This is a genomic window from Bradyrhizobium nivariense (genome assembly GCF_029846695.2).
In the GTDB taxonomy this organism is placed as follows: domain Bacteria; phylum Pseudomonadota; class Alphaproteobacteria; order Rhizobiales; family Xanthobacteraceae; genus Bradyrhizobium.
In genome coordinates this window covers 1-57,328 of sequence record NZ_JARWCR020000053.1, presented here as the reverse complement: position 1 = coordinate 57,328, position 57,328 = coordinate 1, and the positions used below count along the sequence as shown (strand labels likewise).

General features: G+C 65.0%; 49 protein-coding genes. 32 read left to right on the top strand and 17 right to left on the bottom strand.

Annotation, left to right across the window (positions count from 1 at the left end):
• Positions 1-108 precede the first annotated feature (108 nt).
• The 18 genes from rsmH (at position 109) to recN (ending at position 23,698) form a co-directional block, all read left to right on the top strand.
• Entirely contained in the window at positions 109-1,098 is a 990-nt protein-coding gene (gene rsmH / locus QCM77_RS32420) for a 16S rRNA (cytosine(1402)-N(4))-methyltransferase RsmH (RefSeq protein ID WP_279660960.1), read from the top strand.
• Between the two features lie 3 nt (positions 1,099-1,101).
• Positions 1,102-1,494, top strand: coding sequence for a cell division protein FtsL (gene ftsL, locus QCM77_RS32415; protein ID WP_279660961.1), 393 nt, complete (start codon positions 1,102-1,104; stop codon positions 1,492-1,494).
• On the top strand, positions 1,491-3,245 hold the full coding sequence (locus QCM77_RS32410; protein ID WP_279660962.1) for a peptidoglycan D,D-transpeptidase FtsI family protein: 1,755 nt from the start codon (positions 1,491-1,493) through the stop codon (positions 3,243-3,245). Before ftsL ends, QCM77_RS32410 begins: the two co-directional genes overlap by 4 nt.
• Before the next feature lie 84 nt (positions 3,246-3,329).
• A complete protein-coding gene (locus QCM77_RS32405; protein WP_279660963.1) occupies positions 3,330-4,802 on the top strand; it encodes a UDP-N-acetylmuramoyl-L-alanyl-D-glutamate--2,6-diaminopimelate ligase in 1,473 nt (490 codons plus the stop codon).
• Positions 4,799-6,178: a UDP-N-acetylmuramoyl-tripeptide--D-alanyl-D-alanine ligase gene (locus QCM77_RS32400; protein WP_279660964.1), complete on the top strand. Its 1,380-nt coding sequence runs from the start codon at positions 4,799-4,801 to the stop codon at positions 6,176-6,178. The genes QCM77_RS32405 and QCM77_RS32400 overlap by 4 nt, the downstream gene beginning before the upstream one ends.
• A 161-nt stretch (positions 6,179-6,339) precedes the next feature.
• A complete protein-coding gene (gene mraY / locus QCM77_RS32395; protein ID WP_279660965.1) occupies positions 6,340-7,443 on the top strand; it encodes a phospho-N-acetylmuramoyl-pentapeptide-transferase in 1,104 nt (367 codons plus the stop codon).
• A gap of 7 nt (positions 7,444-7,450) precedes the next feature.
• Positions 7,451-8,851 (top strand): UDP-N-acetylmuramoyl-L-alanine--D-glutamate ligase, encoded by a 1,401-nt coding sequence (murD, locus tag QCM77_RS32390; RefSeq protein WP_279686187.1) that lies wholly within the window; start codon positions 7,451-7,453, stop codon positions 8,849-8,851.
• Positions 8,852-9,087: 236 nt separating this feature from the next.
• On the top strand, positions 9,088-10,239 hold the full coding sequence (gene ftsW, locus QCM77_RS32385; protein ID WP_279660967.1) for a putative lipid II flippase FtsW: 1,152 nt from the start codon (positions 9,088-9,090) through the stop codon (positions 10,237-10,239).
• A gap of 116 nt (positions 10,240-10,355) precedes the next feature.
• Complete coding sequence (murG, locus tag QCM77_RS32380) at positions 10,356-11,456, top strand: undecaprenyldiphospho-muramoylpentapeptide beta-N-acetylglucosaminyltransferase (protein ID WP_279660968.1); 1,101 nt, start codon at positions 10,356-10,358, stop codon at positions 11,454-11,456.
• 123 nt (positions 11,457-11,579) lie between these two features.
• Complete coding sequence (gene murC, locus QCM77_RS32375; RefSeq protein ID WP_279660969.1) at positions 11,580-12,992, top strand: UDP-N-acetylmuramate--L-alanine ligase; 1,413 nt, start codon at positions 11,580-11,582, stop codon at positions 12,990-12,992.
• Positions 12,989-13,909: a UDP-N-acetylmuramate dehydrogenase gene (gene murB, locus QCM77_RS32370; protein ID WP_279660970.1), complete on the top strand. Its 921-nt coding sequence runs from the start codon at positions 12,989-12,991 to the stop codon at positions 13,907-13,909. The genes murC and murB overlap by 4 nt, the downstream gene beginning before the upstream one ends.
• A gap of 22 nt (positions 13,910-13,931) precedes the next feature.
• Positions 13,932-14,918: a D-alanine--D-alanine ligase family protein gene (locus QCM77_RS32365; protein WP_279660971.1), complete on the top strand. Its 987-nt coding sequence runs from the start codon at positions 13,932-13,934 to the stop codon at positions 14,916-14,918.
• Positions 14,919-15,268: 350 nt separating this feature from the next.
• Entirely contained in the window at positions 15,269-16,309 is a 1,041-nt protein-coding gene (locus QCM77_RS32360) for a cell division protein FtsQ/DivIB (RefSeq protein WP_279660972.1), read from the top strand.
• A complete protein-coding gene (ftsA, locus tag QCM77_RS32355) occupies positions 16,306-17,628 on the top strand; it encodes a cell division protein FtsA (protein WP_279660973.1) in 1,323 nt (440 codons plus the stop codon). The genes QCM77_RS32360 and ftsA overlap by 4 nt, the downstream gene beginning before the upstream one ends.
• Before the next feature lie 87 nt (positions 17,629-17,715).
• Positions 17,716-19,521, top strand: coding sequence for a cell division protein FtsZ (gene ftsZ / locus QCM77_RS32350; protein WP_279660974.1), 1,806 nt, complete (start codon positions 17,716-17,718; stop codon positions 19,519-19,521).
• 360 nt (positions 19,522-19,881) lie between these two features.
• The gene (lpxC, locus tag QCM77_RS32345; RefSeq protein ID WP_279660975.1) at positions 19,882-20,844 is read left to right on the top strand and encodes a UDP-3-O-acyl-N-acetylglucosamine deacetylase; all 963 of its coding nucleotides are present in this window, start codon (positions 19,882-19,884) and stop codon (positions 20,842-20,844) included.
• A gap of 260 nt (positions 20,845-21,104) precedes the next feature.
• Complete coding sequence (locus QCM77_RS32340; protein WP_279660976.1) at positions 21,105-21,995, top strand: outer membrane protein assembly factor BamD; 891 nt, start codon at positions 21,105-21,107, stop codon at positions 21,993-21,995.
• Positions 21,996-22,009: 14 nt separating this feature from the next.
• On the top strand, positions 22,010-23,698 hold the full coding sequence (gene recN, locus QCM77_RS32335) for a DNA repair protein RecN (RefSeq protein ID WP_279660977.1): 1,689 nt from the start codon (positions 22,010-22,012) through the stop codon (positions 23,696-23,698).
• A 93-nt stretch (positions 23,699-23,791) separates the two neighbouring features.
• Here recN and QCM77_RS32330 read toward each other — a convergent pair whose 3' ends face one another.
• Entirely contained in the window at positions 23,792-24,079 is a 288-nt protein-coding gene (locus QCM77_RS32330) for a GIY-YIG nuclease family protein (RefSeq protein ID WP_279660978.1), read from the bottom strand.
• A gap of 120 nt (positions 24,080-24,199) precedes the next feature.
• On the opposite strand from QCM77_RS32330, the gene ligA reads away from it, so the two are divergent.
• On the top strand, positions 24,200-26,347 hold the full coding sequence (gene ligA, locus QCM77_RS32325) for an NAD-dependent DNA ligase LigA (protein WP_279660979.1): 2,148 nt from the start codon (positions 24,200-24,202) through the stop codon (positions 26,345-26,347).
• Between the two features lie 157 nt (positions 26,348-26,504).
• Here ligA and QCM77_RS32320 read toward each other — a convergent pair whose 3' ends face one another.
• Positions 26,505-27,782 carry a multidrug effflux MFS transporter gene (locus tag QCM77_RS32320; protein ID WP_279660980.1) on the bottom strand — a complete coding sequence of 426 codons (1,278 nt, stop codon included), beginning with the start codon at positions 27,780-27,782 and terminating at the stop codon, positions 26,505-26,507.
• Positions 27,783-28,100: 318 nt separating this feature from the next.
• Positions 28,101-29,930: an aminopeptidase P family protein gene (locus tag QCM77_RS32315; RefSeq protein ID WP_279660981.1), complete on the bottom strand. Its 1,830-nt coding sequence runs from the start codon at positions 29,928-29,930 to the stop codon at positions 28,101-28,103.
• A gap of 188 nt (positions 29,931-30,118) precedes the next feature.
• On the opposite strand from QCM77_RS32315, the gene QCM77_RS32310 reads away from it, so the two are divergent.
• Positions 30,119-30,298 carry a hypothetical protein gene (locus QCM77_RS32310; protein ID WP_279660982.1) on the top strand — a complete coding sequence of 60 codons (180 nt, stop codon included), beginning with the start codon at positions 30,119-30,121 and terminating at the stop codon, positions 30,296-30,298.
• A 60-nt stretch (positions 30,299-30,358) separates the two neighbouring features.
• On the opposite strand, the gene QCM77_RS32305 is transcribed toward QCM77_RS32310, so the two are convergent.
• A complete protein-coding gene (locus QCM77_RS32305; protein WP_279660983.1) occupies positions 30,359-31,246 on the bottom strand; it encodes a 50S ribosomal protein L11 methyltransferase in 888 nt (295 codons plus the stop codon).
• A 165-nt stretch (positions 31,247-31,411) separates the two neighbouring features.
• Between QCM77_RS32305 and QCM77_RS32300 the strand changes: the two genes are divergently transcribed.
• Positions 31,412-31,567 carry a Flp family type IVb pilin gene (locus tag QCM77_RS32300; RefSeq protein ID WP_462676085.1) on the top strand — a complete coding sequence of 52 codons (156 nt, stop codon included), beginning with the start codon at positions 31,412-31,414 and terminating at the stop codon, positions 31,565-31,567.
• Between the two features lie 267 nt (positions 31,568-31,834).
• On the opposite strand, the gene QCM77_RS32295 is transcribed toward QCM77_RS32300, so the two are convergent.
• Positions 31,835-33,472 (bottom strand): phytoene desaturase family protein, encoded by a 1,638-nt coding sequence (locus QCM77_RS32295; protein WP_279660985.1) that lies wholly within the window; start codon positions 33,470-33,472, stop codon positions 31,835-31,837.
• 205 nt (positions 33,473-33,677) lie between these two features.
• Between QCM77_RS32295 and QCM77_RS32290 the strand changes: the two genes are divergently transcribed.
• A complete protein-coding gene (locus tag QCM77_RS32290) occupies positions 33,678-35,957 on the top strand; it encodes a spermidine synthase (protein WP_279660986.1) in 2,280 nt (759 codons plus the stop codon).
• A 9-nt stretch (positions 35,958-35,966) separates the two neighbouring features.
• On the opposite strand, the gene QCM77_RS32285 is transcribed toward QCM77_RS32290, so the two are convergent.
• On the bottom strand, positions 35,967-36,926 hold the full coding sequence (locus tag QCM77_RS32285) for a glycerophosphodiester phosphodiesterase (RefSeq protein WP_279660987.1): 960 nt from the start codon (positions 36,924-36,926) through the stop codon (positions 35,967-35,969).
• A 272-nt stretch (positions 36,927-37,198) separates the two neighbouring features.
• Here QCM77_RS32285 and QCM77_RS32280 point away from each other — a divergent pair, with 272 nt between their 5' ends.
• The 3 genes from QCM77_RS32280 to QCM77_RS32270 are packed head-to-tail and all read left to right on the top strand — an operon-like array spanning position 37,199 to position 40,524.
• Positions 37,199-38,107, top strand: a complete 909-nt coding sequence (locus tag QCM77_RS32280; RefSeq protein ID WP_279660988.1) for an acyl-CoA desaturase — start codon at positions 37,199-37,201, stop codon at positions 38,105-38,107.
• Between the two features lie 46 nt (positions 38,108-38,153).
• Complete coding sequence (locus tag QCM77_RS32275) at positions 38,154-39,536, top strand: MBOAT family O-acyltransferase (RefSeq protein WP_279660989.1); 1,383 nt, start codon at positions 38,154-38,156, stop codon at positions 39,534-39,536.
• A 25-nt stretch (positions 39,537-39,561) separates the two neighbouring features.
• The gene (locus tag QCM77_RS32270; RefSeq protein WP_279660990.1) at positions 39,562-40,524 is read left to right on the top strand and encodes a hypothetical protein; all 963 of its coding nucleotides are present in this window, start codon (positions 39,562-39,564) and stop codon (positions 40,522-40,524) included.
• Positions 40,525-40,530: 6 nt separating this feature from the next.
• Here QCM77_RS32270 and QCM77_RS32265 read toward each other — a convergent pair whose 3' ends face one another.
• Together QCM77_RS32265 and QCM77_RS32260 are read right to left on the bottom strand one after the other, a co-directional pair.
• Positions 40,531-42,231: a fatty acyl-AMP ligase gene (locus tag QCM77_RS32265; RefSeq protein ID WP_279660991.1), complete on the bottom strand. Its 1,701-nt coding sequence runs from the start codon at positions 42,229-42,231 to the stop codon at positions 40,531-40,533.
• A gap of 26 nt (positions 42,232-42,257) precedes the next feature.
• On the bottom strand, positions 42,258-42,512 hold the full coding sequence (locus tag QCM77_RS32260) for an acyl carrier protein (protein ID WP_279660992.1): 255 nt from the start codon (positions 42,510-42,512) through the stop codon (positions 42,258-42,260).
• A gap of 313 nt (positions 42,513-42,825) precedes the next feature.
• Here QCM77_RS32260 and QCM77_RS32255 point away from each other — a divergent pair, with 313 nt between their 5' ends.
• Positions 42,826-44,082 carry a zinc-binding metallopeptidase family protein gene (locus QCM77_RS32255; protein WP_279660993.1) on the top strand — a complete coding sequence of 419 codons (1,257 nt, stop codon included), beginning with the start codon at positions 42,826-42,828 and terminating at the stop codon, positions 44,080-44,082.
• Between the two features lie 2 nt (positions 44,083-44,084).
• Here QCM77_RS32255 and QCM77_RS32250 read toward each other — a convergent pair whose 3' ends face one another.
• Complete coding sequence (locus QCM77_RS32250) at positions 44,085-44,861, bottom strand: L,D-transpeptidase (RefSeq protein WP_279660994.1); 777 nt, start codon at positions 44,859-44,861, stop codon at positions 44,085-44,087.
• Between the two features lie 315 nt (positions 44,862-45,176).
• On the opposite strand from QCM77_RS32250, the gene QCM77_RS32245 reads away from it, so the two are divergent.
• A complete protein-coding gene (locus tag QCM77_RS32245; RefSeq protein WP_279660995.1) occupies positions 45,177-45,500 on the top strand; it encodes a hypothetical protein in 324 nt (107 codons plus the stop codon).
• A 45-nt stretch (positions 45,501-45,545) separates the two neighbouring features.
• Here QCM77_RS32245 and QCM77_RS32240 read toward each other — a convergent pair whose 3' ends face one another.
• The gene (locus tag QCM77_RS32240; RefSeq protein ID WP_279660996.1) at positions 45,546-46,307 is read right to left on the bottom strand and encodes an ABC transporter permease; all 762 of its coding nucleotides are present in this window, start codon (positions 46,305-46,307) and stop codon (positions 45,546-45,548) included.
• Complete coding sequence (locus QCM77_RS32235; RefSeq protein WP_279660997.1) at positions 46,304-47,227, bottom strand: ABC transporter ATP-binding protein; 924 nt, start codon at positions 47,225-47,227, stop codon at positions 46,304-46,306. Before QCM77_RS32235 ends, QCM77_RS32240 begins: the two co-directional genes overlap by 4 nt.
• 289 nt (positions 47,228-47,516) lie before the next feature.
• Here QCM77_RS32235 and QCM77_RS32230 point away from each other — a divergent pair, with 289 nt between their 5' ends.
• Positions 47,517-48,230, top strand: a complete 714-nt coding sequence (locus QCM77_RS32230) for a hypothetical protein (RefSeq protein ID WP_279660998.1) — start codon at positions 47,517-47,519, stop codon at positions 48,228-48,230.
• Here the strand turns inward: QCM77_RS32230 and QCM77_RS32225 are convergent.
• Positions 48,227-49,405: a cytochrome P450 gene (locus tag QCM77_RS32225; protein ID WP_279686186.1), complete on the bottom strand. Its 1,179-nt coding sequence runs from the start codon at positions 49,403-49,405 to the stop codon at positions 48,227-48,229. The genes QCM77_RS32230 and QCM77_RS32225 overlap by 4 nt on opposite strands.
• A 16-nt stretch (positions 49,406-49,421) precedes the next feature.
• Positions 49,422-50,633 carry an ABC transporter substrate-binding protein gene (locus QCM77_RS32220; RefSeq protein WP_279686185.1) on the bottom strand — a complete coding sequence of 404 codons (1,212 nt, stop codon included), beginning with the start codon at positions 50,631-50,633 and terminating at the stop codon, positions 49,422-49,424.
• Positions 50,634-50,805: 172 nt separating this feature from the next.
• Here QCM77_RS32220 and QCM77_RS32215 point away from each other — a divergent pair, with 172 nt between their 5' ends.
• Positions 50,806-51,228 (top strand): MarR family winged helix-turn-helix transcriptional regulator, encoded by a 423-nt coding sequence (locus QCM77_RS32215; RefSeq protein ID WP_279661001.1) that lies wholly within the window; start codon positions 50,806-50,808, stop codon positions 51,226-51,228.
• Between the two features lie 58 nt (positions 51,229-51,286).
• On the opposite strand, the gene QCM77_RS32210 is transcribed toward QCM77_RS32215, so the two are convergent.
• From QCM77_RS32210 to QCM77_RS32200, 3 genes are read right to left on the bottom strand one after another with little or no spacing between them, the layout of a single operon-like run.
• The gene (locus tag QCM77_RS32210) at positions 51,287-51,895 is read right to left on the bottom strand and encodes a TMEM175 family protein (protein ID WP_279661002.1); all 609 of its coding nucleotides are present in this window, start codon (positions 51,893-51,895) and stop codon (positions 51,287-51,289) included.
• Between the two features lie 11 nt (positions 51,896-51,906).
• Positions 51,907-52,761 carry an alpha/beta fold hydrolase gene (locus tag QCM77_RS32205; RefSeq protein ID WP_279661003.1) on the bottom strand — a complete coding sequence of 285 codons (855 nt, stop codon included), beginning with the start codon at positions 52,759-52,761 and terminating at the stop codon, positions 51,907-51,909.
• A 44-nt stretch (positions 52,762-52,805) separates the two neighbouring features.
• The gene (locus tag QCM77_RS32200; protein WP_279661004.1) at positions 52,806-53,498 is read right to left on the bottom strand and encodes an alpha/beta fold hydrolase; all 693 of its coding nucleotides are present in this window, start codon (positions 53,496-53,498) and stop codon (positions 52,806-52,808) included.
• Positions 53,499-53,619: 121 nt separating this feature from the next.
• Here QCM77_RS32200 and QCM77_RS32195 point away from each other — a divergent pair, with 121 nt between their 5' ends.
• On the top strand, positions 53,620-54,243 hold the full coding sequence (locus QCM77_RS32195) for a CGNR zinc finger domain-containing protein (protein WP_279661005.1): 624 nt from the start codon (positions 53,620-53,622) through the stop codon (positions 54,241-54,243).
• A gap of 120 nt (positions 54,244-54,363) precedes the next feature.
• On the opposite strand, the gene QCM77_RS32190 is transcribed toward QCM77_RS32195, so the two are convergent.
• Positions 54,364-55,026, bottom strand: coding sequence for a TetR/AcrR family transcriptional regulator (locus QCM77_RS32190; RefSeq protein ID WP_279661006.1), 663 nt, complete (start codon positions 55,024-55,026; stop codon positions 54,364-54,366).
• 188 nt (positions 55,027-55,214) lie between these two features.
• Between QCM77_RS32190 and QCM77_RS32185 the strand changes: the two genes are divergently transcribed.
• Both QCM77_RS32185 and QCM77_RS32180 read left to right on the top strand, forming a co-directional pair.
• A complete protein-coding gene (locus QCM77_RS32185; RefSeq protein ID WP_279661177.1) occupies positions 55,215-56,066 on the top strand; it encodes a DUF3313 domain-containing protein in 852 nt (283 codons plus the stop codon).
• Between the two features lie 162 nt (positions 56,067-56,228).
• Positions 56,229-57,149, top strand: coding sequence for a LysM peptidoglycan-binding domain-containing protein (locus QCM77_RS32180; RefSeq protein WP_279686183.1), 921 nt, complete (start codon positions 56,229-56,231; stop codon positions 57,147-57,149).
• The last annotated feature ends 179 nt before the right edge of the window (positions 57,150-57,328 follow it).

Sequence of the window (57,328 nt, the reverse complement as noted above, 5' to 3'; positions counted from 1 at the left end):
GGGTTGGGTCGTGGAACCGCCGCGACGCGGAATCATTCGAGGCGTTATGAGCTTGTTCGTCCCCGATCTCGCATGGACGTCAGGCTGGGCGCTCGGCAGGCTTGGCACATGAGCTCGGCTCCGCACATCCCCGTTCTTGGCCGTGAGGCCGTCGACCACCTCGCCCCGCGTGAAGGCGGCATTTATGTCGACGCGACCTTTGGCGCAGGCGGTTACAGCCGCGCGATTCTCGAGGTGCCGGGAACCCGGCTCATTGCCATTGATCGCGACCGCACTGCAATCGAGGGCGGTGCCGAGCTGGTCGAACGTTCCGCGGGTCGGCTGACGCTCGTTGAAGATCGCTTCTCCAACCTCGCCGAGGTCTGTGCGGCACAAGGCGTCGATGGCGTTGACGGCGTCGTGATGGACGTCGGGGTGTCCTCGATGCAGCTCGACCAGGCCGGTCGCGGCTTCTCCTTCCGCCTCGACGGTCCGCTCGACATGCGGATGGGGCAGGCAGGCCCGACCGCAGCCGACATCGTCGCGCGCGCGTCGGAAGGCGATCTCGCCGACATCATCTATCTCCTCGGCGAAGAGCGGCATTCGCGCCGCATCGCCCGCGCCATCGTCGCGGACCGGCAGGAGACGCCGTTCACGACCACGCGCGCGCTCGCCGATCTCGTCGGCAGGGTGGTTCGTTCCAAGCCCGGCGATATTCACCCGGCGACGCGGACGTTCCAGGCCCTGCGCATCTTCGTCAACGAAGAGCTCGAGGAGCTTCAGAGCGCGCTCACTGCTGCCGAGCGTGTGCTCAAGCCCGGTGGTCGCCTCGTGGTCGTCTCGTTCCATTCGCTGGAAGACCGCATCGTCAAGAATTTTCTCGCCGAGCGTAGCAAGACCGGCGGCGGCTCACGCCATCTGCCGGAAGTGTCGCAGGCCGTGCCGAGCTTCCAGCTTCTGACACGGCGGCCGGTGATCGCAGGCGAAGACGAAGTCGCGCATAACCCGCGCGCGCGGTCTGCAAAACTGCGCGCCGCCGAGCGCACCTCGGCGCCTGCGCATGACAATGGCGAGCAATCGTCCTGGCCAAAACTCTCCGATGTCATGAGGGGCGGCTAGCGCATGCGCTTCATCCACCTCCTCGTCATCGGCGCGCTGATCTTCGCGGCGGCCTATGTCTACCGGATCAAGATGGACTCCACGGCGCGCACCGAAAAGGTGCTGCGGCTGCATGCGGAGATTCGCGAGCAGCGCGATGCGATCGCGGCGCTGCGCTCCGAATGGGCCAAGCTCGACGCGCCCTTGCGCCTGCAAGGCCTGTCCGACCGGCATCTGCAGCTCAAGCCGGTCAACGGCACGCAGTATGATTCTCTGAAGAGCCTGCCTGAGCGTCCGCCGCGGATGTTCAGGCCGGGCGAGCCGGATCCGATCGGGGCCATGCTCAACACCATCGAAGCGGCGAGCGATCCCGATAATGTGACGGGCTCCGTGCCTCAGCCCGAGGACAAGCCATGAGTGCTGTGACCCCGGGCAAACCTGCAGAAAAGCCGACCGAGCCTTGGCGGCAGCGGCTGATCCGCAGCCTGCTGTACGGGCGCAACGTCGATCGCGCGGCGAAGGCGCGGGCGCGCGTTGGCCTGGCGATGCTCGCCTTCGCCTCGGTCTACGCCCTGATCGGCGGCCGGCTCGTGATGTTCGCGATCGGCGCCGACGCCCACGGCGCGCGCCGCGCCGCGGCGCAGGAGGTGGTCGCGACCGCGCGGCCCGACATCGTCGATCGCAACGGCGCGATCCTCGCGACCGACGTCAAGGCGTCGAGCCTGTTCGGCGAGCCGCGCCGCATCATCGACAAGGACGAGGCGATCGAGCTTCTGACCGCCACCGTGCCCGACCTCGACGAGGTCGAGGTGCGCGAGCGCCTGTCGGCGCGCAAGGGCTTCGTCTGGCTCAAGCGCGAGATCACGCCGAAGCAGCAGCAGGACATCCACAAGCTCGGCATTCCCGGCATCGGCTTCTTGCGCGAGAACAAGCGCGTCTATCCGACCGGCAACGAGGTCGCCCACCTCATCGGTCTGGTCAATATCGACAACCAGGGCATCGCCGGCATGGAGAAGTGGCTCGACAATCAAGGCCTCGCCGATCTCCACCGCGCCGGCTTTGCCACCGACCGGCTGCAAAAGCCGATCGAGCTCTCGGTCGATCTGCGCGTCGAGCACGCGCTGCGCGACGAGCTGCTCAAGGCCAAGGAGAAGTACCACACCAAGGCCGCCTCCGGCATCGTCTCCAACGTCAAGACCGGCGAGATCGTGGCGATGGTCTCGCTGCCTGACTTCGATCCCAACAGTCCGAAGGAAGCGCACGACCCCGATCGCATCAACCGCCTGACCACCGGCGTCTACGAGATGGGCTCGACCTTCAAGGCGTTCACGCTGGCGATGGCGCTTGATTCCGGAAAGATCAATCTGAACTCGTCGTGGGATGCGCGCGGAAACCTGCACTACGGCAAGTTCACCATCCACGACAGCCATTCGCTCGGACGCTTCATCAACACCAAGGAAGTGTTCACCTACTCGTCCAATATCGGCGCCGCGCGGATCGCGCTCGGCCAGGGCGTCGAGGCCCACAAGGCGTTCCTCGCCAAGATGGGCCAGTTGACGCGGCTGCGCACCGAGTTGCCCGAGAGCGCAGCTCCGCTGGTGCCGCGCCGCTGGAGTGAGCTGAACACGGTCACCATCGCGTTCGGGCAGGGCCTGTCGGTGGCGCCTCTCCAGGCGGTGATGGGCATCAACGCCCTGGTGAATGGCGGCTACCTCATTCCTCCGACATTCATGAAGCGCAGCGAAGCGGAAGCGGCGGCGATGGCCAAGCGCGTGATCAAGCAGGACACCAGCGACAAGATGCGGTTCCTGATGCGGCTCAATGCCGAAATTGGCACCGCCAAGACCGCCGACGTCAAAGGCTACTACGTCGGCGGCAAGACCGGCACGTCCGAGAAGGTCATCAACGGTCGCTATGCCAAGAAGCGGGTGCTCAATTCCTTCACTGCGATCATGCCCTGCGACGATCCGAAATATCAGATCCTGATCATGCTGGACGAGCCTCAGGCGCTGCCCGAAACCCATGGTTTCATCACCTCGGGCTTCAACGCGGTGCCGACCGGCGGCAAGGTGATCGCGCGGATCGCGCCGCTTTTGGGCGTCGAGCCGCGATTTGACCTGCCGCCGTCCGAGCGCCTTATTCTTGCAGCATCCAGGACAACCCAGTAATCAACCGGGTGGGCCGTTGCCGCTGCTGAGTCGGGATTTCCCTGGGGATTCGGCGATCCGGTCCGGCATGTCGACTGGAAGACCATGAAGCTGCACGACCTCCTAGGTCAGGATGTTCTGGGCAATGATGCCGCAATTGAGCCCGCTGTCGCGGCGCTCGACGTGAGCGGCGTTGCGCTCGACAGCCGCGTGGTCAAGCCGGGCGATCTCTTCTTCGCACTTGCGGGCAGCAAGACCGACGGTGCGCGCTTCATCGATGCCGCGATTGCCGCAGGCGCTGTGGCGGTCGTCGGCGACCATGCGCCGGCGGCTGGCAAGGTGCCGTTCATCGCTGTCGCCAATCCGCGCCGCGCGCTGGCGCTGGCTGCGGCAAGATTTTTTCCCGCGCAGCCCGCGACGATTGCCGCGGTGACCGGCACCAGCGGCAAGACCTCGGTCGCAGCATTCACCCGGCAGATCTGGGAGCGGCTCGGGCACGCCTCCGCCAGCATCGGCACCATCGGCCTGGTCTCAGCCAAGCGCACCGTCTACGGCTCGTTGACGACGCCCGATCCGATCGCGCTGCACCGGCAGCTCGACGAGATCGCGCGTGAGGGCGTCACGCATCTCGCCTTCGAGGCCTCCTCGCACGGGCTCGATCAGTATCGCCTCGACGGCGTGCGCGTTTCCGTGGGCGGCTTCACCAATCTCTCGCGCGACCACATGGATTACCATCCGACCGTCGCGCATTACTTCGCGGCCAAGCTCAGGCTGTTCCGCGAACTTGTCCCGCCGGGGGGCGCGGCCGTGATCTCCGCCGATCATGATTGCTCGGCGGAGGCGATCAGTGCTGCGAAGTCGCGCGGCTTGCGCGTGATGGCGGTCGGTCGCAACGGCGACGGGGCAGGCGAGGGCATTCGTCTCGCCGGTGCGGAGGTCGAAGGGTTTTCGCAAGTGCTCGCGCTCGACCATCGCGGCAAGCGATATGCGATCCGGCTGCCGCTGGTCGGCGAATTCCAGATCGAGAATGCGCTGGTGTCGGCCGGTCTCGCCATCGGCACCGGCAGCGACGCCGCAAATGTGTTTGCGAGCCTCGAAGGTCTCGAAGGCGCCAAAGGTCGGTTGGAGCGCGTCGGCGAACGCAATGGCGCTCCGATCTTCGTCGATTACGCGCACAAGCCCGATGCGCTGGCAAAGGCGCTGCAGGCGCTACGTCCCTACGCCAGGCGCAAGCTGGTCGTCGTGTTCGGCGCTGGCGGCGATCGCGATGCCGGCAAGCGTCCGATCATGGGCGCGATCGCGGCTGACAACGCCGACGGCGTCATCGTCACCGACGACAATCCGCGCAGCGAGAAGCCGGAAGCCATCCGCGCCGAAATCCTCGCCGCTGCCAAGGGCGCCCGCGAAATCGGCGACCGCGCCGCGGCGATCCGCACCGCGATCGAGGAATTGGAAGATGGCGATGCACTGCTCATCGCCGGCAAGGGACACGAGACCGGGCAGATCGTCGGCGGAGAGGTTTTGCCCTTCAGTGATCACGAGGCGGTCGCCGCCGCATTAGCGTCGAGGATTGCATGAGCGCGTCAATATGGACGGTTGCCGAAGTGGCGCGCGTGCTGGGCGCTGCCGGATCGTTCCCGGACACGCCGATCGATCTCGTCACCCAGGACAGCCGGCTGGTGAAACCGGGCAGCCTGTTCGTCGCGCTGAGCGGCACGCCGAGCGGCGGCTTCATCTCGGCCTTCGCCAGCGCGCGCGACGGCTGGGAGTTCGCGGACAAGGCGGAAGCCTCGGGCGCGGTGGCGATGATCGTGCCGCACGAGATCGGGGGCATCCGCATTCCCCAGATCGTCGTCAAGGACACGCTGATCGACGGTCTCTGGGGCCTTGCGCGCGCGGCACGCGCCCGCTTCAACGGGCCGGTGATCGGGCTCACCGGCAGCGCCGGCAAGACCAGCACCAAAGAGTTTCTGGCCGCCTATCCCGGCGCCTATGCCAGCCCGTCGAGCTTCAACAATTTCTGGGGCGTGCCGCTGACGCTGTGCAATGCGCGGCCCGCTGCCAGTCTCTGGGTCGTCGAGATGGGCATGAACCAGACCGGCGAGATCGCGCGGCTCAGCGAACTGACGCGGCCGACGGTCGCGCTCGTCGTCAACGTCCAGCCGGTGCATCTGGAGAAGCTCGGCTCGCTCGAAGCCATCCGCCGCGAGAAGGTGTCGATCGCCCTCGGCCTGTCCTCGGACGGCGTGCTGGTGCTGCCGGCCGGGATCAAGGCGGCGGATTGGAAGGGCAAGGTCATACGCTTCGGCGAGAAAGCCGAGGTGCACGAGGTCACGCACGCGCGGCATGGCGCCAGCTGGCAGGTCGTGGCCGCGCTCGGCAAGAAGGAGATCGCGTTCAGCCTGACGCCGGGCGCGCCGCACCGCGTGCAGAATGCGCTCGCCGCGCTCGCATCGATTCGTGCGGCCAACCTCGATGCGGCGACGCTTGCGATCAAGCTCGATCGGGTCGGCATCATGACCGGCCGTGGCGTCGAGCAGGCGGTCGGCGGCGTCACCGTGATCGACGACAGTTTTAACGGCAATCCGGCCAGCGTGGCTGCTGCGCTGCAAAGCCTGCAGGCGCGCAACACGACCGGCGGCCGCCGCATTGCGGTGCTCGGCGACATGCTGGAACTGGGCGATGGCGCGCCAGGCTATCACACCGACCTCGCCAAGCATCTCGACGGCATCGACGGCGTCTATTGCGTCGGGCCCCTGATGCGTCACCTCTTCGAGGTGCTTCCAGCCGGCAAGGGTCTCGGCTGGCACGACGACCCCGTCACGCTGAAGCCGGGCGAGGTCGCAAATCTGCTGAGGGCAGGCGATGTCGTGGTTGTCAAGGGCAGCAAGAAGATGTTCTGGGTCAACAAGTTTGTGCCGGGCCTAGTGGCCGCCTTGCAGGCAAAGGCGTAAACTGCTTGGAAGGCGCTGTTCCCGAATCCCACCCTTTGCGGCGCGAAGTCGTTCGTTTTCCCAGAGGTCGCCCGACCCATGATGAAGACCAGCGAATGCGCGTGCGCCACGTTGAGGCCAATACCAAGAACGCGTGCCAAAGGCGCCATAGGACCGTCTGAATGTTTTACTGGTTGATCGAGCTCTCCAACACATTTCCGGGCTTCGGTGCCGTTCGCACCTTCCTGAACGTATTCCGCTACATCACCTTCCGCACCGGCGGCGCCGTCGTCACCGGCGCGCTGTTCGTATTCCTGTTCGGGCCCTGGATCATCGACCATCTGCGCATCCGTCAGGGCAAGGGCCAGCCGATCCGGGCCGATGGTCCGCAATCGCATCTCGCCAAAAAAGGCACGCCCACCATGGGCGGACTGATGATCCTGTCCGGCCTCACCGTCGGCACGGTGCTGTGGGCCAATCCGCTCAACCCCTATGTCTGGATCGTGCTGGCGGTGACGCTCGGCTTCGGCTTCGTCGGCTTCTATGACGACTATCTCAAGGTGACCAAGCAGACCACGACGGGCTTCGGCAGCAAGCTTCGCCTGCTGATCGAAGCCGCGATCGCGCTGGTCGCCTGCTACGCGCTGGTGCGGCTGAATCGCGATCCCGCGTCGACCGCGCTGACGATTCCCTTCCTCAAGGACACCGTGCTGCATTTCGGCTGGTTCTTCGTCGTGTTCGGTGCCTTCGTTATCGTCGGCGCCGGCAATGCGGTGAACCTCACCGACGGACTCGACGGCCTTGCCATCGTGCCCGTGATGATCGCGACCGCGAGCTTTGCGATGATCGCCTATCTCGCCGGCAACGCGGTGTTCGCCGACTATCTCCAGATCAAATATGTCGCGGGCACCGGCGAGCTCGCCGTGCTCTGCGGCGCGCTGCTCGGGGCCGGTCTCGGCTTCCTCTGGTTCAACGCGCCGCCGGCCTCGATCTTCATGGGCGACACCGGCTCGCTCGCGCTCGGCGGCATGCTGGGTGCGATCGCCGTGGCGGTGAAGCATGAGATCGTGCTCGCGGTGATCGGCGGCCTGTTCGTGCTGGAGGCGGTCTCCGTCATCGTGCAGGTGGTGTCCTTCAAGCTCACGGGAAAACGCATCTTCCGGATGGCGCCGATCCATCACCATTTCGAGCAGCTCGGCTGGACCGAGCCGCAGATCGTGATCCGGTTCTGGATCATCTCGGTGATGCTGGCGCTCGCCGGTCTGTCGACGCTGAAGCTGCGGTGACCGCTCGATGATCCCCGTCACGTCCTTTGCCGGCAAGACGGTCGCGGTGTTCGGCCTCGGCGGCTCGGGGCTCGCGTCCTGTCACGCGCTGAAGGCCGGCGGCGCCGAGGTGATCGCCGGTGACGACAGTGCCGAGAATGTCGCCAAGGCCGTGCAAGCCGGTTTCATCACCGCCGATCTGCGCAACGTCTCCTGGGCCAATTTCGCGGCGCTGGTGCTCGCGCCCGGTGTGCCGCTGACCCACCCGGTGCCGCACTGGAGCGTGCTGAAGGCGCGCGAGGCCGGCGTCGAGGTGATCGGCGACATCGAGCTGTTCTGCCGCGAGCGGCGCCGGCACGCGCCGGATGCGCCGTTCGTCGCCATCACCGGCACCAACGGCAAGTCGACCACGACGGCGCTGATCGCGCACCTGACCAAAGTCGCCGGCTACGACACCCAGATGGGCGGCAATATCGGCACCGCGATCCTGTCGCTGGAGCAGCCAGGCATGGGCCGCGTCCACGTGATCGAGATGTCGTCCTACCAGATCGACCTCACGCCCTCGCTCGATCCCTCCGTCGGCATCCTGCTCAATGTCAGCGAGGATCACATCGACCGCCACGGCACCATCGCGCATTACGCCGCGGTGAAGGAACGCCTCGTTGCCGGCGTGCAGGCCGGCGGCACCGCGATCGTCGGCGTCGATGACGGTTTTTGCCGCGATATCGCCGACCGGCTCGATCGCGCCGGCAAGAACGTGGTGCGCATCTCGGTGAAGAATCCGCTCGCGAGCGGCATCCATGTCGAGCACGGCACCATTGTGCGCACCGCGGGCGGCGCGAAGAGCGAAGTCGCGAAGCTCGGCGGCATCGGCTCGCTGCGCGGCCAGCACAACGCGCAGAACGCGGCCTGCGCGGCCGCCGCCGCGCTCGCGATGGGCATCGGCCTCGATGTACTTCAGAACGGCCTGCGCAGCTTTCCGGGTCTGGCGCACCGCATGGAGCAGGTCGGCCGTCGCGGCAATGTGCTGTTCGTCAACGATTCCAAGGGCACGAATGCGGATGCCACCGCGCATGCGCTGTCGTCCTTTGGCGATATCTTCTGGATCGCCGGTGGCAAGCCGAAGGCCGGCGGAATCACTGGCCTCGCCGGCTTCTTCCCGCGCATCCGAAAAGCCTATCTGATCGGCGAGGCCGCGCAGGAGTTTTCCGGAACGCTGGGCACGCAAGTGGCGCACGAGATCAGCCAGACCCTCGACGTCGCCGTCGAGCAAGCCGCGCGTGATGCGGAAGCGTCGGGGATCACCGACGCAGTCGTGCTATTATCACCCGCCTGCGCCTCCTTCGACCAGTACCGCAATTTCGAAATCCGCGGCACCAAGTTCCGCGAGCTGGTGCAGGCGCTGCCAGGCGTGAAGCCGGTGGTGTGAGGCGCGCGGTTTCCTCATCTTCGCCGTCGTCACCCGCGAAGGCGGGTGACCCAGTACGCCGCGGCTGTGGTTATGAACCTCGACGTCTCTGGAATACTGGATGCCCCGCTTTCGCGGGGCATGACGGGCATTTGAGGTGAGCGCTCGCCTTCATCTCCAAACATCCGCGTTTCCTTAACCCCCCGTAAACCAACCTCGGCGACCAATGGACCGACCTCTGTCCGAAAGCGGCCGCCATGCTCTCCCGTGAAGAACGCACCCCCTTTTCCGAGTGGTGGTGGACCGTCGACAAGCCGCTGATGGGCGCCATCCTGGCGCTGATGCTGACCGGCGTGATCCTGTCGCTGGCGGCGAGCCCGCCGGTTGCGACCCGCATCGGGCTCGATCCCTTTCACTTCTTCAGCCGCCACGTGCTGTTCCTGGTGCCGTCCTGCATTGTGCTGCTCGGAGTCTCCTTCCTGTCGCCGCGCGCGATCCGCCGCAGCGCGCTGATCATCTTCACCGTCAGCATCATCCTGATCGTGCTGACGCTCGCGATCGGCCCCGAGGTCAAGGGCTCGCGGCGCTGGATCACGCTGCTCGGCGTCAACATCCAGGCCTCCGAAGTCGCCAAGCCATCGTTCGTCGTCATCGCCGCCTGGCTATTCGCGGAATCGACCAAGCGGCCGGAGATGCCGGCCACCTCGATGGCGCTGGTGCTGCTCTTGATGCTGGTCTCGCTGCTGGTGATGGAGCCCGATTTCGGCCAGACCATGCTGATCCTGATGGTGTGGGGCTCGCTGTTCTTCATCGCCGGCATGCGCATGATCTGGGTGTTCGGCCTTGCGGGCGCCGCCGCCGCCGGCCTGTTCAGCGCTTATCTGTTCGTCCCGCACGTCGCCGGCCGCATCAAGCGCTTCATGAACCCGGCCTCCGGCGACACCTTCCAGGTCGATACCGCCATGGAAGCTTTTTATAACGGCGGATGGTTCGGTCTCGGACCGGGCGAGGGCATCGCCAAGCGCAGCCTGCCGGACAGCCACACCGACTTCGTGTTCGCCGTTGCCGCCGAAGAGTTCGGCATCATTCTGTGTCTTGCGATGCTGACGCTGTTCGCTTTCGTCGTCATCCGCACGCTGTCGCGCGCCTATGCCAATGAGGACATGTTCTCGCGCTTTGCGGCCTCGGGCCTGGCGATCCTGTTCGGCGTGCAGGCTGCCATCAACATGTCGGTCAACCTCCAGCTCATTCCCGCCAAGGGCATGACGCTGCCCTTCATCTCCTATGGTGGCTCCTCGATCGTGTCGCTGGCCTATGGTGTCGGCATGATGCTCGCGCTGACGCGCCTGCGCCCGCGCACCGAGGTCGAGGCGAGCGGCCACGCCGAGGCGATGCGCAGCTACGCGTAGCTTTCGTTATTGCGAGGAGCAAAGCGACGATGCAATCCAGGCTGTCTCCACGGAGGCAGTCTGGATTGCTTCGCTTCGCTCGCAATGACGGGAGAGACATTGTAAAAGCTATCTTTATGGACAAATCCCCCCTGATTCTTCTCGCCGCGGGTGGTACCGGCGGCCATCTGTTTCCCGCCGAGGCGCTCGGCGTCGAGCTGATCCGGCGCGGCTATCGCGTCCGCCTCGTCACGGACGAGCGCGCGCTGCGCTACAGCGGGCTGTTCACCAAGGACATGATCGACGTCGTCTCGAGCGAGACCGCGCGTGGCCGCAATCCGCTGCAGCTCGCCTATGCCGGCCTGACGCTCGCCGCCGGCACGCTGTCCGCCTACAGCCTGATCAAGCGATTGAAGCCGGTCGCCGTCGTCGGCTTCGGCGGCTATCCGACGCTGCCGCCGCTGGTCGCTGCGAAATTCGCCGGCGTGCCCGGCATCATCCATGACGCGAATGCGGTGCTCGGCCGTGCCAACCGGTTCCTGTCGAGCCGCGTCCGCGCCATTGCGACGTCGTTGCCCGGCGTGCTCGACCGCGATCCGGCGCTATCAGGCAAGACCACGACGGTCGGCACGCCGATGCGCCCGGCGATCCTCGCCGCAGCTGGCGTGCAATATGCTGCGCCTGAGGTGAACGGCCCGCTGCGCCTGCTCGTCGTCGGCGGTAGCCAGGGCGCGCGCATCATGGCCGACATCGTGCCGGGCGCGATCGAGCGGCTCGAGCCCGCGCTGTGGAGCCGGCTCATCCTCACCCAGCAGGTCCGCGACGAGGATATGGCGCGCGTGCGTGCGGTCTACGACAGACTGAAGATCAATGCCGAGCTTGCGCCGTTCTTCACCGATCTGCCGGCAAGACTCGCCTCCAACCATCTGGTGGTGTCGCGCTCCGGCGCCGGCACCGTGGCCGAACTCGCCGCGATCGGGCGGCCCTCGATCCTGGTGCCGCTGCCGGGCGCGATCGACCAGGACCAGTTCGCCAATGCCGGGGTGCTGGCCAAGGTCGACGGCGCGATCCGCATCCCGCAGACCGAGTTCTCGTCCGATCGCCTCGCCGCCGAGATCTCCGCCTTCGCCGCCGAGCCCGCGCGTCTGGCCGCCATGTCCGAAGCCGCCCGCGGCGCCGGCCGGCTCGACGCGGCGGAACGGCTGGCCGATCTGGTGGCCAAGGTTGCGGGAATCTGACGCGAAAAAGCCCTTGTCTTCGCCTTCTAAAGCGGGGCATCCAGTAGGAAAGGCGCGCGGCTGATTTGGCCGTGACCTTCGCCAGATGCCGCCTTCGCGGGCGGCGAGGTCAGGGAACAGAGCATGAGACTGCCGCGCGAGATCGGACCCATCCACTTCGTCGGGATCGGCGGGATCGGCATGAGCGGCATCGCCGAGGTGCTGCTCAATCTCGGCTACTCCGTGCAAGGCTCGGACGCCTCCGACAATTACAATCTCGACCGTCTGCGCAAGAACGGCGCGAAGGTCTCGGTCGGCCACAAGGCGGAGAACGTCGACGGCGCCGAGGTCGTCGTGGTCTCCACTGCGATCAAGCGCGACAATCCGGAACTGACGGCGGCGCGCGAACGGCGTATTCCCGTGGTGCGCCGCGCCGAGATGCTGGCCGAGCTGATGCGGCTGAAGAGCTGCGTCGCCATCGCGGGCACGCACGGCAAGACCACCACGACCACGATGGTCGCGACGCTGCTCGACGCCGGCGGCCTCGATCCCACCGTCATCAATGGCGGCATCATCAACGCCTATGGCTCCAACGCGCGGCTCGGTGCGGGCGACTGGATGGTGGTCGAAGCCGACGAGAGCGACGGCACGTTCCTGAAGCTGCCGACCGAGGTCGCGATCGTCACCAATGTCGATCCTGAGCATCTCGATCACTTCAAGACCTTCGAGGCCGTGCAGGACGCCTTCCGCCATTTCGTCGAGAACCTGCCGTTCTATGGCTTCGCCGTGATGTGCATCGACCATCCCGTGGTGCAAAACCTTGTCGGCAAGATCGAGGATCGGCGCATCATCACCTATGGCGAGAATCCGCAGGCCGATGTGCGCTTCGTCGATCTGACCCCGACGGGCGGCGGCTCGAAGTTCAAGGTTGCGTTCCGCGATCGCAAGACAGGTCGCGTGCACGAGATATCCGATCTCATGCTGCCGATGCCGGGCCGCCACAACGCCTCCAACGCGACGGCCGCGATTGCGGTCGCGCGCGAACTCGGCGTGTCGGACGAGGCGATCCGCAAGGCGATCGCCGGCTTCGGCGGCGTCAAGCGCCGCTTCACCAAGACCGGTGAGTGGAACGGCGTCACCATCATCGACGATTACGGCCATCATCCGGTCGAGATCGCGGCGGTGCTGAAGGCCGCGCGGGAATCCACCAACGGCAAGATCGTCGCCGTCGTGCAGCCGCATCGCTACACCCGCCTGCAATCGCTGTTCGAGGAATTTTGCACCTGCTTCAACGACGCCGATGCGGTGATCGTCGCCGACGTCTATGCCGCAGGCGAGACGCCGATCGAGGGCATCGACCGCGACCATTTCGTCGCGGGCTTGCGCGCCCATGGCCACCGTGAGGTGATCCCGCTGCCGGCGGCGTCGGAACTGGCGGGCATCGTCAAGGGCGTGGCGAAGTCGGGCGATCTCGTCGTGTGCCTTGGCGCAGGCAACATCACGCAATGGGCGTATGCCTTGCCGGATGAGTTGAAGGGCGCTGGGGTAGGGCAGTGAGCTTCCCGGACATCACACCCGCTCTCAAAGCCGCGATGCCGCAACTCCGCGGCCGGCTGCTCGCCGACCAGTCGCTCGCCGAGCTCACCTGGTTTCGCGTCGGCGGTCCGGCGCAGGTGTTGTTTACGCCGGCGGACGAGGACGATCTCGCCTACTTCCTCGCGCATCTCGCAAGCGACATTCCCGTCTACGTCGTCGGCGTCGGCTCCAACCTGATCGTGCGCGACGGCGGCATTGCGGGCGTGGTGATCCGGCTGGCGCCGCGCGCCTTTGGCGAGGCGAGCGCGAGTGGCGATGTCGTCACCGCGGGCGCGGCCGCGCTCGACAAGCGCGTGGCGGAAGTCGCCGCGTCCGCCAATATCGGCGGGCTCGAATTCTACTTCGGCATTCCCGGCACGATCGGCGGCGCGCTGCGCATGAATGCGGGCGCCAATGGTGGCGAGACCAAGGACGTGTTGATCGAGGCGCGTGGCGTCGGGCGCGACGGCATCAAGCACATCTTCTCCAATGCCGACATGAAATTCATCTACCGCAACAGCGGCGTCAATCCCTCGATCATCTTCACCTCCGCGCGTTTCCGCGGCGAGATCAGGGATGCCGAGGCGATCCGCGCGCGCATGGCGGAAGTGCAAACCCACCGCGAGACCGCGCAGCCGATCCGCGAAAAGACCGGCGGCTCGACCTTCAAGAATCCGCCCGGCCATTCCGCCTGGAAGCTGGTCGACGCCGCCGGCTGCCGCGGCCTGCGCGTCGGCGGCGCTGAGGTCTCCGAGATGCACTGCAATTTCCTGATCAACACGGGCAATGCCACCGCGCACGACATCGAGACGCTGGGCGAGACCGTGCGCGAACGGGTGAAAGCAAATTCCGGAATTGAGCTACACTGGGAAATCAAGCGGATCGGAAGTTCCGGCTAATTTGGACAAGCGACGAGAGAACATGCGCATCACCATCCTCTTCGGCGGCTCCAACCGGGAGCGTCTGGTTTCGGTCGCTTCAGCCCAGGCGCTGCATCAGGCGCTGCCCGAGGCCGATCTCTGGTGGTGGGACGTCGAGGACAAGGTGCATGTCGTGCAGTCCAAGCAGCTGCTCGAACATGCCCGTCCGTTCGAGGACGAGTTCAAGCCGGGCACATCAGGCATTCCGCTGACGCTGGCGCTCGACCAGGCCAAGGCCGAAGGTCGCGTGCTGGTGCTCGGCCTGCACGGTGGACGTGCCGAGAACGGCGAATTGCAGCTGATGTGCGAGGCGCGCGGCGTGCCTTTCACCGGCTCGGGCTCGGCCTCCTCGCATCTTGCCTTCGACAAGATCGCGGCCAAGCATTTTGCCGCGCTCGGCGGCGTGACGCCGCCGACCAACGTTGCGCTGGACGAGATCGACGAGGCCTTCGCCGAATACGGCCGGCTGATCGCAAAGCCTGCGAAGGATGGCTCGAGCTACGGCCTGATCTTCGTCAACGCCAAGCAGGATCTCGTCGCCGTCCGCAATGCCGCCAGGCACGAAGAGTACGTGATCGAGCCTTACATCGCCGGCGTCGAGGCGACCTGCGGCGTGCTGGAGCGGCCGGACGGCTCGATCATCTCGCTGCCGCCGATCGAGATCATTCCCGGCGAGGGCAATTTCGACTACGCGGCGAAATACCTCCTGAAGTCGACCCAGGAGATATGCCCGGGCCGCTTCACGGCCGAGATTACCGCCGCGCTGAAGCAGCAGGCGATGCTGGCGCACCGGGCGATGTCCTGTACCGGCTATTCCCGTTCGGACTTCATCGTCTCGGACAAGGGGCTGGTCTATCTCGAAACCAATACGCTGCCCGGCCTGACCAAGTCCTCGCTCTACCCCAAGGCGCTGAAGGCCGAGGGCATCGAATTCGTCGACTTCCTGCGCGGCCTAGTCGAGCTCGCCGTGCCCGGTGTGCGAAAATAATTAGGATTGGTTAACGGCCGAAGCGGCGAAACGGCCGGTTTTGGAACCCAAAACCGGTAAAATGCCGGACATTGCGGCATAAATGCCTCACTGGCCTGGGCAAAAAGCTTACGCCGTTAACGAACTTTACCTTTTGTTTACCAGGACGTCCGAAGGTTAACGCTGGCGGCGCATATGACGCTTTGGCTGCCGGCGCGTGGACTGTTGCGGGTGTTGTCACCTCCAGCGAACGCTCTGAAGGGGAGAGGTTTTCTTCTGCTGAAGACCAGCACCCGGCCCGGCAAGTCCGAGACGTCATGTTCGCCAGGACCCGCGCGATGTCGCGGGCAAACTGTTGACGAGCTCGTGCAATGGATGGAGCAGGAAGCCTCACTCGGTCGCTTTTCAGATCGCTGAGGCCCCAAGCTGACCTGAAGGCGGCCGCTATCGGAGCGGTCGTGCTTCTGCGCGAGTGGGTGCAGGACAAGCGCCAGGAAAGACTTCACGAGGCGCGCGCTGCCGCCAAGGACAAGATTAAGACCAAAGCCAAGGCCAAAGCCGTTGTCGAGCGCGAGCCGCCGCCGCGCGTTGTCGCGCTGGTCGAGCGTTATCTGCCGCGCCGGGTCGGGATCAGCATGACGGTGCTGCTCCTGATCGGAAGCTGCGGCTTCGGTATCGTCAAGGGCGGCCATCTCCAGGATTTCATCACGGCGGTCAACGACACCCGCAACGCGCTAGCCAATTCCGCCGGCTTCCGCATCACCTCTGTCGTGATCAACGGCCGCAAGCAGCTCAGCCAGGACGAGATCCTCGCGATCGGCGGCGTCAGCGGCCGATCCTCGCTGCTGTTCCTCGACGCCGACGCCGTGCGCGACAAGCTCAAGGCCAATCCCTGGATCGCGGATGCGACCGTGCTGAAGCTCTATCCGGGCCAGCTCATGATCGAGCTCACCGAGCGCAAGGCGTTCGCGCTGTGGCAGGAAGCCGGCCGGCTCTCCGTCATCGCCGATGACGGCGCCGTGCTCGAACCCTATGTCTCGCGCCGGTTCCTGTCGCTGCCGCTCGTGGTCGGCAAGGGCGCCGATACACAGGCCCGCGATTTTCTCGCTTTGCTGGCGCGCTATCCGCAGGTCAATTCAATCACCAAGGCCGCAATCTTCGTCGGCGAGCGGCGCTGGAATCTGAGGCTCAAGGACGGCCTCGACATCCGCCTGCCCGAGCAGGACGTCGGCAACGCGCTCGCGATGCTGTCCAGGCTCGACAAGGAGGACAGGCTGTTCTCCCGCGACATCGTTGCCGTCGACATGCGCCTGCCCGATCGGCTGGTGGTGCAACTGTCCGAAGACGCCGCCAAGGCGCGCGAAGATTTGTTCAAGGACAAGAAGAAGAAAAAGGCCGGGGACGCCGCATGACCGGTCTTGATCGCACCCAGACGCCGAAGACGCGCCCGATGTCGCACAAGCGCTCCGGTCTCGTCGCCTGCCTCGACATCGGCACCAGCAAGATCGCCTGCATGATCGCGCGGCTGAGGCCGTCGGCGCCGAGCGAAGCCCTGCGCGACCGGACCCATGCGGTGGAGCTGATCGGTTACAGCCAGATCCAGTCGCGCGGCATGAAGGCCGGCGCGGTGGTCGATCTCGCCGAATGCGAGCAGGCGGTGCGCCAGGCCGTCGGGCTTGCGGAGAAAATGGCCAAGGTGCGGGTCGAGTCCGTGCTGCTGTCGGTCTCCGGCGGCCGGCTCTCCGGTCAGCTGGTCGAAGCTGCGGCCGACATCCGCGGCGGCGCCGTGACGCCGGCCGACGTCAGCCGCGTCACCTCCACCGGCATGCGCCACGCCACCGGCGAAGGCCGCACCGTGCTGCACGCGCTGCCGGTCGGCTACACGCTCGACGGCGTCAAAGGCATCCGCGATCCCCGCGGCATGGTCGCGCACCAGTTCGGCGTCGACATGAACGTCGTCACCTGCGACGCCACCGTGGCGCGTAACCTGATGCTGGCGGTGGAACGCTGCCACATCAATGTCGAGGCCATGGCGGCGAGCCCCTATGTGGCCGGCCTGTCGGTGCTGACCGACGACGAGGCCGATCTCGGCGCTGCCGTCGTCGAGATGGGCGCGGGCACCACCACGATCGCGGTCTATTCCGGCGGCCGTTTCGTGCATGCCGCGGGTTTTGCGGTCGGTGGGCAACACATCACGATGGATCTGGCGCGCGGACTCTCCGCGACCATTGCCGATGCCGAGCGAATCAAGACGTTATACGGGACCGTCATCACCGGCGGATCGGACTCGCGTGAGCTGATGTCTGTACCGACAGCCGGTGACGAGCAGGATCTGCCGCAGATCGTCTCCCGCGCTACCATCGCCAACATCGTCAAGCACCGTGCCGAGGAAGTCTTCGAAATGGTTCGGGACAAGCTGAAGGATTCGCCCTTCGCCTCAGAGCCCAACGGCCGCGTTGTGCTCTCGGGCGGGGCCTCGCAGCTCACCGGTCTCGTCGAGCTCGGAACGCAGATTCTCGGCCGGCCCGTGCGGGTCGGACGTCCGCTCGGTTTCGGCCGGCTGCCCAACGAGGCGAAGAACGCCGCGTTCGCGGTGCCGGCCGGACTCCTCGTCTACCCGCAATATGTTCACCAGGAACATGTCGAACCGCGGCATACGCGGCAGCAGGTCAAGACAGGGACGGGCGGCTATTTTGGAAAGGTCGGACGATGGCTACGCGAGGGCTTCTGATGAACCGGTTCCGCAATCTTCGAATTTCACCAACTCCCGCGGCCGTCGGCCGGGGCGAACCCACGCGCGCGTGATCGAGAGGCAAACATGACCATCAGCATCAATGTTCCTGATATTCACGAACTGAAGCCCCGCATCACCGTGTTCGGCGTCGGCGGCGCCGGTGGTAACGCCGTCAACAACATGATCACGGCGGGCCTCCAGGGCGTCGACTTCGTGGTCGCCAACACCGACGCGCAGGCGCTGACGATGTCGAAGGCGCAGCGCATCGTGCAGATGGGCACGGCGGCGACGCAAGGATTGGGCGCAGGCTCGCAGCCGGTCGTCGGCGCGGCCGCGGCCGAAGAGGTGATGGACGAACTCCGCGACCATCTCTCGGGCGCCAACATGGTGTTCGTCACCGCCGGAATGGGCGGCGGCACCGGCACCGGTGCAGCGCCCGTGATCGCCAAGATCGCGCGCGAGATGGGCATCCTCACCGTCGGTGTGGTCACCAAGCCCTTCCACTTCGAGGGCGGCCGCCGCATGCGCACCGCGGAAGCGGGCATCAACGAGCTGCACAAGGTCGTGGACACGCTCCTGATCATCCCGAACCAGAACCTGTTCCGGGTCGCCAACGAGAAGACGACGTTTGCCGACGCCTTCGCGATGGCCGACCAGGTGCTCTACTCCGGCGTTGCCTGCATCACCGATTTGATGGTCAAGGAAGGCCTGATCAACCTCGACTTCGCCGACGTCCGCGCCGTCATGCGCGAGATGGGCAAGGCGATGATGGGCACCGGCGAAGCCTCCGGCGACAAGCGCGCGCTGACCGCCGCTGAAGCCGCGATCGCCAACCCGCTGATCGACGACAGCTCGATGAAGGGCGCCAAGGGCCTCCTCATCTCCATCACCGGCGGCAAGGATCTCACCCTGTTCGAGGTCGACGAAGCTGCGACCCGCATCCGCGAGGAAGTCGACCAGGATGCCAACATCATCGTCGGCGCCACCTTCGACGAAGCGCTCGATGGCCTGATCCGCGTCTCGGTCGTCGCCACCGGCATCGAACAGGCCGCGATCGCCCGCAACAGCCAGGCCACCAGCGCTCCGGTCGCGAACGCGGCACCGCAGGTACAGCAGGCTCCCGCTGCTCCGGCCGCGGTGGCCGAGAGCCGTCTTGCCGATCTGACCGCACGGCTGCGCGCCGACAATCAGCGCATGGCCGAGCGCGCCCAGAAGCTGGAAGCGCAGATCCCGGCCGCCGGACCGGGCCAGTTCGCCGCCGCTCCCATGGCTCCGCGTCCGAACGTCGAGCGCGCTGCGCTCGCCGCCATCGCCGCCGCCGTTGCGGACGTGCCGCAGGCTCCCGCGCCGATGCAGACCTATGGCGACGTCACCGTGCGCCCGATCGCGCAGAAGCCCACGCTGTTCCCGGAGCCCGAACAGGCGCCGATGGCCATGCATGAGCCGATGACGCCGGAAACCTTCATCCCGCCGCAGGCCGAGCGGGCGCCGGTCCGCACACCGCGGATGCCGCGTATCGAGGAGCTGCCGATGCCGGCCCAGGCCGAGCTTCGCCAGGCCCGCGGCGAGATCGAGGAAGAGACCCCGCAGAAGACCCGCCTGTCGCTGCTCCAGCGCCTCGCCAATGTCGGCCTCGGCCGTCGCGACGAGGAGAGCGAGGCGCCGATCGCAGCCCGTACCGCCGGTCCCGCGATGCCGCCGCTGCCCGATCGCCGGCCCCAGAAGACCGTGGCGCAGCAGATGGCGGCCAGCGAGCCGGTGTCCGAGTATGCCCGCCGTCCCGCGCCGCAGGGTCTGGACATGCATGGCCGTCCCGCGCCTGTTGCGCCGGCGCCACAGGGAGACGACCATCTTGATATCCCGGCCTTCCTGCGGCGGCAGGCGACCTGAGGATTGTTACAATAAGGCAGACGAAAAAAGGTCCCGGCGGGAAGCTTGCCGGGACCTTTCCTTTTGTCCCGCGCATATCCGGATTGCGTAGCCAAGCAACTGATTTTAAATAATTAATTACGTATTCGATGGTTCAGTAAAACTGCTGATAACGGTCCCAAACTCCGCTCCAATTTGGTTAAGCCTTGGCGCGAATACGGCAGGTTTGGGGTAACAATCGGTAAAAAAGCGTGAGTTGGCGCTGTTTGAGGCAGTGACTATGGTTTGCCGTGACTTGGGGATACGGATTCGGAACGAGCGGTCTTTGCCGGTCAGTCGGGTTCAGTATAAGTCGCGATGGTCGTAGTGGGGCGGTTCCTGATGAAATTTAGCCGGCAAACAACGCTTCGTGCGCAAGCCACCGTGGCCGGCGTCGGCGTTCATTCCGGTCTTCCCGTCACTCTCACGCTTGGGCCCGCGCCTGTCGACGCGGGTTTTATTTTTGTCCGCACCGGGCTCGAGGGAAGTGACCGCGAAGTTCAGGCGACCGCCGAGCAGGTGATCGCAACCGATTTCGCCACCGTCCTCGGCGATCGCGACGGCCCGCTGATTTCCACCGCCGAGCATGTGCTTGCTGCGCTGCGGGGCATGGGCGTCGACAACGCCGCCATCGAGATCGACGGGCCGGAAGTGCCGATCATGGACGGCAGTGCCGCGGCTTTCATTGCGGCCATCGACCAGGCCGGCATCGTTACCCAGCCCGCACAGCGCCGCTTCATTCAGGTTTTGAAGCCGATCGCGGTCAAGATCGGCGACTCCTTCGGCGAGATCAGGCCCTACGCCAACGGGTTCCGCGCCGAGGTCGAGATCGACTTCACCAATCCTGTCATCGGCCAGCAGAGCTACGCCTTCGACCTCAACCCGGAACGTTTCCGTCGCGAAGTCGGCCGGGCCCGGACTTTCGGTCTGATGTGCGACGTCGCGCGGCTCTGGAGCGCCGGCTATGCGCTCGGCGCCTCCTTCGACAACACCGTCGTGTTCGACGAGGAGCGGCTGCTCAACACCGAAGGCCTGCGCTACGCTGATGAATGCGCCCGCCACAAGGTGCTGGACGTGATCGGCGACCTCGCGCTGGCCGGTCTGCCGCTGCTGGGCGCCTACCGCTCGGTACGTGGCGGCCACAAGCTCAACCACGCCGTTCTGACCGCGCTGCTCGCCGACCGTACCGCTTGGCGGGTGGTCGAGGGCGAGGTGGCCCGCCGCACCACGCGTCCCGTGGGCGAAGTCGGTCGCGGCATCGTCGGCGGCCGGATCGCCGCGGCCTACGGGCCGGACGTGTCCTGAAGAGAGACGGGTTCTGAAGAGACCCGTTGCCGCGGGTTTGGCGCCGGCTTTCCCCGGGAAACTCCTGGTAACGATGATCGGCTAGGATTGCGGCGCGTTCGCCTTAATCCGGGCGGAATGCCTGCCTATCCGGTTGGTTCAAGATCGTTTTTCGGTTACACCGGCGTGGTCGCATGGCAGGCACCACGGCTACATTTCGCGCCCATGACGGGGTTCATGGGCTGGCGGACACCGCACCACAGGGCGTCAGGGCAATACTCATGTCGGCACAGCGTATGACGCGCGGATATCTCCCGGTCTCGCCTCGAGTCCGTGGATTGCTCAAGGCTGCCACCTTCTTCGTGCTCGCGCTGCCGCTGGCCGGCTGCGGCACCGGCGCGCTCTGGGACAAGTTCACCGCCAAGGACGACACCTTCGTCGAGGAGCCCGCCGACAAGATCTACAATGAGGGCCTGTACCTCATGAATGAGAAGAAGGACATGAAGGCGGCGAACAAGAAGTTCGAGGAGGTCGACCGCCAGCATCCTTATTCCGACTGGGCCCGCAAATCGCTGCTGATGTCGGCCTATGCGTCCTATCAGGGTGGCGACTATGACGGCTGCATCGGCGCGGCCACCCGCTACGTCACCCTGCATCCCGGCAGCCCCGATGCGGCCTATGCGCAATATCTGATCGCCGCCTCCCATTACGACCAGATCCCGGACATCAGCCGCGACCAGTCCCGCACCGAGAAGGCGATCGCCTCGCTGGAAGAGGTGGTGCGCAAATATCCGACGTCCGAATATGCGACCTCGGCCAAGGCCAAGATCGAGGGGGCGCGCGACCAGCTCGCCGGCAAGGAAATGAATGTCGGCCGCTACTACGCGCAGAAGCGCGACTACACGGCGGCGATCAACCGCTACAAGGCGGTCGTCACGCAGTACCAGACCACCCGCCATGTCGAGGAGGCGCTATTCCGGCTCACCGAGGCCTATATGGCGATCGGCATCGTTGGCGAGGCGCAGACGGCGGCAGCCGTGCTCGGGCACAATTTTCCTGACAGTCGCTGGTACAAGGACGCCTATAATCTTGTAAAATCGGGCGGTCTCGAACCGAGCGAGAATCAGGGGTCCTGGATTAGCAAGACCTTCAAGAAAATGGGTCTCGGCTAGGGAAATAGAGTTCCATGCTGGCGCGTCTGTCGATCCGTGACATCGTCCTGATCGAACGGCTCGATATCGAATTCGCAACGGGCCTCGCGGTTTTGACCGGCGAGACCGGTGCGGGCAAATCCATCCTGCTTGATGCCTTTGCGTTGGCGCTCGGCGGCCGCGGCGATGCCGGCCTCGTGCGCCACGGCGCGGAGCAGGGGCAGGTCACCGCCGTGTTCGATATCCCCAAGAATCACCCCGCAGCGAAGATCCTCGCCGAGAACGGGCTGGACGACACGAGTATTGCAGATTCTTGCGAGATGATTCTCCGCCGGGTCCAGCTCGCCGACGGCCGCACCCGCGCCTTCATCAACGACCAGTCGATTAGCGTGCAGACGCTGAAGGCGGTCGGTGCTGCCCTTGTCGAGATCCACGGCCAGCACGACGAGCGCGCGCTGGTCGACGCCGCCACCCATCGGCGCCTGCTCGACGCCTTTGCCGGCCTCGAAAAGGATGTCTCGGCGGTCGAAGCGCTCTGGGACGCACGCCGCACCGCCAATACCGCGCTGGAGCAGCATCGCACCGGCATGGAGCGCGCCGCGCGCGAAGCCGATTACCTCCGCCACGCGTCGGACGAGTTGAAGCAACTCGCGCCCAGGGATGGCGAGGAGACCTCGCTGGCTTCCCGTCGCACCACCATGATGCAGGGCGAGAAGATCGCCTCCGACCTGCGCGAAGCGCAGGAGGCGGTCGGCGGCAACCATTCGCCGGTCGCCTCGCTGTCGGCCGCCGTGCGCCGGCTGGAACGTCGCGGCGTCAATTCGCCGGCGCTGGTCGAGCCCGCGGTGAAGGCCATCGACATCGCGATCAACGCGCTGGAGGAAGCCGACCAGCATCTCCAGGCGGCGCTTGCCGCGACCGATTTCGATCCTTCAGAGCTCGAGCGCATCGAGGAGCGCCTGTTCGCGTTGCGCGCCGCCTCGCGCAAATATTCGACCCCGGTCGACGGGCTCGCCGCGCTTGCCGCCAGATATGCCGCCGATGTCGTTCTGATCGATGCCGGCGCCTCGCGGCTGAAAAAGCTGGAGCAGGTGGCGATCGAGGCCGATGCGCGCTATGCGGCCGCCGCCAAGAAGCTGTCGATGGCGCGGCAGAAATCGGCCGAGAAGCTCAACAAGGCCGTCAATGCCGAGCTCGCGCCGCTCAAGCTCGAGCGCGCAAAGTTCATGACCCAGGTCGAGACCGACGAGACCGCGCCGGGGCCGCAAGGGTTCGACCGCGTCGAATTCTGGGTGCAGACCAATCCGGGCACCAAGCCGGGTCCGCTGATGAAGGTCGCCTCCGGCGGCGAGCTGTCGCGGTTTCTGCTGGCGCTGAAGGTCGTGCTGTCCGACCGCGGCTCGGCGCCGACCCTGGTGTTCGACGAGATCGACACCGGCGTCGGCGGCGCGGTCGCGGACGCCATCGGCGGGCGGCTGGCGCGGCTCGCCGGCAAGGTCCAGGTGATGGCCGTAACCCACGCCCCACAGGTCGCCGCCCGTGCCGACCAGCATTTGCTGATCTCCAAGGATGCCCTCGACAAGGGCAAGCGCGTCGCCACCCGCGTCAATGCGCTCGCCGCCGACCACCGCCGCGAGGAAATCGCGCGGATGCTCGCCGGCGCCGAGATCACGGCCGAGGCGAGGGCTGCCGCGGACCGGCTGCTCAGAGCGGCGACGGCTTAGGTCGCCACCGTCATTCCGGGGCGATGCGAAGCATCGAACCCGGAAGCTCGAGATTCCGGGTTCGGTCTTCCAGGCCCTCCCAGAATGACGGAGTTAATTGCAGATCGATTCGTAGCGATCATCCCATTTGGGATTGTCTTTCTCGATCAGTTGAATCTTCCACGCACGCTTCCACTTCTTCAGTTCTTTTTCGCGGGATATCGCAGAGACCGGGTCATCATAAGTCTCGAACCAAACCAGCCGCGTGATGTTGTATTTCGCCGTGAAGCCCGGAACGGCTTTGATTTGATGCTCATAGACACGGCGTATGAGGTCATTTGTGACGCCGACGTAGATTGCTCCGTCGCGCCGGCTTGCTAGGATGTAGACGTAATACGCCATGACTCCCGAGCCCTTCCCAACTGTCCTTCCGGGGTGCACGAAGTGCGAGCCTGGAATCTCGAGGTTCCGGGTCTGGTCCTTCGGACCATCCCGGAACGACGAGACGCAACCTCAAGTATAATGGCAAGAGCAGCAGAATCCAAACCGCTTCGCAACGTCGCCGACCTCACCAAGGCGCAGGCCAAGGTCGAGCACATGCGGCTCGCACTCGAGATCGAGGGGCATAACGAGCGCTACTATCAGGACGACGCGCCCACCGTCACCGATGCCGAGTACGACGCGCTGCGCCAGCGCTTCAATGCGATCGAGAAGCGTTTTCCGGAATTCGTCAGCGCGGAGTCGCCGTCGCAGAAGGTCGGTGCCGCACCGTCAGGCCGCTTCAAGAAGGTGCGGCATTCCGTCCCCATGCTGTCGCTCGACAACGCCTTTGCAGAAGAGGATTTGCGCGACTTCGTCGGCCGCATCGTGCGCTTCCTGAAGCTCGACGACGACAATATCGACTTCTCCGCCGAGCCGAAGATCGACGGCCTTTCGATGTCGCTGCGCTATGAGGGCGGCGAGCTCATCACCGCGGCGACGCGTGGCGACGGCGCGGTGGGCGAGGACGTCACCGCCAACATCCGCACGCTCGAAGACGTGCCCGAGAGGCTGAAGGGCCGCAACGTCCCCGACATCTGCGAGGTGCGCGGCGAGGTCTACATGACCAAGAAAGCCTTCCTCGCGCTCAACGAGCGGCAGAAGGCGGAAGGCAGCACCATCTTCGCCAATCCGCGCAACTCGGCCGCGGGCTCGCTCCGGCAGAAGGATCCGACCATCACCGCCTCGCGCCCCCTCGGCTTTTTCGCCTACGCCTGGGGCGAGATGAGCGCGATGCCGGAGGGCACGCAGAGTGGCATGATCCACTGGTTCGAGCGCTGCGGCTTCAAGACCAATCCGCTGACCAAGCTCTGTCACTCCGTCGAGGAGCTGCTCGCCTTCCATCATTCGATCGAGGAGCAGCGGGCAAAACTCGACTACGACATCGACGGCGTCGTCTACAAGGTCGACCGCATCGACTGGCAGGAACGGCTCGGCTTCGTCTCGCGCACGCCGCGCTGGGGCATCGCGCACAAGTTTCCGGCCGAGCGCGCCATGACGGTGCTGCGCGATATCGAGATCCAGGTCGGCCGCACCGGCTCGTTCACGCCGGTCGGCAAGCTCGAACCGGTCGGTGTCGGCGGCGTGATCGTGCAGAACGTCACGCTGCACAACGAGGATTACATCAAGGGCATCGGCAACAAGGGCGAGACCTTGCGCGAAGGCCGCGACATCAGGATCGGCGACACTGTTGTGATCCAGCGCGCCGGCGACGTCATCCCGCAGGTGGTCGACGTCGTCCTCGACAAGCGGCCGAAGGCTGCCAAGGAATTCCACTTCCCGAAGAAGTGCCCGTGCCCGCTGCACACCGACGTGGTGCGCGGGGAGACTGCGGCAGGCGAGGAGGCTTCGCGCGCCCGCTGCACCGGCGAGTTCGCCTGTCCCTATCAGAAGATCGAGCATTTGAAACTGTTCGTGTCGCGGCGTGCCTTCGACATCGATGGCTTGGGAGAGAAGCAGCTCCAGTATTTCTTCGACGAGGGATTTGTGAAGGAGCCGTCCGACATCTTCACGCTGGAGAAGCGCAATTCGAAGCTGAAGCTCGAGGACATCGAAGGCTACGGCGAAACGTCGGTGCGCAATTTGTTCGGCGCCATCGAGAGCCGGCGCAAAATCGCGCTGGAGCGCTTCGTCTACGCGCTCGGCATGCGCCATGTCGGCGAGACCACGGCGCTGGCGCTGGCACGCGGCTACGGATCCTGGGACGCTTTCCACGACGCCAGCCTCAAGGTCGCCAAGGGCGACGAGGAGGCGATGGCGGAGATGGATGCGCTCGACCAGATCGGCGAGACCGTGATCAAGAGCATCGCCGATTATTTCGGCGAGGGGCATAATCGCGGCATCGTCGAGCGGCTGACCCAGGAAGTCGAGATCATCGACGCCGAGAAGCCGAAGAGCAACTCGGCCGTCGCCGGCAAGACGGTTGTGTTCACGGGCTCACTGGAGAAGATGACGCGCGACGAGGCCAAGGCGACAGCGGAGCGTCTGGGCGCCAAGGTGTCGGGCTCGGTGTCGAAGAAGACCGATCTCGTCGTCGCCGGCCCTGGCGCGGGTTCGAAGCTCGCGGAAGCCAACAAGCATGGCGTCAAGGTGCTGACCGAGGACGAGTGGTTGACGCTGATCGGGGAGTGAGGAAGGCGCGCTGACGCGTCTCGTTCCGCCGTCATTCCCCGCGAAGGCGGGGAATCCAGTATTCCAGAAACCGTGCGAGAATACGGAAAAGCCGCGGCGTACTGGATCCCCCGCTTTCGCGGGGGATGACACCGAAGTCGTTGCGACCTCGCGCCCCTCACATCATCCCGCTCTCTTCCTCCTCCGCCTGCTCGATCAGCGTCTCGCTCACCACGACCTCGCGGCGGGGGACGACGAAGATCATCGTGCAGGCGCAGAGCAGGGAGATCGCCATCACCGCAGACGTGAGCGGCAGCGTCGTCGCGGAGTGACCGCCGAGATAGGCGCCGAATTGCGACATCAGCGCGCCGATGCCTTGCTGGAGAAAGCCCATTGCGCCTGATGCGGTGCCGGCGGCCTCGGGACGGATGCTGATCGCGCCGGCGGCCGAGTTCGCCATCACGAAGGCATTGCCGGCCATCACGATCATCTGCGTGCCGAACAGCCAGGCGGGCGCCTCGTTCCAGCCGGTGAAGCTCCAGAGCAGGTTCAACAGGCTGCCGCAAAGCTGGAGTGCGAGGCCGAACCAGATCAACTTCTCCAGCGAGTGCCGCGGCGCAAAGCGCACGCAGAGTAGATTGCCGACGAGGTAGGCGAAGCCCGTCGTCGCGAACCACGCGCCGTATTCGGCGCTGCTGCGGTCCATCTGCGTCACCACGATGTAGGGCCCGCCGCCAGCGAAGGTGAAGATGATTTGCGAGGCCAGCACCTGGCACATCACGTAACCGACGAAGGCGCGGTTGCGAATGAGAATGCCGACGTCGCCGCGAAAGCCGCTGCCGGCGGCGCGGGTGCGGCGCGTCTCGGGCAGCGCGACCGCGATGCCGACGGCGACAATGATCGCGCCGATGGTGATGACGTAGAAGATGGCGCGCCAGCCGAATGCGGTCTCGATCAGGCCGCCGGTGAGCGGGGAGACCATCTGCCCGATCATCAGGGCCGCGATCACGAGGCTGATCATCGAGGCGACGCGATCACGCGCGTAGATGTCGCGGATGATGGCGCGGCTCACCACCATGCCGGCGGCGCCGCCCAGCGCCTGGAAGAAGCGCGCGGCGATCAGCTGCGGCAGGGTTTCCGCGAAGATGCAGGCGATGCTGGCGACGACCATCAACGCCAGTCCTCCGAGCAGCACCGGGCGCCGCCCGAACCGGTCCGACAGCGGGCCCATGATGAGCTGCGACAGCGCGATGCCGACCATGTAGAGCGACACCGTCATCTGCGCGACCGAGATGTCGCTGCCAAATGTTGTCGCCAGCACCGGCAGCGCCGGAACCAGCATGTAAAGCGAGATCGGCGCGATGCCGGTCATGACGACCAACAACAGCAGCACCACGCGCGAGGTCGCGAGGTTGTGTTGCGCCGCTGGCGGCGATTTGCTGATCATGCCGTGCATGCGTGTCCGTCTCGTAGAAATTCGAATCGGACTGTAGCGTGCTCGCGCAAGACGGATATCGGCGTTTCGGAATGCGGCTATACGGATTCCGGGACGGTTATAATAATAGCGCGATGGCGACCAATTGGGCGCGGTGCTCGCACTAAGAATTCGGTGTCATTTCCCGCGCAGGCGGGGAATCCAGTACGCCGCAGCGTCTCCGCATACGTTTGCTGTCTCTGGAATACTGGATGCCCCGCTTTCGCGGAGCATGACGGCTGTGGGTGGGCAACGAGCCTTGCGCAAATCGCGTGGTGCCATGCGGCTTCGGAAGCGAAGTTACGCCTTCAGCTCCGCCGTCGCCTGATCGAGCCAGGCCTTCGTCGCCTCGTCCAGCGCCGGCCGCACCTCGGCCCTGACGCGCGCGTGGTAGGCGTTAAGCCAGTCGAGCTCGTCCTTGCCCAGCATCGCCACATCGATCAGCCGGCGGTCGATCGGCGCCAAGGTCAGCGTCTCGAACGCGTTCATCGATTTTTCCGCGCCCTTGATGTCGGCTTCGACCACCAGTTCGAGGTTCTCGATGCGGATGCCGAAACCGTCGGTCTTGTAGTAGCCGGGCTCGTTGGACAGGATCATGCCGCGCTTCAGCGGCGTGGTGCCGAGCTTCGAGATCCGCGCCGGTCCTTCGTGCACCGAGAGATAGCTGCCGACGCCATGGCCGGTGCCATGCTCGAAATCGACGCCGGCGGCCCAGAGATATTGCCGTGCGAGTGTGTCGAGCTGAGCGCCGCTGGCGCCGTCGGGAAAGACCGCGCGGGCGATCGCGATGTGGCCGCGCAAGACGCGGGTGAAGCGGTCGCGCATCTCGCCGGTGGGCTCGCCGACCGCCATGGTGCGGGTGACGTCGGTGGTGCCGTCTTCATATTGCGCGCCGGAATCGATCAGCAGGAGATCGCCGGGCACGATCCGCCGGTTGCTCTTGCGGGTGACGCGGTAGTGCACGATGGCGCCGTTCGGGCCCGTGCCTGATATGGTCGGGAATGACACGTCCTTCAGCGCGCCGGTGTCGCGGCGGAACGTCTCCAGCGCCTCGACCGCGTCGATCTCGGTGAGCTTGCCGCTTGCCGCCTCGCGATCGATGAAGGCGAGGAAGCGCGCCAGCGCCACGGCGTCGCGCCGGTGCGCCGTTTGCGTGCCCTTGATCTCGGTCGTGTTCTTGACCGCCTTGAGCAGCGCAATCGGATCGCTGCCGCGCACCGGCTTGCCGCCGGCGCCCGTGATCAGCCGGCTGAGAGCGTCGGCCGCGGTCGCATTGTCGAGCGCGATCGCGGCGCCGCTCTTGGCGAGCGCCATCAACGTTGGCGCCATCGCATCGGGCTCGCGCACGTCGGCGGACTGCTCGAGATGGTCGCGGGTCAGGTTGGAGAGCTTGCGGTGGTCGATGAAGATGGTCGGACGGCCGTCCTTCGGCACCAGCGCATAGGACAGCGGCAGCGGCGTATGCGCGACATCGGCGCCGCGGATGTTGAAGGTCCAGGCCACGGCATGGCTGTCGGACAGCACCAGCGCATCGACGCCGAGTTTGCCGATCTCGCTCCTGATCTGCGTCAGCTTCTCGGCTTCAGTGACGCCGGCATGTTGCATCCCGTGCACCGCGACCGGCGCAATTGGCGGCTGCGGCCGGTCCTGCCAGATCGCATCGACCGGATTGCTGTCGACGGCGACCAGCTCGGCGCCCGCCTTGGCGCAGGCGGCGGACAAACGCTCGACTGCCGCAAAAGTGTGCAGCCACGGGTCAAATCCGAGGCGGTCACCGGCCTTCAAGTGTGCCGATACCCAGCTTTCCGGCGGCGGTTCGATCAGTGATTCCACCGCCCAGGCCTTTGCATCGACCTGCTTGGCAGCCTGGATCGCGTAGCGGCCATCGACGAACAATGCGGCCTCATGCGTCAGCGCCACCGCCAATCCCGCTGAGCCGGTAAAGCCGGTCAGCCAGGCCAGCCGCTCTTCCGACGGCGGCACATACTCATTTTGCTGCTGATCGGCGCGCGGAATCACGAAGCCGGTCAGCTTGCGGCGGGCGAGCTCTTCACGGAGCGCGGCCAGCCGGGCCGTCAATGCGACACCGGCCTCGGGCTCCTCGAATGTCTGGAAATGCGCTTCGAACATGGTGGATCACTTTAGGATCATGGCGATCAGTCCGCAATGTAGACGCATTCGAGGCCGCATCTGGCATGGACTGTGCTTGAACAAGTTCCATTCGAATTGAGTGGAGTACAGGATGCGGCAGTTGCGCTTCGTCCGGACAACAGGGAAATTCGAGCAAGTGGTTCATCTCAACGGCGAGGGGACACACGATGCCAGCATTCACGTTTGAGAAGATTTCGCCGCCGGTGCGCCGCGCCCCGACTGCGGCGATACCAAAGAAGCCGCGCGGCCTCATCAGCCAGCTGATCGACCGTTTCGCCGAGCGCCGCGCTCGACGTGCGTTACGGGATGAGGGCACGGTGCGTCCGGACGCGAAGCCGGCGGAATAGCGCGCGTTCACCTCGGCCCGCAAGCGAGGCGGCGAGCGCAACGCCGTCGCGACGGCGCCGTCATCCGGTCTTCTGCAGCAACAGGCTGCTCCACCCCTCGATCCGCAGGTGCCGTAGCGGCACCAGGCCGCGCGCGCGATAGGCGGCAATGACCGCGGAGGCTTGGTGCGTTAGCAGGCCGGAGAGGATCACGCGTCCGCCCGGCGCCAGGTGGCGCGTCATCGGGCCCGCCAATTGCCGTAACGGATTGGCAAGGATGTTGGCCAGCACCAGGTCGAACGGGCCGCATTTGCCAAAATCCGGGGCGGCAAAGCCAGTGGCGCGGATCACCCGCATGTGGTTACCAACTTCGTTCAGCGCCGCGTTCTCGGCTGCCACCCGTACCGAGGGCGGGTCGATGTCGGAGGCCAGCACCGCGCGATGCAGCACCTTCGCCGCCGCGATCCCCAGCACGCCGGTGCCGGTGCCGAGGTCGAGCACGCGGCCGGGCCGGGTGCTTTTCAGGACGTGGTCAAGCAGCAGTAAACAGCCGCGCGTGGTGCCGTGATGGCCGGTGCCGAAAGCGAGGGCCGCCTCGATCTCGATGGCGAGCTTGTTCGGTGCCACGCGGTCACGGTCGTGGCTGCCGTGAACGACGAAGCGCCCGGCCGGCACCGGGACGAGATCTTCGAGGCTCGCCTTGACCCAGTCCTTGGCCTCGATGGTATCGAAGGCGAGCGTGGCGGCGAACTCGTTTCCTGCTGAGGTTGCAACGAGTTCGCGCAGCCATGCCTGGTCCGGCGCATCCGCGAAATGCAGCGCGACGTCCCATTGTCCGTTCGGCTGCTCGAAGGCGGCGACCGCCGCATCGTCTTCGAAAAACACCTCATTGAGCACGTCGACAACGCGCTTGGCGGCGATCTCGCTGCCGATCGAAAAGCTGGCGCGATGGGTGGTGGCAGGATGCATCCCTAGGGTTCCGTTCGGCTCAATTTTTGGAACTTTTGTTCCTGATTTTCCGCATAACTTGCAATCCAGGGATTAACTTAATCATAGGTTGTACTCAGTAGATTCACGGATGTTGGGGCCAACCAACACAGCTTGAAATGGAAATGGAGACGAGACTTGAAACGCATGGTTTTGAAGTTCTGGTCCGACGATTCAGGTGCAACTGCAATCGAATACGGCCTGATTGCAGCCGGCATCGCGCTCGCGATCATCACCGTGGTGAACGGCCTGGGCACCACGATGAACGATAAGTTCACTTCGATTAGCACCTCCTTGAAGTAATTTCCGCCTCCCATTTCTCCCGGCGGGGGCTGTTTTCTTCATAGGTTGTTTTCGACCAGCGCCCGTTGGGGGAATTGCCCCCCGGCGGGCGAAGTCGTTTTTGGGACGGGTTTTCACAGGGATGCCCACAGGCTGCCCGCTTGTTTTCAGGGCGTTGTCCACGGCCTTATCCGCCGCTCATCCCCAGGTTTTCCACCGCCTTGTACCCGACTTGGCCGGCGGGCCGCGACGGGCAACCCACCGCTCTTTCACAGCCCATCCACAGACCTATCCACGGCTTCCGAACAGCGACCGGTGATCCCGCAAAATCGCCTGCGCCGCGTTGTGGCCGGGGGCGCCGGTGACGCCGCCGCCCGGGTGGGCGCCGGAGCCGCAGTGATAGAGGCCCTTCAGGGGGCCGCGGTAGTCGGCATGGCCCAGCATCGGCCGCGCCGAGAACAGCTGGTTCAGCGTCAGCGCGCCGTGGAAGATGTCGCCCCCCAACAGGCCGAATTGCCGTTCAAGGTCGAGCGGTGACAGGATCTGGCGGCCGAGCACGCTTGTCGCAAAACCCGGCGCGTATTTGTCCACCGTCGCGATCATGAGGTCGGCAACCTCTTCGCGATGGTCGTCCCACGACGTTCCATCGGGAAGCTCCGGCGCGACATGCTGGCAGAACAGGCTCGCGACATGTTTTCCTGCGGGCGCGAGCGTGTCGTCGAGCGTCGAGGGGATCAGCACTTCCACGACAGGTTCTCGGCTCCAGCCGTGCGTGCGGGCATCGAGAAAGGCGCGGTCCATGTAGCCGAGGTCAGGGGCCAGGATGATGCCGGAGCTGAGATGATCGCCGTCGCCTGGCAGCGCCGTGAAGGAGGGCAGGCGGTCCAGCGCCACGTTCATGCGGAAGGTGCCGGAGCCGTTCTTCCAGTGCCGGATGCGGTCGAGGAAGTTTTGGGGCAGGGCGTCGGCCGCGATCAGCCGCGTATAGAGCAGCTTTGGATTGACGTTGGCCGCGACATATTTGGCGCGGATAGCCGTGCCGTTCTCCAGCGCTACGCCGACGGCGCGGTCGCGCTCGACGATGATCTCGCGCACGCTGGCATCGGTGTCGATCACAACGCCGCGCTCGCGTGCGGCGCGCGCCATCGCTTGCGTGATCGCGCCCATGCCGCCGATGGCGTGACCCCAGACGCCCTTCTTGCCGTTCACCTCGCCGAAGGCGTGATGCAGCATCACATAGGCCGAACCGGCCGCGTAGGGGCTGGCGTAGTTGCCGACGATGGCGTCGAAGCCGAACAGCGCCTTGACCAGATCGTGCTCGAAACGTTCGTCCAGCATCTCGCCGGCCGAGCGGGTGAAGAGATCGAGCAGGTTGCGGCTCTGCTCCAGCGACAGGCCACGCAGGATGTTGGCGCTCTGGAATGCATTCACGGCCTCGCGGATCGCAGCCGTGCCGAAACCATCGAGCAGGTTCGGCGGCGCGCGCAGCACGAATTGCCTGAGCACGTCGGCGATATCTTCCAGCTCGCGCGAAAACCCGTCGAGCGCGTTTGCGTCATGCGCGCTCAGCCGTGCGACGGACGCGTGCGTCCGTCCTTCGCCGGTGAGGAGATAGCTGCCGTCGGGCGCGGGCAGAAAATTCTGCGCGCGCCGTTCGACGATGCGCAGGCCCTGCTCGGCCAGCTTGAGGTCGCGGCTCACCTGCGGATTGAGCAGGCTCACGGTGTAGGCCGCGACCGAATTGCGGAAGCCCGGGTGAAACTCCTCCGTGACCGCGGCCCCGCCGACCACCTTGCGGCGCTCGACCACGCGTACGCGCAAGCCGGCCATCGCGAGATAGGCCGCGCAAGTGAGGCCGTTATGGCCAGCGCCGATGATGACGACGTCGGTTTCGATCATGAAGGAGTCAAGCTGTTCCACATTCATTCCGGGACGGTCTGAACGACCAGGCTCGGAATGACATCTGTATATCAGGCATTTCTCGCTGCAACATCACGAGACGCTTTATTGCCCGTTCAGGCGCCTTGTGCTCCATTGCGCGCGTCCGGCGCCCGCCGGAGGAGTTATCCGACGCGTTTTCTCGCGCGAACCGGTGCCCATTTCGCCGGAAAACGCTTTTGCTGGAGCTTCCATGGATTCGATCGTGCAACCCGCCGCCACGGAGCAGCCGTCCTCGTCACGCAACCGGCTGCTGCTGACGGTCTACACCGCCGCGATCTTCGTCAGCGCGCTATTGCTGTTCTCGGTGCAGCCGCTGTTCACGAAGATGGTGCTGCCGCGGCTCGGCGGCTCGCCGGCGGTGTGGTCGGTGGCGATGGTGTTCTTCCAGTCGCTGCTTCTGGCGGGCTACGCCTATGCGCATCTGTTGATGCAGATACGGAACCGCATCGTTCCGGTGGTGGTGCATCTCGTGCTGCTGATCGCGGCCTTCGCCACGCTGCCGCTCGGCATCGCGTCCGCCTATGGCGAGCCACCCGGCTCGGGCTACGCGATCTGGCTGCTCAGCTTGTTCGTGATCTCGATCGGGCTGCCGTTCTTCGCGCTCGCGGCCAACAATCCGTTGTTGCAGGCCTGGTTCGTCCGCACCGGGCATCCTGCCGGACACGATCCATATTTCCTCTATGCCTCCTCCAACATCGGTAGCTTCCTCGCCCTGCTGTCCTATCCGTTCCTGTTGGAGCCGGTGTTCACGCTGCACACGCAGAACCGGCTCTGGACCGGCGGCTATGGCCTTCTGATCCTCCTGATCGCCGCCTGCGGCGTGCTGCTGTTGCGCTCGCCGAAGCTGGCAATGGTCGACGCGCGAACCGAGGATATGAATGCGCCGGCGCCCGCTTTCCTGACGCGGCTGCGCTGGATCTTCCTCGCCGGAGTGCCGTCCGGCCTGCTCATCGCCGTCACCGCGCACATCTCGACCGACGTTGCGGCGGCGCCGCTGCTGTGGGTGCTGCCGCTGTCGCTGTACCTGCTGACCTGGGTGGTGGTGTTCCAGTCGCGGCCGCTGCTGCCGCACAAATGGATGCTGATGCTCCAGCCGGTCGCGATCGCGGGCGTCGTCTTCGTGCTGGCTTTCGGCGGCGAACAGAACCTGTTGCTGACGCTCGGCGGCCATCAATTGTGCTTCTTCGTCATTGCCATGGCTTGCCACGGCGAATTGGCCCGGACCCGGCCGGCCGCCAAATATCTCACCGGATTCTATGTCGCGCTGTCGTTCGGCGGCATGGTCGGCGGCCTGTTCGCAGGGCTCGTTGCGCCCTTCACCTTCTCCTGGATCGCCGAATATCCGATCCTGGTTGCGCTTGCCGCGCTGTGCCGGCCGCCCGCGAACGAGCGGCTGGCGGGCATCGTCAAATGGTACTGGCTGGCGCTGGCCGCGCTTGCCATCGTGCTCGTTGCGCCGTCCTACACCGCGGGCGAGCTCTCGACCTGGTTCGAGGATCACCGCGTCTGGGTGGCGGGTGCCGTCGGCGTGCTCGCCGCGCTGCTGGCGCTGGCGGTCAACGCCGGCCGCTGGAAGATCTTCGCCACCGTCGCGCTCGCGCTGGCATTGATCCGTGTTTATCCGGCGGACGAAGGCCGCGTCACCACGGTGCGCAGCTTCTTCGGCGTGCACAAGATCGTGGTGACGCCCGGCGGCTATTTCCACGTCCTGATGCACGGCACCACGATCCACGGCGCCGAGCGCTTCCTCAACAATGACGGCACGCCCGTCACCGGCGGGCCCGAGCCGATCACCTACTATCACAAGGACGGCGGCATCGGTCAGGCCGTCACCGCGATCCGCGAGCGCAAGGGCGCGCCGCTGAAGGTCGCAGCAATCGGCGTCGGATCGGGCACGCTTGCCTGCGCCGCCGAGCCGGGCGAGAGCTGGACCTTCTTCGAGATCGATCAGTCCATGGTCGATGCGGCAAGCGATCCGAAGAACTTTCGCTACATATCGAGCTGCATGCCGGGCCTGAAGCCGGTGATCGGCGATGCCCGCCTCACCTTCGCCAAAGAGCCCGACGGCGCCTACGATCTCATCATCGTCGATGCCTATTCGTCCGATGCGATCCCGATCCATCTTGCGACCGAAGAGGCGATGAAGATCTACAAGGACAAGCTCGCTCCGCACGGCGCCGTAGTGATGCACGTCTCCAACCGGCACCTCGATCTCGAGACCGTCGTGGTCGGCATCGCCGATGCCAACGATCTCAAGAGCTGGGTCTACAACGAGGATTCCGGCCGCGATGGTGACTACATCTTCTCGACCGACGTCGTCATTTCCGCCCGCGAGGATGCCGACGTCGGCAGGCTCGCATCGTCGAAAGTATGGGAGCAGACCGAAGCCGACGACAGGGTGCGGGTCTGGACCGACGATTACTCCAATATTTTGGGCGCGCTGTACCGGCGTTTGCGGGACGGGGAGTAGGGGCCGCTTCTACGGCTCCACCGGTGTCCCCGCCGGCAATGCAATTCCCTTCTCGCCCGCGACCTGCCGCAGCAGGTCGGGCCTGTCGGAGATGATCCCGTCGACGCCGATCTCGATCATGCGCGCCATGTCCTCACGCTTGTTGACTGTCCAGACCACGACACGCAGTCCGAGCGTATGGGCCTCGCCGATCAGTGCCGCGGTCACATCGCCGAAATAGGGCGACCAGACTGTACCGCCCGCAGCCTTGATCGTTCGCGGCAGCGACCCGCCGTGATCGGCCGGGCTGAACCCCGCCGTCCAGTTGGTCGCCTTGTCCAGCGCCACCGTCTGGCCCGAGCCGCGCTGGAGCGTCAAGTACACCGTCGGCATCTTCGGTGCCCGCTGCTGGACGAGCAGCAGGGTCCGCCAGTCGAACGACTGGATCATGACGCGGTCGGAGAATTTTTCGGCTTCGATCAGCCCGAGCAGCTTGGAGACGAAAGATTGCGGATCGAGCGTCTCGTCCGGATGGTTCGGATCGATCTTGGTCTCGATGTTGAAGCGCACGCGTGTATTGCCGGACTTGCGCACCAGCGCGAACAGCTCGCTCAAGGTCGGAATGCGTGTCCCGGGCACGGCGCGCTGCTCGGGGAATTGCTTCGCGTAACGGCTGTCCGGCCGGATCTCGCCGACGTCGTAGGTCCTGACCTCGGCGAACGGCAACTTCACGAACGGCGTGCCGGGAGGCGGCACATAGGCGCCGCTCGCATCCCGCGCGAGGTCGGGATTGAGCCCGCGCTCATGCGAGACGACGACCTCGCCGTCGGCGGTGACGCCGACGTCGAGCTCCAGCGTGTCCACGCCCATCGACAGCGCATTGGCGAAGGCCGGCAGGGTGTTTTCCGGCAACAGCGCCCGCCCGCCGCGATGGGCCTCAAGGTCGAAGGCCAAATCCAATCCCGAATCAAATCCCGAATCAAATCCCATGGCCTCTCCCACAATGAGAAGTGACAGCACCATCAAGATTGTCGGAGCACGTGACGGCATGGTGGCTCGAAGGGCAAGTGAAAAAGGGCCGCTTTTGAAGGCATTTTAGCACGTCTGGCCTATTGTATAGGCTTTCGCGGCTGTTGAAACCTCGGGCGGTGGGTTGGGTTGCGTCCGACGTGCGGGTATGTACTCATAGTGGCCGCCCTGGAATCCCGCCCGTGCAACAGAAACGCGATCACCGAATAATCCGCAGCCGGCATTTTCATCGAATGCAGCGGCAGCATTTCATCATCTTCGATGTTTTGCCCTTCGTCGGCACGCTGCTGGCACTGGCCCTTCTGTTCTACCGCCCGATCGGCGCGATGGAGCTCGGCCTGTTCCTCGGCTTCTGGCTGGTCACCGGCCTCGGCCTCACCGTCGGCTATCACCGCCTCTTCACCCACCGCGCCTTCGCGACCTCCACAGCGATGAGTGCGATCCTCGTCGTGATGGGATCGATGGCGGGCCGCGGTCCCATGCTGTCCTGGGCGGCAATGCACCGCCGGCACCATGAGCTGTCCGATCATGACGGCGATCTGCATTCGCCGCGGCTGCATGGCTCCGGCCCGTTCGGTCGCCTGCGCGGCTTCCTGCACGCGCACCTGACCTGGATGATCGCGCACGATTATCCCAACGTTGCGCACTATGTACCGGATCTGATGGCCGATCGCAGGCTGATTGCGGTCAACAGCTACTATTACACTTGGGTAGGCCTCGGCTTGGTGCTGCCGGCCGTAATCGGCGGCCTTGCCGCGATGAGCCTGTGGGGCGCGCTGACCGGCTTGCTCTGGGGCGGCGCGGTGCGCATGTTCGTGGTCGAGCAGACCATGTCCGCCATCAACTCCGTGATGCATAGCTTTGGCGCGCAGCCCTTCGTCACCCGCGATGACAACAGCCGGAATCTCGGCGTGATGGCCTGGCTCGCCTGGGGCGAGGGCTGGCACAACAACCATCACGCCTTTCCGTATTCCGCCGCCTTCGGCCTGCGCTGGTTCGAGTTCGATCCCGGCTTCATCTTCATCCGCGCACTGGAAGCGCTCGGACTCGCCTGGGACGTCAAGGTGCCCAGCGAAGAGAAGATCGCCCGGCGCATGTCGCGGCAGCCGGGCGACGTGACGCCCGATTTGGAAACGGGCTGAGCATCATCGCCCGGCGCAATGCCGGCGATGACGCGGCTTTGATCCGATGCTGTTCAACGACTACCCCTTTCTCCTGGTCTTCCTGCCGGCGGCGCTGCTGATCTACCGCCTGGCCGATCCCTATCCGCATTTGCGCATCGGCGTGCAGGTCGCGCTGTCGCTCGCCTTCTATGCCTGGGGCAGTCCGTTCTTCATCCTGCTCCTGATCGGCTCGATCGCGATCAACTGGCTTGCCTCGGTCGCCTATGGACGCGTGAAGTGGCCGGCGCTGCTGACACTCGTGATCGTGCTCGATCTCGCGGTGCTGGCGCTGTTCAAATACGCCAACTTCCTTCTCGCCAATCTCGGCCTCGTACTGGGTACGACGCTGCCGGCGCTCGACATCGGGCTGCCGCTCGGCATCTCCTTCTTCACCTTCCACCACATCATGTATCTGGTCGATCTGAAGCGCGGCAGGGCGCCGCTCTATGCGTTCGACCGCTACGCGCTCTACATCGCCTTCTTCCCGCAGGCGATCGCCGGCCCCCTGGTGCGCTGGTCGGAGGTGATGCATCAGTTCGGCAGGCAGGTCTACGTTCCAGGCTGGCAGCGCCAGTTCTGCGTCGCGACCTGCTTCATCGCGATCGGCCTGTTCGAGAAGGTCGTGATCGCCGACAGCATCGCGCATCTGCTCGATCCCATCTACGTGCAGGCAGCGAACGCGCCGCTCCCGAGCGGCGATGCCTGGCTCGCCTTCTGCTTCTCCTTCCAGATCCTGTTCGACTTCTCCGGCTATTCCGACATCGCGATCGGGCTTGGCCTCCTGTTCGGCGTGCAGCTGCCGTACAATTTCAATGCGCCGCTGCGCTCGACCAACATCCAGGATTTCTGGCAGCGCTGGCACATCACCCTGATGCTGTTCCTGCGCGACTACGTGTTCTATCCGCTGGTCAATCTGCGCCTGCTGCCGCGGCGCTGGCTGCCGGTCCAGTTCTTCGGCGCCATGATGATCACGATGGCGCTGTGCGGCCTGTGGCACGGCGCGAGCTGGACCTTCGTGCTGTGGGGCGTGCTGCACGGGCTTGCGCTGGTCGCCTGCACGCTGTGGCGCCGCTATGGCCCGGAGTTCCCGTCATGGCTCGGCTGGGCACTCACCGTGTTGTTCGTGCTCGCGACCGGGGTGATCTTCCGCGCGGGATCGGTGGAGGCGGCCTGGCATGTCTTCTGCGGACTGGTTTCGCCGCTGCCGCTCGATCGCGGAAAGCATTTGTGGCCGCTGATCGCAGCGCCGCTCTTCGCCTTCCTGCTGCCGGCGAGCCAGGACATCGTGGCGGCGCTCACGCGCCGTCCCAATCCGTGGCTCGCGGGTCTGCTCGGTCTTGGGCTATTCGCATTGCTGCTCCACATGGGTGGTAGGGATCTCCATGAGTTCGTCTACTTCAAGTTCTGAGACGGACCCCGGCTGGGGCCGGAGCTTGCTCGCGTGTCTGGGCACGCTGATCGGCGCTGCGCTGCTGGTGCTCGCACTGATGGTGGTGGTCGATCCCTATGACAGCGGCAAGCTCGGCCTGCTCGGTATCGACGGCGTCGACAACCGCCTCACCCAAATCACGGCCGCGAGCCGCGCCAGGAATCCGGATTTCAATGCCGCGATCCTAGGCAATTCGACGGCGCAGATGATCGAGCCGACAGAATTGTCGCGCGCGACCGGCCTGCGGTTCGTGCAGCTCTACATGACCGGTGCGTTTCCCCGCCAGGAGCTCGCGGTGCTGGACTTCTTCCTCCGGAATCACAGGGAGGTCGGCGCGCTGGTGATCGTGGCCGACCCCGGCTGGTGCGCGCATGCGCGGATGAAGGAGGAGGGCGGCGTCCCATTTCCCGACTGGCTCTATGACCGAAGCGTCGTCACTTACGCTGCACGTCTGATCTCCTGGCAGGCGATCGAGCAGGCTTTTCAACGCATCTGTATCGGGCTTGGCCGGCGACCGCGGATGAACCCGGACGGCTTTGTCAGCTATGAGGACATCTGGCCGCCGGGTCAATTCAAGGAGGTCGGCTGGCCCAGGGATCCGGCGCCGTCCTTGTCCGCCGAGATGCGGGCGACATTTCCCGAGATCGCTGTGCTGGCAGATACCGTCAGGACATTGCCGGCCGATGTGCCCGTCGTGATCATCGTGCCGCCGACCTTCGCAACCACTGTGCCGAAGCCCGGTACGGAAACCGCCCTGGAGCGCAGCGCCTGCGACGCCGCGCTGAGAAAGGTGGTCGCGGGCCGGCCGCGCAGCAATTTCATCAGCTATCGGGTTGACAACGATCTCACGCGCGACCGCGCCAATTTTGCCGACTTCATCCACTATCGCCCAATCCTTGCACGCAAGATCGAGCAGGGGATCGCTGCGAGCCTGCGCGATGGGGAGAGCGCGAAGATCGATTTCTGAGCCGGCTCAGCCGATCTGCTCAAAACCGCCGTCGAGCCAGAGCTTGCGCGCCAGCTTGCGCTGGATCTTGCCGCTGGTGGTCTTCGGCAGCGCGCCGGGTCGGATCAGCGCGATGTGGCGAGCGGAGAGCTCGTGGTTGTCGGCGACCGCCTCGCGGATTCGGCCCATGATCGTTTCGGTGTCGATCGAGTGGCGCGCGGTGCGCTCGATCTCCTGGACGATGACGAGCGCCTCTTCGCCGCTCTCGTCCTGCACCGAGAACGCCGCGCCGCAGTTTTCACGCAAAGCTCCGTCGAGCGATTGCACCGTGCGCTCGACGTCCTGCGGATAATGGTTGATGCCGCGGATGATGATGAGGTCCTTGATCCGACCGGTGACGAACAATTCGCCTGTGCCGTCGACGAAGCCGAGGTCGCCGGTGCGCAGCCACGGCCCGTCCTCGCCGGCAATCTGCGCATTGAGCCCCTCACGCGTCGCCTCGTCGTTGCGCCAATAGGTGCGGACAATATTGGCGCCGCTGACCCAAATCTCGCCGACGCGGTCGGCGGGCAGCCGCGTCCGGCGCTCCGGCTCGACGATGGCGATCCGCTCGCCGGTGAGTGCGCGCCCGCAGCCGACGGCGACCTGCGTATCTTCCGCGTTGGAAGGCGCCTCCGCCGCATGCGCCTGAAGTGCCGTGCGGCTCACGCTGCGTGTGACATGACCGCCGCCGCGGCTTCCGCCGGAAATCAGGAGCGTCGCTTCCGCCATGCCGTAGGCGGGATACATCGCGCGCGGGTCGAAACCGTGCGGCGCAAATGTTTCGACGAACCGTTCGATGGTTTCCGCATGCACCGGCTCTGCGCCGTTCAGCGCGATCCTGAGCGAGGACAGGTCGACGCCCTCCATCTGGCCGGCGCGATAGCGGCTGACGCAGAGGTCGAAGCCGAAATTCGGGCTGCACGCCACTTCCGCGCGATAATGCGAGATCGCGCGCAGCCAGCCGAGCGGCCGCTGCATGAACGCGTTCGGCGCCATCAGCACGCAGGTCGCCCCGACATAGAGTGCCTGGAGTGCGTTCAGGATCAGCCCCATGTCGTGATAGAGCGGCACCCAATTGACATAGGTCGATTGTCTGGTGTTGCCGAGCGCGAGCCGGATCATCTCGAGATTGGCGAGCAGATTGGCGTGGCTCACCATCACGCCTTTGGGCGCGGACGTGGAGCCGGAGGTGTATTGCAGGAAGGCGATGTCGTCCGGCGCCGGCTCGGGCAGGCCGACCGCTACGTCCTCACTTGCGGCGAGATCGACCTCGATCCAGCGAATGCTATCCTGCGCGAAGCGGGCCTGCAGATCGCCACGGAGCGCGACGGCCGAATTGGTCAGGGCCAGCGCCGGCGTGCAATCGGCGAGGATCGCGGAGCTGGCATCGCGGGCACTGTTTCGCCGCGGCATCATCATCGGCACGGCGATGATGCCGGCCATCAGGCAGCCGAAGAACGCCACCATGAACTCGATGCCCGGCGGAAACACCAGGATGGCGCGGTCGCCGGGCCGCGCGGCCGCGGTCAGGCGCGACGCGAGCGTGAATGCGGAGTGATGCAGCTGGCGGAAGGTGAGGACAGCTTCCTCCGTCCCGCGATCGGAGACGAAGACATAGGCGCGGTCGCCGGCCTGCTCCGCCACGCGCCGGGCCAGCAGTGCCACGAGCGAGCGGAAGGTTTCCATGTGGATTGCGCCGGCTTCAGCCGCCCTCAGGCGGCGGTGCGGATCGCGCGCTTGTCGGCGAGAAATCGCGACAAGGCCTCGACAGTCGGATGGTCGTAAAAGTCGTCCGTCGACAGTTCGAGGTCGAGTTTCTCCTCGAGTTCCATCATCAGGTAGACCAGCATCGCCGAATCGAGGCCGAGACGGTTGAATTTCGTGCCGGTGTCGACGCGGTCGCTCGAAATTCGCAGGATATTCGCCAGGGCGGTAACGCAGAAATCCGAAATCTGCTCGCGTGTCATGTCATTTCCCAGAAATACTGCGAAAGACAATACGGGCGACGCCAAGGTTGTCAATTTTGCCGGGACGCCGCAGCGTTGAAGGTTGGGGACTGTTGCTTTCCTGCGTCGCCGGGTGCCCAATCCGTGCACAGACTGGCGCGATTTTCGCGCTTGGGTCCGCTTGCTTGGCGCTTCTGTCCTCGCGGCTCCTGTCGGGTCCGGCCTGCGTCCCCCCAGCGCAGCAGTGATTTGATTCGGCGCTGGCGGTTGACGACGGCCGCGGAAGGCCGAAATTAGCCGGCAAGAAAAATGATCGGCACCGGGAGAACCTCATATGCGGCGTATCCTGATGGCGACGATGGCGGTTCTCATGATTGGACAGGCGGCAGCCAAGGATGTGCTTTCGGGTGCCAGCCTCTACGAAGATGTGACGCGTTACGCGTCCTTCGGTCTGCACCGGTTCGGCTCGCCCGGCGATCTCGCGACCGCCGACTGGATTGCCGCTGAGCTCAAGACCGCCGGCTTCGAGGTCAGGTCCCAGCCCGTCGTGCTTGGCCGGCAGTATGTCGTCGAGCAGGCCAGCGCCGAAGCGGCCGGCACGTCTGTCGAGGCAACGCCGTTCTGGTGGCCGCCGGAGGACAGAGCGAGCTTTCGTCTCGCCGCGCCGCTCGCCCGCGACGGCGATGTCGCCGGAAAAATTCTTTTGCTCGATCTGCCGTTCGATCGCGGCGCCTATCTCGGCCCTGCCCATCGCGCGGCGATCACGGAGGCCGCGGCGAAGAAGCCGGCGGCGATCCTGCTGACGATCGGCAATCCTGCGGATGACCGTTTCGCCTACAACGTTACGCAGGAAGATGCGCCCTGGCCGGTGCCGGTGGTCGTGGTCGGCGCCAAGGTGCGCGGTACGTTCGAGCGGGCGCTTGCGTCAGGCGCGACGGTGACCCTGGATATCAAGGGTCACTACGAGCGCGATGTCGCCAGCCGCAACGTCATCGCCGAGACCGGCGCCGGGCCGACCATCGTCGTCTCGACGCCGATGACCGGCTGGTACACTTGCGTGTGCGAACGTGGCCCCGGCATTGCCAACTTCCTTGCGCTGGCGCGCACGGTCGTTGCCGAAAAATGGCCGGCGCATTTCGTCTTCGTCGCGACCGCCGGCCATGAGATCGGCCATGGCGGCATGGAGCTGTTCCTGAAGAACGGGGCGCCAGCGCCGAAGGAAACACTGGCGTGGATTCATTTCGGCTCCTCGAACGCCTGCTACCCCTTCGCTGAGGGCGGCCGCACCGATCGGCCTGAGGAAGAGCGATATCTCGTGCTGAGCAAATCTGCCGTCGCGCTGACTGATGAGGCCTTCGCCAAGGTCGACGCAAAACGACTGGTGACGGAGAAACAGGCGGTCGGCGAACTACGCGACGTGCATGCGGCGGGCTACGCCAATTTCCTCGGCATGGCCGGCCGCCACCGGACGTTCCACACGCCGTCGGACGATCTTGCCGCGACCGGGCCCGATATCCTCGAGCCGGTCGCCCGTGCCTTCGTCCAGGCTGCGCGAAAAATCGTCGAGCGCGGCAACGCCGCGTTCAGATAGGGTCAGTTCTGGTAGTAATAGCCACGCGGTTGGTAAACCTGCCGGGGCTGCGGCTGATAGTAATAGCCCTGCTGGCCAGTGCCCTGGTCGTACGAGGGCCGCTGCTGCTGATAGACCTGCGCATCATAGAGCGGGCGGCTGCCGCGCGGCGCCGGATAACGCGCGCCGGTGTCGCTGCCGTCGGCCGGATAGATGTAGTTGTCGTCCTGCGGCATGTAGCGGCGGGCAGGTGCGGCCGGAGGCGTCAGGTTCACGGGATCGCCTGATGTGGCGTATTGCTCTTCGGCCGGCTGCGGCGCGCGGGCGACTGCTGTGGGGTTGCGGCCGCGCGGATTGCGGGCGAGCGCGACCTGCGCCGAGCCGGTCAGCGTCACCGTGGTGTTGAGCACGCCTTGCTGCTGCACCAGCGCGTAGAGCGTCGTGGCATTCTGGCGCGACAGCCGTACGCAGCCGTGGGACGCCGGAGAGCCGAGCCGGCCGACCGAGTCGGTGCCGTGGATGGCGTGCCCGACCTTGGTGAAGAAGATCGCGTGCGGCATCGGCGCGTCGTCGAATTCCTTGGAGTAGTGATCCTCTTCCATGCGGAAGGTGCGGAACGCGCCGCTCGGAGTCTCGCGCGAGGGGATGCCTGTCGACACCGGCCAGTGGTAGCGCGCGACGCCGTCGACGGCGACGGTCATCTGCTGATTGTCCTTGTCGACGGTGATCTCGACCTTGGCTTGCGCGGTGCCCGCGCTCAAAAGCATCAGGGAGGTGAAAGCAATAAAAAACGAACGCATCTGACTTCTGGCCTCCGGCCTGTTCACGCTAGGCGCCGCGGCTCTCCGTCCCCGGCGTGCACTGTGCCTGCAATCCGGCTTTCGTTCCAGCGGCCTGCAAGCCCATCGTTAACGGGACGCCCGGCGTAAGCAAGGCCGCTTTGTGCCGCGAAGCCCGCGGCGATGCTGACATTTTCGCGAGCGGGAGAAGCGTTCACAACGCCGACAATTCGTCACAATGGCGCAACCATTTGGTCGCTCGGTGCGTTGATCATGGTCACTCTCCACAGGCGGCGCCCGCCGCTGCTTACCCTTGTAGCCCCTTGGGGATCGAAGATGAACAAAGCCCGTATCGCCGCCGCGCCATTGCCGGCGGGTGTGCCCGTCCGCCTGCTGCTCGCAGCCGCCGCCATCCTCCTCGCGCTGTTGTCGCTGCCGCAAGCTGGCCATGCCCAAGGCATTGTGCGCGGCGCACAGGACGGTGCCTATGAAGGCAATCGTATTGCCGGCCCGGTGGGCGGTGCAGTCGGAGGTGTCGTCGGCGCCGGTGTCGGCGGTGCCGTTGGCGCGGTCGAGGGTGTGTTCGGCATTCCCCATCGCGGCCACCGTCGCTGCCGCGGCTATTACGACGGGTACAACCGCTTCCACTGCTATCGGTAGCCGCTGGCGATTCCGGGGCGCGCGACCCCGGAATGACGGCCAGGGTCAGTTCTTCAACCGATACCCCGTGCGGAAAATCCACCAGATCACGACCAGGCAGATCACCAGGAACGCCGTCGTCATGCCGATGCTGACGGACATGCTGACGTCCGCGATCTCGTAGAAACTCCAGCGGAAGCCGGAGATCAGATAGACGACCGGATTGAGCAGCGCCACCGTGCGCCACGCGGGCGGCAGCATGTCGATGGAATAGAAGCTGCCGCCGAGGAAGGTCAGCGGCGTCACCACCAGCATCGGAATCATCTGCAGCTTTTCGAACCCGTCGGCCCAGATGCCGATGATGAAACCGAACAGGCTGAACGTCACCGCGGTCAGCACCAGGAAGGCCAGCATCCAGACCGGATGATGAATGTGCAGCGGCACGAACAGGCCGGCCGTGGCGAGGATGATCAGGCCGAGGATGATCGATTTGGTCGCGGCCGCGCCGACATAGCCGAGCACGATCTCGAAATAGGAGATCGGCGCCGACAGGATCTCGTAGATCGTGCCGGTGAATTTCGGGAAATAGATGCCGAACGAGGCGTTGGCGATGCTCTGCGTCAGCACCGAGAGCATGATCAGGCCCGGCACGATGAAGGTGCCGTAGCTGACGCCCTCGACCTGGCTGATGCGCGAGCCGATCGCGGCGCCGAACACCACGAAATACAGCGAGGTCGAGACCACCGGCGAGACGATGCTTTGCAGCAGCGTGCGCCAGGTGCGCGCCATTTCGAACAGATAGATGGCGCGGATGGCGCGGTGATTCATGACGTCCTCACGAGGTCGACGAAGATGTCCTCGAGCGACGATTGGGTCGTGTCGAGATCGTTGAAGCGGATGCCGGCGGTGCGGAGGTCGCCGAGCAGGCTGGTGATGCCGGTGCGCTCGCCCTTGGTGTCGTAGTCGTAGACCAGCGTCGCGCCGCCGTCGCAGAGGTCAAGCTCGTAATGGCCAAGGCTCTCCGGCAGCGCATCGAGCTTGCCTTGCAGATGCAGCGTCAGCCGCTTCTTGCCGAGCTTCTGCATCAAGGTGGCCTTGTCCTCGACCAGCACGATCTCGCCCTTGTTGATGACGCCGATGCGGTCGGCCATCTCCTCGGCTTCCTCGATGTAATGCGTGGTCAGGATGATGGTGACGCCGGATTGCTGGAGGGTACGCACCACCTCCCACATGCCCTTGCGCAGCTCGACGTCGACGCCGGCGGTCGGCTCGTCCAGGAACAGGATCTGCGGCTCGTGCGACAGCGCTTTCGCGATCATCACGCGGCGCTTCATGCCGCCGGAGAGCGTGATGATCTTGCTGTCCTTCTTGTCCCACAGCGAGAGGTCTTTCAGCACCTTCTCGATGTGCGCAGGGTTCTTCGGCTTGCCGAACAGGCCGCGGGAGAAGCTCACGGTCGCCCACACGCTCTCGAAGGCGTCGGTATGCAATTCCTGCGGCACCAGCCCGATCAGCGAGCGCGCCTTGCGGTACGAGGTCTGGATGTTCTCGCCGCCGACCAAAACCTTGCCTTCGCTCGGATTGGCGATGCCGCAGATGATCGAGATCAGCGTGGTCTTGCCGGCGCCGTTGGGGCCGAGCAACGCGAAGATTTCGCCGCGCTTGATGTCGAGATTGACGTTCTTGAGCGCCTTGAAGCCGGACCCGTAGGTCTTCGACAAATTGGCGACGGAAATGACGGAGGACATGATGGCCGCAAATCTGAGGGGCAAATGCTGGGGAGGGGAGGCTGGAACCTGCCGGGAGGGGCGGATCAGCGGAGCCCTGAGATAGGAATGCCCTTGCCCGGCTGCAATTGCCGAGAGAAAAATGGTCTCAAAACAGGCCCTTCCAAGGCAGCTTTCAGGTAAGTGTTGCGCGATGGTCACGGGCCGCGGCTAAGATTGTCGCTCACGCGGCTCTTTGTTGCGTCTGCGAGCAGGCCATGGCTACGATTCCGGCCAATTGCGAAGCCTATGTCCCCCGGGGAAAAGATCGATGAGACCGAACGGCCGTCACACCGCCGGCGCCAGCCGGTTGTCCGCCATCCGCATGTGGGTGATGGGCCTGCTCCTGCTGTCAACTGTTGCCATGAACCCGATCGCCGCCAAGGCCGCGCCGAGCCAGGCAGCCGCCACCACGCATGTCTATCTGCTCCGCGGCGTGCTCAACATCTTCTCGCTCGGGCTCGATACCATCGGCGCGCGGCTCGAGGCGCAGGGCATCCCGGTAACGGTTGCCAATTTCGTATCCTGGTCCTCGCTCGCAGATGAAGCCGCCACCGCCTACAAGGCAGGCCGCCTCAAGACCATTGTCCTGGTCGGGCACTCCTCCGGCGCGACCGCGCTGCCGGACATGATCGCCAAGCTCAACCGTCTTGGCGTTCCCGTGAAACTCGCGATCGGGCTCGACTCCGTATTCAAGACCAAGCTGTCGACCGGCGCCGAACGCTACATCAACATCTATATCGGCGACGGTCCCGGTGAGCCGGTGAAGCGCGCCGACGGCTTTCGCGGCAAGCTCGACAATGTCGACGTGCGCGGGTCCGGCGTCGGCCACATCTCGATCGACAAGAACGAAGCGATCCAGCGCCGCGTGATTGCCGAGATCGACGCCGCGATCATGCGCTCGCGCGCACCTGCTATGCCAGTCGCCGAACCCGGTGCGCCGCGGCCCGCGCGAGCGGCGGCGGCGGCTCCGGCCAGGAACTAGGCGGCCGTCACCCGCACGGGCATACTCTCAAGCCCACGCAGGGAATTGTTCAACCTGCGCCTCGGCTCTGCCGTGAGCTCGATGGTCTTCACACGCCTTGCGAGCTCGCCGAAGATCAGTTCGCCTTCCAGGCGTGCGATCATCTGGCCGACGCAGGCGTGGATGCCGGCGCCGAAACCGACATGCCCGGTCGCGAGCCGTTCGACGTCGAAGCGATCGGGTCTGTCCCAGCGCGCGGGGTCGCGGTTGGCGGAGGCCATGAACAGCAGCACCTTGCGGTGTGCGGGGATCACGCCGCCGCCGATCTCGACATCGCGCGAGGTGGTGCGAAAGAACGTCTGCACCGGTGAATCATAACGCAGCCCTTCCTCGAAAGCATTGCGCGCCAGCTCCGGCTTGTGGTGCAGCTTGCGATATTCATCCGGATGAGTGGCGAGTGCGAGCAGGGTATTGCCGATGCCGTTGACGGTGGTGTCGATCCCGGCGGTGAGGAACGGTCGCACCAGATGAGTTGCTTCGTGCTCGCTGATCTCGCCTTCATCAGCGGCCTGGTAGATCATCATGCCGAGCCCGTCTGGCCGCAGCGCATCTCGCGCGCAACATTCCATGATCCAGCCCTGCGCCGCGAGCCCTGCTTGTCGTGACGCTGCCAGCGTCGCGTTCTCCGGGCCAAAGCTGTCGAACACGAACGTACTCCAGGCCAGCAGCTTGTCGCGGCCGTCCGGCCGGATGCCGATCGCATCCGGAAACACCTTCATCGGGTAGGCTTCCGCGAGATCGGTGACGGCATCGAATGAGCCCTTGTCGATCAGCTCGGAGATTTTCTTCTCCGCCTCCAGCTGAAACGTTTCGCGCAGCCGCCGCGCGACACCCGGGGACAGGGTGCGGCCGAGGACGCGGCGGCCCTTGTCGTGGTCGGGAGGATCGATCTGGAGCGTCAGCGGCTTTGGCAGGGCCGGGTTCATCCCGTGGAGCCCGACACCCTCGCCGCTGATGAATGTCTTCCAGTCCTTCAGGGCCGGCCCGACTTCGGCATAGCCTGCCATGGCCCACACGCCGTAGCGCTCCAATGCGAACGCCGGCCCAAGCGCGCGCAACGCCTCATAGGCGGGATAGGGGTCCATCAGGAAATCAGGCGCAAACGGGTCGGCCGGACTGGATGCAATGCCGCTCATGGTCAGCTCCCGTCCGCTATTGCTTGGTCAGCGGACACTGGCCTTCGCTCTCGGGGCGGAACGCGTCCTCACCCTTGATCGTGGCGACGACCTTCAGCAGATCCCAGGTCGATGTCGACTCTTCCGGCGCCTTGACCTGGAGCAGGTAGAGGGGATGGATCTTGCGGCCGTCCTTGCGGATGTTGCCCCTGCCGAACAGCGGATCGTCAGTGGGCATCTCCTTCATCGCCGCGACGACCGCCTTGCCGTCCTTGGCGCTGCCGACCTTGTCGACCGCCTTGAGATAGTGAATGACGGAGGCATAGACGCCGGCCTGCATGTCGTTCGGATAGGCCTTCGACGGAATGCGCTCGGCGAAGCGTTTGGCGAAAGCCCGCGTGCCGTCGTTCAGGTCCCAGTAGAACGGGTTCATGATCTGCGCGCCCTGCGCGAATTTCAGTCCGAGCGCGGGAAGCCCGTTCATCCCCAGGATCAACCCGACCAGCTTGTGGTCCCGGGTCAGACCGAACTCGGCGGCCTGCTTCATCGACGTGATGGTATCGTCACCGGCATTGGCGAAGCCGACGACGTTCGCGCCCGAAGCTTGGGCCTGGAGCAGGAAGGAGGCATAATCGGCCGTCCCGAGCGGATGCCGCACGCTGCCGAGCACCTCGCCGCCGGACGCCTTCACCGCCTCTGCCGCCTGCTTCTCCAGATCGTGTCCGAAGGCGTAGTCGGCGGTGATGAAGAACCACTTCTTGCCGCCCTGCTGGACGATCGCCTTGCCGAGGCCGCGCCCGTAGGCGTAGGTGTCGTAGGTCCAGTGCACGGTGTTCGGCGTGCATTTTTCGCCGGTCAGCAGCACCGTTCCAGCGCCCGATCCAACGAAGACCTTGTTCTTCTCGGCGCTCATGCCGGCCACCGCGAGCGCGATCGACGAGTTGGGAATGTCGAAGATCGCATCGACGCCGTCGTTCTCGTACCAGCGCCGCGCGATGCCGATCCCGATATCCGTCTTGTTCTGGTGATCCGCCGCGGCGACCTCGACGGGTTTTCCGCCAGCCTTTCCGCCAAAATCCTCCACCGCCATTTTGGCGACGACGACCGAGCCGACGCCTTGATAGCTCGCGAACGGACCCGACTGGTCGTTCAGGATGCCGATCTTCACCGCGTCCTGAGCGAATGCCGGCCCCGCAGCAGCCAGCATCAAGACCGAAATGCACAATTTGTGCAGGAATTTGCTGTTCATTGTGTCCCTCCCGTGGGCGGTCTTGGTGCCGCTGAATAATAGTTATATTTTATATCTATTTTCGGGAGAGTCAATTCGGCGGACTTTTGGCCCGTCGCGCTTCGAGGATCATGAGCCCGTGAGACCCGCAGGGAAGTCCGCCGAAAAGTCGCCTCGGCAGCCGGAAAAATCGTTGGATTTGAAGGCGCTCCAGCGCACACCGGGCTTCATGCTGCGGCTCGCGCAGCTGAAATTCTTCGAAGGGTTTTACGAAGAGTTCGCCGCATTGGGCGTGACGCCCGCGACCTATGCGATCTTCGTCGTCATTCGCGACAATCCCGGCGTTCCGCCGAGCAGCCTTGCAAGCCTGCTACGGCTGCGCCTGCCCAATTTGATCAAGATCCTCAACGAGCTCGAATCGTCGGGCTTCATCAAGCGCAACCGCTCGAAGGCGGATCGCCGCGCCGTCGAGCTCGTGCTCACGCCTAAGGGCGCAAAGCTCATTCACGAGGCGGCAAGGCTGACCGAGCCCTATAACCAAAAGATGCTCACCCCGCTCAGCGAGGCCGAGCAGCGCACCTTGCTCGAGTTGCTGAACCGGATTCTGCCGCTTTAGGCTGGCTGGCTAGCCGCTCGCATTCTTGGCTTTATCGCGGCGTCGTCCTTTGGCGCCGCTATGCCCTGCCGTCGACGGGCGCGCTGTTCTTGGCACCCGGCGCCTCGGGCTTCAGATAGACGACAAGACAGCAACAGCACATTGCCAGCCCGGTGACCGGGAATCTCAAGGCGACGACGGTGGCGACCGCGAAGACGCCGAGAGTCACCATTGACCGGATGCGCATGATTCTGCGCTCTTTCGGCGGGACCTCGCTGGCGGGCGCTCGGACGACCAGGTCCCAGATCAACGCGACGTATGTCGCGTTCACCAGGAAGAACACGGCGGCATAGAACGCGACCGGCTGCGGTGCGAGCTCACTCACCGCCATCCAGGCGGTGGAGAGCGGCAGCAGCGACACCGAGAACAGATGCGCGAAGTTGAACCACATCAGCCGTGGCGTCGCCTCGTTGGCATAGCGCATCAGATGGTGGTGATTGGCCCACACGATCGCGATGAACACATAGCTCACGGCATAGGAGAGCCAGGTCGGCCACAGCGTCAGCAAGGCCGCGAAGGTCGGGATCTCGGGCGGACGAAGCTCAAGCACGAGCACCGTGATCAGGACGGCGAACACGCCGTCCGAGAATGCGCTGAGCCGTTCCGGGGTTCGTCTCGCATGGGTCATGGCCATCGCTCCTATTGCGTCAAGAACGCACGAATGCTGGCCGCGATCTCCCTTGCATGCGTTTCCAGTGCGAAATGGCCGGTATCGAAGAACTGCACCACGGCGTTGGGATTGTCGCGCTTGAACGCCTCGGCGCCGGGCGGGATGAAGAAGGGATCGTTCTTGCCCCAGACCGCCAGGAACGGCGGCTTGTGCGTGCGGAAGTAGTCTTGGAATGACGGATAGAGCGCGACGTTGCTCTTGTAGTCGCCGAACAGGTCGAGCTGCACGTCATCGGAGCCCGGGCGCGCCAGGTAGAAATTGTCGAGGTTCTGGCCGTCCGGCGACACCATGGTCGCATCGCCAACGCCGTGCGTGTACTGCCAGCGCGTCGCCTCCGGCGTGAGGAAAGCGCGCAGCGCCTCGCGGTTGGCGGGCGACGGGTCCTGCCAGTAAGCCTTGATTGGAGTCCAGCCGTCGCTGAGGCCGTCCTCATAGGCGTTGCCGTTCTGCGAAATGATCGCCGTGATCCGCTCGGGGTGGCGCAGCGCAAGCCGGAAGCCGGTCGGCGCGCCATAGTCGAACACATAGACCGCGAAGCGGTCGAAGCCGATCACCTCGGTGAAGCGCTCGATCACGCGCGCGACATTGTCGAAGGTGTAGCGGAAGGTGTCGCGCGAGGGCATGTCGGACTGACCGAAGCCGGGAAGATCAGGCGCAACGACGTGATACTTGTCGGCGAGCAGCGGGATCAGGTCGCGGAACATGTGACCCGCGCTCGGGAAGCCGTGCAGCAGCAGGAGATTTGGTGCGTTCGTCGGCCCGGCCTCGCGATAGAAGACCTTGAAGCCGTCGACGTCGGCAGTGCGATATGTGGTCGGGGTCATGACATTCTCCGTTTTTGATAACTGATTTGGTGGCTTTGCCGGAGTTACTCCGAGACCGAGACGATCGCCTCGCGGATGATGTCGGCAACGGCGGCGGGCGCAGTGACGCTGGGCGTGTGATCGACGGCATGCGATCGCACCGTCGCCTTCATGCGCTCCGCCATGAAGCGCTGCGTCTGTGGCACGATCATGCGGTCCTGCTCGGCGATCAGGAACCAGCTCGGAACGTCCTTCCAGAGCGGGCGCCCGACCGGGACCGTAATGCAGTTCAGCGAGATCGGTCGCTGCACGGCCGCGAGTACGGCATGGTCCTCCGCCGAGGCGTTCTGCGCGAAGGCCGCAGCAAACGCGTCTTCCGGCAGCCAGATCAGGCCATTGTCGTCGGGCGCGAGTTTTGGCGCCTGCGGATGCGGCGGAAGGCGATAGAACACGTCCGCAACCTTCTCGCCCTCATCGGGGGCAAGGGCCGCGACATAGACCAGAGCCTTCACGCGCGCGGGACGCGCTAGCGCAATGACCGCGCCGGCATAGGCGTGCCCGGCGAGCACGATCGGGCCTTCGGTGCGATCCAGGCTGCGGTTGAGGGCGGCGACATCGTCGGCCAGCGAAGTCAGCGGCAGCGGCGCCGCCTGCGCCTTGATCCCTTCGGCCTCAAGCGCCGCGATGACGCGGGCCCAGCTCGACCCATCCGCCCACGCACCATGGGCCAGAACCACAGTCGCATCGTCCTTGGCCATCGCTACCTCCGTTAGTAACCTGTTTGATTGCAAAATAAAGGTTATGTATGCCGATAGTAACTTGTCAAGCGGTAGTATACAGGTTATGTCGAAGTTGTTTCGTCGGGCTGGGGAGCCGCACATGTCAAACAGACCGCCTGCGATGTTCATTGCCGACTCGCGCGGCCTCGATTTCCTCAATTCGATCGCAACGCCGGTCGATACGCCCGTCGATTGGCTCGACGATGGCGAAGGCCTGATCGACTGGCTGGCCCAGGCCCGGCTCGTTCCACCCGACGAGCTCGATGCGATGAAAGCGCGCGCCTTGCCGGGCGAACTCGACAAGGTCGCGGATCAGGCCCGCGCCTTGCGCGAGTGGTTTCGAGGTTTTGTTCGCAAGCATGCAGGCCGGCCGCTCACCGCGAACGCGCTGCACGAACTCGGTCCGTTGAACAGCATTTTGGCGCGCGATGAAGCGTTCCGGCAGATCGTGCCACGTCACGACGAGGGCGATGAAGGCCTCGTGCTGCAAAGGATGCGGCGTTGGCAATCGCTCGAGTCCCTGCTGCTGCCGGTCGGCGAAGCGCTGGCAAAATTTGTCTGCGAGGAGGACTTTTCGGACGTGAAGGCGTGCGAGGGCCATAGCTGCACGATGCTGTTCGCCGACCACACCCGCAGGCGCGCGCGACGGTGGTGCATCATGGCGGTCTGCGGCAACCGCGCCAAGCAGGCCGCGCATCGCAGCAGGCTCAAGAGCAGGCAGTGAAGGGCTGGGGGCCAGACCGGACCTGACAACAAGGAGCCCAACCAAATGGTTGATCTTCCCCTGATCGTCTTCGACGTCAACGAGACGCTGCTCGATCTCCAGGTTGATCCGCGGGCCGTCCTACCGCTTCCTGACCAGCTTGAGCGGACGAGCGGTCTTCTGAGTGCGATGCTTGATCGCAACGCTTTGCGTATCGGGTGGGCCCAGGAAACGCACGAGCATCGTCCTCAGATGCTCCACGTTCTGCCTCACATCCAGCCTGGGATTGCGGATCGGCATCGCGCGGGATCCGTCGACGATGGCGATCAGGATGTCGGCCGTCGCGTGCGGGTCCAGTCCCGGGTCCACCCGTCCCTGGCTTTGCGCCTGACGCAGGAAGTTACCCCACATGCGGCGGATCGCCTCGGTGTGCCGCTCGATGATCTTGGCGAATTCCGGATTGCGGGCGGCCTCTGCGAGGCCATCCAGGTTGAGGACCTGGGCGGGACGAAACCGCAGGCTGGTTTGCTCGATGTCGGCGAGCAGCGCCTCGATCACGTCGGGGGCGGCGAGAATCTTTTCGAATCGCTCGGCCGCATGGGCCAGACCCAGGTCGATCATCGCCTCGATGATCGCCTCCTTGTTGGGAAAGTAGTGATAGAGGTGCCCCGGACTGATCCCGGCTTCGGCGCAGATGTCCGTCGTGCTGGCCCCGCGAAAACCGTCCCGGATGAAGCAGCGGATCGCCGCGCCGAGGATCTCGCCGCGCTTCTGCTCATGCTTGACGGGGTCGACTTTCCTCAAGGCGCGCGTCTCCCATCCCCTAAAAGCTCCATTTAGCACGACGGTCCGCCACGAGAAGATCAAAATTAGAGAGTTCCATCTATTTATGTCGGCGGGTGGCAAGGGGCGTGAGAATGTTTACTAGAGTAATCTCTCTAATAAATTGTCCGGGCGCGAGCGGGACCATGCGCTTTCAATGGGCGGCCCTGATGTGTGTCACGCTTGCGGTCGGCGGGTGCGCAACCGCGCCGCTGGAACGAGCCGGCTCGCTCAGGAGCTACGATCGGATGTCGGACGCGAACGGGCTGGTGACGCGATCGCAGATCCGCGTGAACAAGAAGGACGTGCTGGCGGCGAAAACAATCCGGATCGCATCGACCGTCTTTCCTGCGCGCGCCGAAATTGCGCTGAACGAAAAGGAACGGCGTCTGGTGGCAAACGCCATCAGCCGCGAGTTGTGTCTGCGCTTGAGCGAGCGTTTCCGTATCGTTTCGGCCGATGACGACGCGGATCTCACCGTGCAGGCGACGGTCACTCATGCGGCGCCGACCGACCCGACCGCCTCCGGTGCATCGAAAGCACTGTCGATTGCCAAGACCGTGGCGCTTCCCGCCGTGCCTGTGCCGGTGCCGAGGCTTCCGGTCGGGCTCGGCAATCTGTCGGTCGAGGCGGAAGCGCGCGACTTCGCCGGATTTCAGAAGGCGGCGATGGTCTGGGCGCGCGGTGCCAACTCCATCGCGAATTCTCCGCGGGTCGCCAACGAGGGCGATGCATACGATCTCGCGGCCGATTTCGGCGCCGACTTCGCCAAGCTGGTTGCGACGGGAGACTCTCCGTTCGGAGGCATCCCTGCGTTACCTCCCATCGAAAGCATTCCCGTGCGGCTCGGCGGTGCACCCAAATATGTCGCGTGCGAAGCGTTCGGGCGGTTTCCGGGTCTGACTGGCATGGCGGGGCAGAGCCTCGGCCTGCCGCCTGCCTGGACGGATTCCGGCGCCAAGGACAGTCCGGCCCCGGCGCCGGCCCCAGAGGCGAACTCAGGGCAAACACTCACACAATGACCTGGATGCGTTCCTCGTGGTCCAGACTGAGCAATTCGTGGCCGACCAGAGTAGATGACATGCTGACACTGGACCCGGTTCCGTGCCCCAAATTCCACCCAATCGGTGGTCACTAAGCCCCACGGGGAGGCCTTTGTCTCCCGTGGTGGGACTGCTGGACTGATGATTGATCCAAGGCGAATTGTGGTGCTGGCAGCGGTTGCGCTGCTCGCCTTCAGCACCGGCATGGCCGCAGGCTCACCTGCCAAGACGAAGCCCGCCGCGGTCGTGCCCGCCGCGCCACCGCCTGAGCCGCTACCGCCGCCGAAAATCTATCTGTTCCGTGGCGCCATGGGGCCGTTCTTCTCCACCGGCATGGACCGGCTCGAAGAGAAGCTGACGCAGGCCGGCTTTTCGGCCAACGTCTATGAATTCACCATCTGCCGATGGATCGGTGACCGCGCCATCTCCAGCTACAAGGAGGCGCCGGCGCCGATCGTGCTGATCGGGCACTCGATGGGCGGGCTGTGCTCGGTCGTCATCTCCGAGATGGCAGCCAAGGAGAACATCCCGATCAGCCTGGTCATCACCATCGATCCCGCGCATGCGACCGGCGACGTGCCGCTCAATGTCGAGCGCTTCATCAACATCTTCCTCTCCGACAGCGTGCTTGGCGGCGGCAACGTGGTGGCGGCGCCGGGCTATCGCGGTCATTACGCGAGCTACGACCTGAAGGAGAACTCGCGGGTCAGCCACATCAACATCGAGAAGTCCGACGACATCCACCGTCAGATCATCGATATGGTGACGCAGTTGCCGCGGATTCAGCCGCACGTCGATGCGTTGCCGCTGCGCTACCTCGTGCCCGGGGACACGCTGGTCGAATTGTGGGATAGCGGCGTGCGGCTGCAGGTGCGCCGGGGCGACACCATGGAGAGCATCGCCGCAGCCAATCGCGTGCCGCTGTGGTCGCTCGCGCAGAGCAACTCGCTGCCGGAGAACACGCCGCTCACCCCCGGCCAGTCCATCATCGTCCCGCGCCATCTGGCGCCGCCGCCCGAGCCTGCGGCCGCGATGGTGACCCCGCCTGCTGGGCGGAGGTAGGGCACTTCGCCTCTCGCCGCGAGTCCGTCGGCCACCATTTTTACGGACGCAGCCCTCACCCCAACCCTCATCTGCGCTAGGTTAGTCGTGCGCGGAGATTGTCGTGTTGTTTTTGGCGCCGTCGCGGTGGTTCGCAGAGGTGGCGGCGGGTTCGGCTGAAGAGATTACGGACAGCCTGC

Coding starts and splice junctions, on each gene's coding strand:
- rsmH (WP_279660960.1), top strand. CDS start 109: ATGAGCTCGGCTCCGCACATCCCCGTTCTTGGCCGTGAGGCCGTCGAC.
- ftsL (WP_279660961.1), top strand. CDS start 1,102: ATGCGCTTCATCCACCTCCTCGTCATCGGCGCGCTGATCTTCGCGGCG.
- QCM77_RS32410 (WP_279660962.1), top strand. CDS start 1,491: ATGAGTGCTGTGACCCCGGGCAAACCTGCAGAAAAGCCGACCGAGCCT.
- QCM77_RS32405 (WP_279660963.1), top strand. CDS start 3,330: ATGAAGCTGCACGACCTCCTAGGTCAGGATGTTCTGGGCAATGATGCC.
- QCM77_RS32400 (WP_279660964.1), top strand. CDS start 4,799: ATGAGCGCGTCAATATGGACGGTTGCCGAAGTGGCGCGCGTGCTGGGC.
- mraY (WP_279660965.1), top strand. CDS start 6,340: ATGTTTTACTGGTTGATCGAGCTCTCCAACACATTTCCGGGCTTCGGT.
- murD (WP_279686187.1), top strand. CDS start 7,451: ATGATCCCCGTCACGTCCTTTGCCGGCAAGACGGTCGCGGTGTTCGGC.
- ftsW (WP_279660967.1), top strand. CDS start 9,088: ATGCTCTCCCGTGAAGAACGCACCCCCTTTTCCGAGTGGTGGTGGACC.
- murG (WP_279660968.1), top strand. CDS start 10,356: ATGGACAAATCCCCCCTGATTCTTCTCGCCGCGGGTGGTACCGGCGGC.
- murC (WP_279660969.1), top strand. CDS start 11,580: ATGAGACTGCCGCGCGAGATCGGACCCATCCACTTCGTCGGGATCGGC.
- QCM77_RS32365 (WP_279660971.1), top strand. CDS start 13,932: ATGCGCATCACCATCCTCTTCGGCGGCTCCAACCGGGAGCGTCTGGTT.
- QCM77_RS32360 (WP_279660972.1), top strand. CDS start 15,269: ATGGATGGAGCAGGAAGCCTCACTCGGTCGCTTTTCAGATCGCTGAGG.
- ftsA (WP_279660973.1), top strand. CDS start 16,306: ATGACCGGTCTTGATCGCACCCAGACGCCGAAGACGCGCCCGATGTCG.
- ftsZ (WP_279660974.1), top strand. CDS start 17,716: ATGACCATCAGCATCAATGTTCCTGATATTCACGAACTGAAGCCCCGC.
- lpxC (WP_279660975.1), top strand. CDS start 19,882: ATGAAATTTAGCCGGCAAACAACGCTTCGTGCGCAAGCCACCGTGGCC.
- QCM77_RS32340 (WP_279660976.1), top strand. CDS start 21,105: ATGTCGGCACAGCGTATGACGCGCGGATATCTCCCGGTCTCGCCTCGA.
- recN (WP_279660977.1), top strand. CDS start 22,010: ATGCTGGCGCGTCTGTCGATCCGTGACATCGTCCTGATCGAACGGCTC.
- QCM77_RS32330 (WP_279660978.1), bottom strand. CDS start 24,079: ATGGCGTATTACGTCTACATCCTAGCAAGCCGGCGCGACGGAGCAATC.
- ligA (WP_279660979.1), top strand. CDS start 24,200: ATGGCAAGAGCAGCAGAATCCAAACCGCTTCGCAACGTCGCCGACCTC.
- QCM77_RS32320 (WP_279660980.1), bottom strand. CDS start 27,782: ATGCACGGCATGATCAGCAAATCGCCGCCAGCGGCGCAACACAACCTC.
- QCM77_RS32315 (WP_279660981.1), bottom strand. CDS start 29,930: ATGTTCGAAGCGCATTTCCAGACATTCGAGGAGCCCGAGGCCGGTGTC.
- QCM77_RS32310 (WP_279660982.1), top strand. CDS start 30,119: ATGCCAGCATTCACGTTTGAGAAGATTTCGCCGCCGGTGCGCCGCGCC.
- QCM77_RS32305 (WP_279660983.1), bottom strand. CDS start 31,246: ATGCATCCTGCCACCACCCATCGCGCCAGCTTTTCGATCGGCAGCGAG.
- QCM77_RS32300 (WP_462676085.1), top strand. CDS start 31,412: ATGGTTTTGAAGTTCTGGTCCGACGATTCAGGTGCAACTGCAATCGAA.
- QCM77_RS32295 (WP_279660985.1), bottom strand. CDS start 33,472: ATGAATGTGGAACAGCTTGACTCCTTCATGATCGAAACCGACGTCGTC.
- QCM77_RS32290 (WP_279660986.1), top strand. CDS start 33,678: ATGGATTCGATCGTGCAACCCGCCGCCACGGAGCAGCCGTCCTCGTCA.
- QCM77_RS32285 (WP_279660987.1), bottom strand. CDS start 36,926: ATGGGATTTGATTCGGGATTTGATTCGGGATTGGATTTGGCCTTCGAC.
- QCM77_RS32280 (WP_279660988.1), top strand. CDS start 37,199: ATGCAGCGGCAGCATTTCATCATCTTCGATGTTTTGCCCTTCGTCGGC.
- QCM77_RS32275 (WP_279660989.1), top strand. CDS start 38,154: ATGCTGTTCAACGACTACCCCTTTCTCCTGGTCTTCCTGCCGGCGGCG.
- QCM77_RS32265 (WP_279660991.1), bottom strand. CDS start 42,231: ATGGAAACCTTCCGCTCGCTCGTGGCACTGCTGGCCCGGCGCGTGGCG.
- QCM77_RS32260 (WP_279660992.1), bottom strand. CDS start 42,512: ATGACACGCGAGCAGATTTCGGATTTCTGCGTTACCGCCCTGGCGAAT.
- QCM77_RS32255 (WP_279660993.1), top strand. CDS start 42,826: ATGCGGCGTATCCTGATGGCGACGATGGCGGTTCTCATGATTGGACAG.
- QCM77_RS32250 (WP_279660994.1), bottom strand. CDS start 44,861: ATGCGTTCGTTTTTTATTGCTTTCACCTCCCTGATGCTTTTGAGCGCG.
- QCM77_RS32245 (WP_279660995.1), top strand. CDS start 45,177: ATGAACAAAGCCCGTATCGCCGCCGCGCCATTGCCGGCGGGTGTGCCC.
- QCM77_RS32240 (WP_279660996.1), bottom strand. CDS start 46,307: ATGAATCACCGCGCCATCCGCGCCATCTATCTGTTCGAAATGGCGCGC.
- QCM77_RS32235 (WP_279660997.1), bottom strand. CDS start 47,227: ATGTCCTCCGTCATTTCCGTCGCCAATTTGTCGAAGACCTACGGGTCC.
- QCM77_RS32230 (WP_279660998.1), top strand. CDS start 47,517: ATGAGACCGAACGGCCGTCACACCGCCGGCGCCAGCCGGTTGTCCGCC.
- QCM77_RS32225 (WP_279686186.1), bottom strand. CDS start 49,405: ATGAGCGGCATTGCATCCAGTCCGGCCGACCCGTTTGCGCCTGATTTC.
- QCM77_RS32220 (WP_279686185.1), bottom strand. CDS start 50,633: ATGAACAGCAAATTCCTGCACAAATTGTGCATTTCGGTCTTGATGCTG.
- QCM77_RS32210 (WP_279661002.1), bottom strand. CDS start 51,895: ATGACCCATGCGAGACGAACCCCGGAACGGCTCAGCGCATTCTCGGAC.
- QCM77_RS32205 (WP_279661003.1), bottom strand. CDS start 52,761: ATGACCCCGACCACATATCGCACTGCCGACGTCGACGGCTTCAAGGTC.
- QCM77_RS32200 (WP_279661004.1), bottom strand. CDS start 53,498: ATGGCCAAGGACGATGCGACTGTGGTTCTGGCCCATGGTGCGTGGGCG.
- QCM77_RS32195 (WP_279661005.1), top strand. CDS start 53,620: ATGTCAAACAGACCGCCTGCGATGTTCATTGCCGACTCGCGCGGCCTC.
- QCM77_RS32185 (WP_279661177.1), top strand. CDS start 55,215: ATGTGTGTCACGCTTGCGGTCGGCGGGTGCGCAACCGCGCCGCTGGAA.
- QCM77_RS32180 (WP_279686183.1), top strand. CDS start 56,229: ATGATTGATCCAAGGCGAATTGTGGTGCTGGCAGCGGTTGCGCTGCTC.